Annotated in this window: 41 protein-coding genes and 1 riboswitch; of the genes, 25 read left to right on the top strand and 16 right to left on the bottom strand. The window is 62.3% G+C overall.

Translation table 11 applies throughout. The features are described 5' to 3' along the window. The first annotated feature begins 108 nt into the window (after positions 1-108). Positions 109-846 (top strand): substrate-binding periplasmic protein, encoded by a 738-nt coding sequence (locus tag ACF8Q6_RS12165; protein ID WP_392493791.1) that lies wholly within the window; start codon positions 109-111, stop codon positions 844-846. Positions 847-864: 18 nt separating this feature from the next. Here ACF8Q6_RS12165 and yccS read toward each other — a convergent pair whose 3' ends face one another. The 7 genes from yccS to ACF8Q6_RS12130 form a co-directional block, all read right to left on the bottom strand. After that, positions 865-3,048: a YccS family putative transporter gene (gene yccS / locus ACF8Q6_RS12160; RefSeq protein ID WP_003249401.1), complete on the bottom strand. Its 2,184-nt coding sequence runs from the start codon at positions 3,046-3,048 to the stop codon at positions 865-867. 191 nt (positions 3,049-3,239) lie between these two features. Continuing rightward, positions 3,240-4,421 carry an NAD(P)/FAD-dependent oxidoreductase gene (locus ACF8Q6_RS12155; protein ID WP_392493790.1) on the bottom strand — a complete coding sequence of 394 codons (1,182 nt, stop codon included), beginning with the start codon at positions 4,419-4,421 and terminating at the stop codon, positions 3,240-3,242. A gap of 122 nt (positions 4,422-4,543) precedes the next feature. Continuing rightward, positions 4,544-5,881, bottom strand: coding sequence for an ATP-dependent RNA helicase DbpA (dbpA, locus tag ACF8Q6_RS12150; protein WP_230065385.1), 1,338 nt, complete (start codon positions 5,879-5,881; stop codon positions 4,544-4,546). A 112-nt stretch (positions 5,882-5,993) separates the two neighbouring features. Continuing rightward, positions 5,994-7,421, bottom strand: a complete 1,428-nt coding sequence (gene mdtD / locus ACF8Q6_RS12145) for a multidrug transporter subunit MdtD (RefSeq protein ID WP_003249408.1) — start codon at positions 7,419-7,421, stop codon at positions 5,994-5,996. Positions 7,422-7,530: 109 nt separating this feature from the next. Next, a complete protein-coding gene (locus ACF8Q6_RS12140; protein WP_392492703.1) occupies positions 7,531-8,850 on the bottom strand; it encodes a TldD/PmbA family protein in 1,320 nt (439 codons plus the stop codon). Beyond that, positions 8,850-10,292 carry a TldD/PmbA family protein gene (locus ACF8Q6_RS12135; RefSeq protein WP_392492704.1) on the bottom strand — a complete coding sequence of 481 codons (1,443 nt, stop codon included), beginning with the start codon at positions 10,290-10,292 and terminating at the stop codon, positions 8,850-8,852. The genes ACF8Q6_RS12140 and ACF8Q6_RS12135 overlap by 1 nt, the downstream gene beginning before the upstream one ends. 31 nt (positions 10,293-10,323) lie before the next feature. Beyond that, positions 10,324-12,126: an acyl-CoA dehydrogenase gene (locus ACF8Q6_RS12130; RefSeq protein ID WP_392492705.1), complete on the bottom strand. Its 1,803-nt coding sequence runs from the start codon at positions 12,124-12,126 to the stop codon at positions 10,324-10,326. A 141-nt stretch (positions 12,127-12,267) separates the two neighbouring features. On the opposite strand from ACF8Q6_RS12130, the gene ACF8Q6_RS12125 reads away from it, so the two are divergent. Further along, positions 12,268-12,951 (top strand): hypothetical protein, encoded by a 684-nt coding sequence (locus ACF8Q6_RS12125; RefSeq protein ID WP_392492706.1) that lies wholly within the window; start codon positions 12,268-12,270, stop codon positions 12,949-12,951. Positions 12,952-13,358: 407 nt separating this feature from the next. Here the strand turns inward: ACF8Q6_RS12125 and putA are convergent, their stop codons facing one another. Both putA and ACF8Q6_RS12115 read right to left on the bottom strand, forming a co-directional pair. Beyond that, positions 13,359-17,312, bottom strand: coding sequence for a trifunctional transcriptional regulator/proline dehydrogenase/L-glutamate gamma-semialdehyde dehydrogenase (gene putA, locus ACF8Q6_RS12120; RefSeq protein WP_392492656.1), 3,954 nt, complete (start codon positions 17,310-17,312; stop codon positions 13,359-13,361). Between the two features lie 64 nt (positions 17,313-17,376). Further along, positions 17,377-17,595 (bottom strand): hypothetical protein, encoded by a 219-nt coding sequence (locus ACF8Q6_RS12115; protein WP_392492658.1) that lies wholly within the window; start codon positions 17,593-17,595, stop codon positions 17,377-17,379. 72 nt (positions 17,596-17,667) lie between these two features. Between ACF8Q6_RS12115 and putP the strand changes: the two genes are divergently transcribed. The 9 genes from putP to ACF8Q6_RS12070 all read left to right on the top strand — a co-directional run bounded on the left by putP (position 17,668) and on the right by ACF8Q6_RS12070 (position 28,422). Beyond that, entirely contained in the window at positions 17,668-19,146 is a 1,479-nt protein-coding gene (gene putP, locus ACF8Q6_RS12110; protein ID WP_088513307.1) for a sodium/proline symporter PutP, read from the top strand. Between the two features lie 106 nt (positions 19,147-19,252). Then, positions 19,253-20,089: a 23S rRNA (adenine(2030)-N(6))-methyltransferase RlmJ gene (locus ACF8Q6_RS12105; protein WP_010955521.1), complete on the top strand. Its 837-nt coding sequence runs from the start codon at positions 19,253-19,255 to the stop codon at positions 20,087-20,089. A gap of 192 nt (positions 20,090-20,281) precedes the next feature. Next, a complete protein-coding gene (locus ACF8Q6_RS12100; RefSeq protein WP_003249431.1) occupies positions 20,282-22,039 on the top strand; it encodes a carbamoyltransferase in 1,758 nt (585 codons plus the stop codon). Further along, on the top strand, positions 22,023-23,153 hold the full coding sequence (locus tag ACF8Q6_RS12095) for a glycosyltransferase (RefSeq protein ID WP_392492659.1): 1,131 nt from the start codon (positions 22,023-22,025) through the stop codon (positions 23,151-23,153). Before ACF8Q6_RS12100 ends, ACF8Q6_RS12095 begins: the two co-directional genes overlap by 17 nt. Continuing rightward, positions 23,153-24,049 (top strand): antimicrobial resistance protein Mig-14, encoded by an 897-nt coding sequence (locus ACF8Q6_RS12090; protein ID WP_392492661.1) that lies wholly within the window; start codon positions 23,153-23,155, stop codon positions 24,047-24,049. Before ACF8Q6_RS12095 ends, ACF8Q6_RS12090 begins: the two co-directional genes overlap by 1 nt. Further along, entirely contained in the window at positions 24,046-25,449 is a 1,404-nt protein-coding gene (locus tag ACF8Q6_RS12085; RefSeq protein ID WP_392492662.1) for a PIG-L deacetylase family protein, read from the top strand. Before ACF8Q6_RS12090 ends, ACF8Q6_RS12085 begins: the two co-directional genes overlap by 4 nt. 48 nt (positions 25,450-25,497) lie before the next feature. Further along, positions 25,498-26,454, top strand: a complete 957-nt coding sequence (locus ACF8Q6_RS12080) for a glycosyltransferase (RefSeq protein WP_003249439.1) — start codon at positions 25,498-25,500, stop codon at positions 26,452-26,454. A gap of 65 nt (positions 26,455-26,519) precedes the next feature. Beyond that, positions 26,520-27,293, top strand: a complete 774-nt coding sequence (locus ACF8Q6_RS12075; protein WP_392492663.1) for a glycosyltransferase family 2 protein — start codon at positions 26,520-26,522, stop codon at positions 27,291-27,293. 37 nt (positions 27,294-27,330) lie between these two features. Next, positions 27,331-28,422, top strand: a complete 1,092-nt coding sequence (locus ACF8Q6_RS12070; protein WP_392492664.1) for a glycosyltransferase — start codon at positions 27,331-27,333, stop codon at positions 28,420-28,422. Between the two features lie 3 nt (positions 28,423-28,425). Here the strand turns inward: ACF8Q6_RS12070 and ACF8Q6_RS12065 are convergent, their stop codons facing one another. Beyond that, positions 28,426-29,031, bottom strand: a complete 606-nt coding sequence (locus ACF8Q6_RS12065; RefSeq protein ID WP_392492665.1) for a toluene tolerance protein — start codon at positions 29,029-29,031, stop codon at positions 28,426-28,428. 100 nt (positions 29,032-29,131) lie between these two features. Here ACF8Q6_RS12065 and ACF8Q6_RS12060 point away from each other — a divergent pair, with 100 nt between their 5' ends. From ACF8Q6_RS12060 to hldE, 3 genes are all read left to right on the top strand, one after another. Further along, the gene (locus ACF8Q6_RS12060; RefSeq protein ID WP_392492667.1) at positions 29,132-30,307 is read left to right on the top strand and encodes an O-antigen ligase family protein; all 1,176 of its coding nucleotides are present in this window, start codon (positions 29,132-29,134) and stop codon (positions 30,305-30,307) included. Between the two features lie 15 nt (positions 30,308-30,322). Continuing rightward, positions 30,323-32,131, top strand: a complete 1,809-nt coding sequence (gene msbA / locus ACF8Q6_RS12055) for a lipid A export permease/ATP-binding protein MsbA (protein WP_392492669.1) — start codon at positions 30,323-30,325, stop codon at positions 32,129-32,131. A gap of 130 nt (positions 32,132-32,261) precedes the next feature. Continuing rightward, a complete protein-coding gene (gene hldE, locus ACF8Q6_RS12050; protein WP_003249449.1) occupies positions 32,262-33,683 on the top strand; it encodes a bifunctional D-glycero-beta-D-manno-heptose-7-phosphate kinase/D-glycero-beta-D-manno-heptose 1-phosphate adenylyltransferase HldE in 1,422 nt (473 codons plus the stop codon). A gap of 81 nt (positions 33,684-33,764) precedes the next feature. Here the strand turns inward: hldE and ACF8Q6_RS12045 are convergent, their stop codons facing one another. From ACF8Q6_RS12045 to ACF8Q6_RS12030, 4 genes are all read right to left on the bottom strand, one after another. Beyond that, entirely contained in the window at positions 33,765-34,733 is a 969-nt protein-coding gene (locus tag ACF8Q6_RS12045; protein WP_003249451.1) for a hypothetical protein, read from the bottom strand. A gap of 58 nt (positions 34,734-34,791) precedes the next feature. Next, positions 34,792-35,604: an aldo/keto reductase gene (locus ACF8Q6_RS12040; protein ID WP_003249454.1), complete on the bottom strand. Its 813-nt coding sequence runs from the start codon at positions 35,602-35,604 to the stop codon at positions 34,792-34,794. Next, on the bottom strand, positions 35,601-36,776 hold the full coding sequence (locus ACF8Q6_RS12035; protein WP_392492671.1) for an NAD(P)/FAD-dependent oxidoreductase: 1,176 nt from the start codon (positions 36,774-36,776) through the stop codon (positions 35,601-35,603). Before ACF8Q6_RS12035 ends, ACF8Q6_RS12040 begins: the two co-directional genes overlap by 4 nt. Before the next feature lie 88 nt (positions 36,777-36,864). After that, a complete protein-coding gene (locus tag ACF8Q6_RS12030; RefSeq protein WP_004577390.1) occupies positions 36,865-37,197 on the bottom strand; it encodes a multidrug efflux SMR transporter in 333 nt (110 codons plus the stop codon). A gap of 86 nt (positions 37,198-37,283) precedes the next feature. Between ACF8Q6_RS12030 and ACF8Q6_RS12025 the strand changes: the two genes are divergently transcribed. From ACF8Q6_RS12025 to ACF8Q6_RS12000, 6 genes are all read left to right on the top strand, one after another. Beyond that, positions 37,284-38,174: a LysR family transcriptional regulator gene (locus tag ACF8Q6_RS12025; protein WP_003249460.1), complete on the top strand. Its 891-nt coding sequence runs from the start codon at positions 37,284-37,286 to the stop codon at positions 38,172-38,174. An 11-nt stretch (positions 38,175-38,185) separates the two neighbouring features. After that, the gene (gene waaA, locus ACF8Q6_RS12020; protein ID WP_392492672.1) at positions 38,186-39,457 is read left to right on the top strand and encodes a lipid IV(A) 3-deoxy-D-manno-octulosonic acid transferase; all 1,272 of its coding nucleotides are present in this window, start codon (positions 38,186-38,188) and stop codon (positions 39,455-39,457) included. 238 nt (positions 39,458-39,695) lie between these two features. Then, entirely contained in the window at positions 39,696-41,840 is a 2,145-nt protein-coding gene (locus ACF8Q6_RS12015) for a type I secretion system permease/ATPase (protein WP_392492673.1), read from the top strand. After that, positions 41,837-43,255: an HlyD family type I secretion periplasmic adaptor subunit gene (locus tag ACF8Q6_RS12010; RefSeq protein WP_121784139.1), complete on the top strand. Its 1,419-nt coding sequence runs from the start codon at positions 41,837-41,839 to the stop codon at positions 43,253-43,255. Before ACF8Q6_RS12015 ends, ACF8Q6_RS12010 begins: the two co-directional genes overlap by 4 nt. A 26-nt stretch (positions 43,256-43,281) precedes the next feature. Continuing rightward, the gene (locus tag ACF8Q6_RS12005) at positions 43,282-44,055 is read left to right on the top strand and encodes a hypothetical protein (RefSeq protein ID WP_127644108.1); all 774 of its coding nucleotides are present in this window, start codon (positions 43,282-43,284) and stop codon (positions 44,053-44,055) included. A gap of 5 nt (positions 44,056-44,060) precedes the next feature. Next, complete coding sequence (locus ACF8Q6_RS12000; protein WP_392492676.1) at positions 44,061-49,472, top strand: S8 family serine peptidase; 5,412 nt, start codon at positions 44,061-44,063, stop codon at positions 49,470-49,472. A 134-nt stretch (positions 49,473-49,606) separates the two neighbouring features. On the opposite strand, the gene ACF8Q6_RS11995 is transcribed toward ACF8Q6_RS12000, so the two are convergent. Continuing rightward, positions 49,607-51,043, bottom strand: coding sequence for a TolC family outer membrane protein (locus tag ACF8Q6_RS11995; protein WP_392492677.1), 1,437 nt, complete (start codon positions 51,041-51,043; stop codon positions 49,607-49,609). A 160-nt stretch (positions 51,044-51,203) separates the two neighbouring features. Continuing rightward, positions 51,204-51,310: riboswitch (TPP riboswitch) on the top strand. A gap of 154 nt (positions 51,311-51,464) precedes the next feature. On the opposite strand from ACF8Q6_RS11995, the gene thiC reads away from it, so the two are divergent. Both thiC and cytX read left to right on the top strand, forming a co-directional pair. Continuing rightward, entirely contained in the window at positions 51,465-53,345 is a 1,881-nt protein-coding gene (gene thiC / locus ACF8Q6_RS11990) for a phosphomethylpyrimidine synthase ThiC (RefSeq protein ID WP_003249473.1), read from the top strand. A gap of 165 nt (positions 53,346-53,510) precedes the next feature. Then, the gene (gene cytX / locus ACF8Q6_RS11985) at positions 53,511-54,794 is read left to right on the top strand and encodes a putative hydroxymethylpyrimidine transporter CytX (RefSeq protein WP_003249474.1); all 1,284 of its coding nucleotides are present in this window, start codon (positions 53,511-53,513) and stop codon (positions 54,792-54,794) included. Here the strand turns inward: cytX and ACF8Q6_RS11980 are convergent. Then, positions 54,763-55,509, bottom strand: a complete 747-nt coding sequence (locus tag ACF8Q6_RS11980) for an RsiV family protein (RefSeq protein ID WP_003249476.1) — start codon at positions 55,507-55,509, stop codon at positions 54,763-54,765. The two genes, cytX and ACF8Q6_RS11980, sit on opposite strands and share 32 nt — an antisense overlap. 185 nt (positions 55,510-55,694) lie before the next feature. On the opposite strand from ACF8Q6_RS11980, the gene ACF8Q6_RS11975 reads away from it, so the two are divergent. From ACF8Q6_RS11975 to cpdA, 3 genes are all read left to right on the top strand, one after another. Then, a complete protein-coding gene (locus ACF8Q6_RS11975; RefSeq protein ID WP_003249478.1) occupies positions 55,695-56,312 on the top strand; it encodes an NUDIX domain-containing protein in 618 nt (205 codons plus the stop codon). After that, positions 56,303-56,755: a DUF1249 domain-containing protein gene (locus ACF8Q6_RS11970; RefSeq protein WP_003249480.1), complete on the top strand. Its 453-nt coding sequence runs from the start codon at positions 56,303-56,305 to the stop codon at positions 56,753-56,755. The genes ACF8Q6_RS11975 and ACF8Q6_RS11970 overlap by 10 nt, the downstream gene beginning before the upstream one ends. Before the next feature lie 85 nt (positions 56,756-56,840). Further along, positions 56,841-57,641 carry a 3',5'-cyclic-AMP phosphodiesterase gene (cpdA, locus tag ACF8Q6_RS11965; RefSeq protein ID WP_392489600.1) on the top strand — a complete coding sequence of 267 codons (801 nt, stop codon included), beginning with the start codon at positions 56,841-56,843 and terminating at the stop codon, positions 57,639-57,641. Positions 57,642-57,671 lie beyond the last annotated feature (30 nt).

Raw genomic sequence — 57,671 nt, 5'->3', positions numbered from 1 at the left:
TGCTTCGGCCAAAATAGAGGCTAAATGACACTATTGGCCGCTGCCCTCGGCAACCGCTTTGTGTAATCTCACTGGCAGTGTTGCCCTCCATTGCGAAAGGACGTGAGCATGCGGCCACTGCTTTGTGTTCTGGGTTTACTGGCAACGATGCTGGCAACACCTTCCCCGGGTCACGCCAAGCTACGCCTGGTGGCCGACAACTGGCCACCGTTCACCGATGCCAAGATGCCGGGCGGCGGCCTTGCGACCAGCATCGTTACCACGGCACTGGCGCGTGCCGGCTACGCCAGCGGCTATGAAGAGGTGCCGTGGGCGCGTGCGTTGCTGGGGGTAGGTGAAGGGCGCTACGACGTGCTGATCAATGCCTGGTACAACGACTCGCGCGCCAGTATCGGGCAGTTTTCCAACGCCTACCTGAGTAATCGTATTCGCCTGCTGCAGCGTAAGGGCGAGGCGTTTAGCTACCAGCGTCTGTCTGACCTTTATGCCTATAGCATTGCCGTAGTGCGTGATTACGCCTATTCACCGGAATTCGACGGGGATCCCCGTCTGCACAAAGTGCCGGTGCGCAACTTTTCTTCTGCGGTACGCATGTTGGCGGCAGGGCGAGTAAGCCTGGCGGTGGAAGACGAGTACGTGGCCCGCTACAACCTGCAGCGTGAGCCGCAGGACGTGCGTGATGGGGTGATGCTGGTGGATCCGCCGCTGGGGGAGAACACCCTGCATATTCTGGTCAGCCTGAAGCACCCGGAGCATGAGCGGATCGTCGAGCGTTTCGAGCAGGCGATAGCGGCGATGAAGGCCGATGGCAGCTATGCCCGGCTGCTGCGGCAGTATGGCTTTTGAGCACAGGCAATAAAACGATCAGGCCGGGGCATTCTCCTTGATCAGGTGTGCCGCCAGGGTCCGCAATGGCCCCAGCTGTCGGCATATCAACGCCAGCTGCGTCTGCACCAGCCGCTGATGCTCATCCAGATCTTCCGGCATCTGCTCCAGGGCATTGGCCAACGCCTCTTCGGCATCACTGTGAATCGCCACCGGCAGCCGTGCGGCCAGGCCGTTGGCAATTTCGTCCAGGCTGCTGGCCAGGCTTTGCCCGGCGCCTTCGATCAACTGCTCCTGCACCTCTGCTGGCAACGCCGTGTCGCGGTGCGCGCCTAACCCCGAGAGGTAGCTGAGCAACGTGTGCGACAGCACCAGGAAACGAAAGCCAACGTCGGCCTCCTTACGGAAATGCCCTGGCTCCATCAGCATGTTGGCCAAGGTGGTGGACAGCGCCGCGTCAGCGTTGTGGGCATTGCGCCGGGCCAGGCGGTAGGCCAGGTCGTCGCGCTTGCCGTGGGCATACTGCTGCATGATCTGGCGCAGGTAAACGCTGGCGCAGGCCAGGGTATTGGCCAGCGCCTTGTTCAGCCGTCGGCCCTGCCAGTCAGGCAGGAACAGGAACACTGCAAGAATGGCAATCAGGCTGCCGACCAGGGTATCGAACAGGCGTGGCAGGAACAGGCCGTAGCCATCGCCGATCTGGTTGAAGCAGAACAGCACCATCAGGGTGATCGCGGCAGTGGCCAGGGTGTAGCGGGTGGTGCGGTTGACGAAGAACACCACCCCGGCAACCACGGCGAACAACGACTGGATGACCGGGTTGGGGAACAGGTCGAACAAGGCCCAGCCCACGGTCAGGCCAACGGCAGTGCCGAAGATTCGCTGCACCAGCTTGCGCCGCGTGGCCCCGTAGTTGGGCTGGCACACGAACAGCGTGGTGAGGATGATCCAGTAGCCCTGGGTCGGGTGAATCAGGTGCACCATGCCATAGCCGATCGACAGCGCCAGCGGCAGGCGCAAGGCATGGCGGAACAACAGCGAGGTCGGTGTGAGCTGGGTGCGCAGGCGCGTCCACACGTCCTTCAGCGAGCGCGGCGAGCGGTCGAGCAGGCTGCTGTCGCTGGCGTCGGCCAGGCTGTCCGGGTTGCTGGCGGCACTGAGCAGGCGGTCCAGTGTTGCCAGGTTGGCGGCGAGTGCCCGCAGTGAGCGCAACAGGCCGCGCCAGGCCGGGTTGCTCTGGATGCGCAGGTGCTCCAGCGAGGCGTTGAGGTCTTCGAGGGCTTCTGGATAACCGCTGGCCAGCACGAATGGTTGGCGCAGGCGGATCGAGCGGGCCAGTTCCTGGCAGGATGAACCCTGCTTACGCAACAGGCGCTGGCAGCGGAACATGACGTCGCTGTGGAAAAACGCCTCGGTCAGTGCGTTGTAGGGGTAGTGCGAGGCACTGACACGCTCGTGGATGTCCTGGGCCAGGAAGTACAGCTTGAGGTAGCGGCTTACCTTCGAGTTGGGTTGGCTGTTGCCCACCCGGTGCAGGATGATCTCCTTGGCTGCGTTCAGCGCGGCCACCACCTTGCCGTTCTGCTGGGCCAGTTCCAGGCGCCGTGCCTCGACGTCGAGCGTGCGGACCGGTTCAAACAGGCTGGCCTTGAGCTTCAGGTAGCTGCCCAGCTCGAAGAACAGTTTGGCCAGGCTCTGTTGTACCGGCTGGTTGGAAAACAGCGCCTGCCACAGCACCGACAACAGCCCGTACCAGGCCGCACCTGCCACCAGCAGCAGCGGTTCGTGCCAGAAGTCGGTGACCTGGCCGCCGCGCTGGTCCACGCCGATCATGGTGTAGACCGCAGTGATCAAGGTGGCCGAAGCGATGGCGCCGTAGCGCTCGCCCAGCGCCCCGAGCATGGTCAGGCCAAAGGCCGCCAGGGCCAGGGCAATGACGAAGATCCAGGGGTAGGGGAACAGCAACTCGACTGCCAGTGCAGCGATGGCGAAGCACACCAGGGTAACGGCCAGGGCGCTGAGGCGGCCCTGCCAACTGTCGTCGGTTTCGGCCAGGGCGCTGGCGATGATGCCGAGGAACAGCGGAATCAGCAGGGCCATCTCGTTCTGGTACCAGCACAGGGCCAGGCTGCCGGTGAGGGCAATGGTGACCCGGATGCTGTAGCTGAACTTGTCTTGGCCCCACAGGCGACGCAGTGACTGACGGAACGAGCTCGATGACATGATGGCCTGCCAGGCGGTGATCAGAAGAATACCTTTCAGGGCCGGTTATTGGGGCCGCTTCGCGCCCCTTCGCGGGCACGCCCGCTCCCACACGTACGACACAGGTCCCAGTGGGGGCGCGCAGCGGCCCTGATAACGGCTCCAAGCACGGGCCAGCAAGAAGCGTTCCGTGCTGCTGAAAGGATTCTACTCTACACGAACTGCGCGGCGGCGTTCGCCGATGCCCAGGCCCACTGGAAGTTGAAACCGCCCAGGTGGCCGGTGACATCCAGCACTTCACCGATGAAGTACAACCCCGGGCTTTTCAGCGATTCCATAGTCTTGGACGACACCTCTCGGGTATCCACGCCGCCCAGGGTCACTTCGGCAGTGCGGTAGCCTTCGGTGCCGGCCGGTACTACCTGCCAGTTCGCCAGCTTTTCGGCGATGTGCGCCAGTTCCGCCGGGGTGTACTGCTTCATTGGCTTTGACTCGAACCACTGCTCGGCCAACAAGTTGGCCAGCTTGCGGGTGAACACCTCGCCCAGCACGGTCTTCAGTTCGGCGTTGGGGCGTTCGGCCTGCATCTGGTGCAGCCAGGAAAGCGCGTCGCGGTCGGGCAGCAGGTTGATCTCGACCGTGTCACCGGCTTCCCAGAACGACGAGATCTGCAAGATCGCCGGGCCGCTCAGGCCGCGGTGCGTGAACAGCAGGTTTTCGCGGAAGCTGGTGCCATTGCAGCTGGCGGTGCAGTCCAGTGAGGTGCCGGACAATTCGGTGCACATCGCCTTGAGTTGGGGCTCAGTGATGGTGAATGGCACCAGCCCGGCGCGGGTTGGCAGCAGGGTGTGGCCGAACTGGCGGGCCACCTGGTAGCCGAAACCGGTGGCGCCCAGGGTCGGGATCGACAGGCCGCCAGTGGCGATGACCAGCGACCGGCAGGCGAACTGGCCGCCGCTGGTCTGCAGCAGGTAGCCGCTTTCGGTCTTCTCGATCTGTTCGATGCTGGTGTGCATGCGGATCTCGGCACCGGCCTCGTCGCACTCGGCCAGCAGCATGTCGAGGATGTCGCTGGCCTTGTTGTCACAGAACAGCTGGCCGAGCTTCTTCTCGTGGTACGCCACGCCGTGCTTGCACACCAGTTCGATGAAGTCCCACTGGGTGTAGCGGGCCAGGGCCGACTTGCAGAAGTGCGCGTTGTGCGAAAGGAAGTTGGCCGGCTCGGTGTACAGGTTGGTGAAGTTGCAGCGCCCGCCGCCGGACATGAGGATTTTCTTGCCTGGCTTGTTGGCGTGGTCGAGCAGCAGCACCCGGCGGCCGCGACGGGCACTGAGCTGGGCGCACATCAGGCCGGCGGCGCCGGCGCCAAGGATGATCACGTCGGTGGAGTGCACGGTATGAACCTTCAGATTTGAAATGCTGAACCCTGTGGGAGTGGGATCACCCGCGAATGCGACGATGCATTTACTGCCGCGTTCGCGGGTAAACCCGCTCTTACAGGGGGCTTTGCCTGGCTTTAGATAATGCGGACTTTCAGGGCGCGACCCTTGATCTTGCCGCTGTTCAGTCGCTGCATGGCCTGCTTGGCGAGCGCACGCTCCACGGCCACAAACGCCTGGAAGTCGAAGATGGCGATCTTGCCCACCTGCTTGCCCGGGATGCCGGCATCACCGGTCAAGGCCCCCAGGATGTCGCCAGGGCGCAGCTTGTCCTTGCGGCCAGCGGCAATGCACAGTGTGGTCATCACCGGCAGCAGGGGCTCGCCGCCCTTGTTTTTCAGGCTGTCCAGCTGGTCCCAGCGCAGCGGGCTCTTCTGCAGCGCTTCGATGGCCTGGGCGCGGTGGCCTTCGGCCGGTGCCACCAGGCTGACCGCAACGCCTTTCTCGCCGGCGCGGCCGGTACGGCCCACGCGGTGCACGTGGATTTCGGCATCACGCGCCAGCTCCACGTTGATGACCATGTCCAGGCCATCGATGTCCAGGCCGCGCGCGGCCACGTCGGTAGCCACCAGCACCGAGCTGCTGCGGTTGGCGAACATGGTCAGCACCTGGTCACGGTCGCGCTGCTCCAGGTCGCCGTGCAGGGCCTGGGCGACGATGCCCTTGGCGGTCAGGTGGGCAACCACGTCCTCGCATTGCTGCTTGGTGAAGCAGAACGCTACGCACGACTGCGGGCGGTAGTGGCCGAGCACGCGGGTGACGGCTTCCAGGCGTTGCTGCGGGTCAATCTCGATGAAACGCTGCTCGATCTGGTTGTCGGTGTGCAGGCTTTCGACCTTGACCTGCTGCGGGTTGCGCATGAAGTCGGCGGCCAGTTGCTTGATGCCGGCCGGGTAGGTGGCCGAGAACAGCAGGGTCTGGCGGCGCGAAGGGGTCTTGCCGATGATGCTGGCGATGGCGTCGAAGAAGCCCATGTCGAGCATGCGGTCGGCTTCGTCCAGCACCAGGGTGTTCAACCCGTCCAGGACCAGGGTGCCTTTGTCCAGGTGCTGCTGGATGCGCCCTGGGGTGCCGACGATGATGTGCGCGCCGTGCTCCAGCGAAGCGATCTGTGGGCCCAGCGAAACGCCCCCGCACAGGGTCAGGATCTTGATGTTGTCCTCGGCACGGGCCAGGCGGCGCAGCTCCTTGGCCACCTGGTCGGCGAGTTCGCGGGTAGGGCAGAGCACCAACGCCTGGCAGCCGAAGTAGCGCGGGTTGATCGGGTTGAGCAGGCCGATGCCGAAGGCGGCAGTCTTGCCGCTACCGGTCTTGGCCTGGGCGATCAGGTCCTGGCCTTTGAGGATGACAGGCAGGCTCTGGGCCTGGATCGGCGTCATCGAGGCATAGCCGAGGGCTTCCAGGTTGGCCAGCATGGCAGTGGACAGCGGCAAGGTGGCAAAGGCGGTGGATTCGGTGGTCACGAGGCGGGCCTGCGGTGCGAAGCGAAAAATGCCGCATAGTCTACCAGCCTCGTGGCCATTCGCCCTACGACTCCATGTGTTGTTCCGGACGACGGGCACGCCTTCCGTCCGTCGGCGCCAGCTGCAGGAAGATCGCTGCTGCCAGCATGGCCATTACACCGATGGTGACGAAGGTCAGCTGGAACGCGCCCAGGGTGGTTTCCACGCCTTCGGCGCTGCCTGCCGCAGTAAAGCCGCCCAACAGTGCGCCGGCGCAGGCCACACCCAGGCTCAGCGACAGTTGCGCGACCACTGACAGCAGGCTGTTACCGCTGCTGGCGCTGGCGTCGTCGAGATCGATAAGCGTCACTGTGTTCATCGCAGTGAACTGCATGGAGTTCACTGCCCCCAGAAGGCCAAGTTGCACCAACAGCAGCCAATAAGGGGTCTGCTCGTCCACCAGGCCCAGGCTTGCCAGCAGGATGCCCAGCAGCAAGGTATTGCCGGTGAGGATGATGCGATAGCCGAACCGTTCGATCAGCGGTCGGGCAATGGATTTGGCCAGCATGGCCGCCGCCGCCAGCGGGATCATGCTCATGCCTGCCTGGGCGGGTGAGTAGCCCAGCGCAACCTGCAGCAGCAACGGCACCAGGAACGGCAGCGCGCCGCTGCCCAGGCGGGCGAACAGGTTGCCGAGGATGCCGATGGCGAAGGTGCGCACGCGGAACAGGCTTGGCGAGAACAGCGGCTCCGGGTCGCGCCCGGCGCGCAGCCAGTACGCGGCCAGGCAGGCCATGCCGGCGAACAGCAGCAACATTACCCGCAAGTGCGGCAGGTGCAGCTCGCCCAGGCCTTCCATGGCAATGGTGATCAGTACCATCGCTGCGCCGAACAGCAGGAAACCAGGGCCGTCGAAGGTGGTGCGCTCGGCGCCGCGCAAGTCCGGGATGAACTTCCACACGGCAATGCAGCCAAGCAGGCCGACAGGCAGGTTGAGCAGGAAGATCCAGTGCCAGCTGAGGATTTCCACCAGCCAGCCACCAACCGTTGGCCCCAGCAATGGCCCGAGCAGGCCGGGGATGGTGATGAAACTCATGATCCGCACCAGCTCGCTGCGTGGGTAGGCGCGCAGCACCACAAGCCGCCCGACCGGCAGCATCAGCGCACCGCCCAGGCCCTGCACTACGCGGGCGAAGATCAGGAAGCCAAGGCTGTTGGCTGCGGCGCACAGCAGCGAGCCAAAGCTGAACAGCAAGATGGCGCTGAAGAAGATGCGCTTGGTGCCGAAACGGTCGGCGATCCAGCCTGAGGCAGGGATCAGCAGGGCCACGGTGAGCATGTAGGCAATGATCACACCTTGCATGCGCAAGGGGTCTTCGGCCAACGAGCGGGCCATGGCCGGCAGCGCCGTGTTGAGGATGGTGCCGTCCAGGGACTGCATGAAGAAGGCGATGGCCACCACCCAAGGGATCCAGCGGGCGGTGACGGGGTCCAGCGGGGTGCGTTCGGGCATGACGTCCTCGTTTGTCAGTGCCGGCCCTTTCGCGGCTAAAGCCGCTCCTACAGGGGTTACGCGTTCCTTGTAGGCGCGGCTTTAGCTGCGAAAGGGCCGGCAAGTCCAGTCACAATGTCAGGGTCAGGCCTTTGACCAGTGCCCCGGGCAAATGACTCGACCCGGTACTGCGCTGTCCATAAGTACTGGTCGACAGGATCATCTCGCGCTCCTGGGTCAGGTCCTCCAGCTGGCTGCCCAGCAAGCTGTACAAGCTGTCATCGAAGCGCATGGTACTCACCGGCCCCTGGATCTGCCCGTCTTCTACCCAGAAAGTGGCGAAGCGGGTCAGCCCGGTCATGCGCGCCGCTGGCAGGTCCGAGTAGTTCAGGTACCACAGGTTGCTGATGTACAGCCCGGTGCCTAGACGCTCAAGGATCTGCGCACTGGCCAGATTGCCCGGCGCCAGGCTGAGCGCACAGGGCGACTCGTAGCCGTCGGCGCCATTGGCCTGCAGCTCGAACTCGGCCGCACTGCGCGCACTGATCAACCGCTGCCGGGCCTCACCTTGCTGGATCAGCGGCACATCCAGGCGCGGCGCACCTTCATCGGAAAATGCCGGGCTAAGCGAGCCGCTGACCTGCTCGGTAAAACTGACCAGCGGGCTAAGCCGTGCATCGCCGTTGTACAGGCGCTGCAGAGCGCTGTTGCCAGTGGCCAGGGCCTGCGCGGAAAAACCGCCCCAGCACAACATGCCGGCGATCTCGTCCATCGCTGCCGGCGCGAGGAAAGCGCGGTAGCTGCCTGGCTTGAGGGTCACCGCCGGGCGTCCAAGAAAGCCCAACTGCTCCCGCGCCTGGCGCAGGCGTGCGCTGAAGTCGTCAGCGTTCCACAGCTGGCCGGCATAGTTGGCTTTCACCGCTTCGCCGTTTGGGTGGAACACGCTCCAATCGAAGTTGAAGCTGTTGGCCTGGTGCCAGCCGAACGCGCCGTACGAGCTGGCGAAGCCCCGGCAGACCGGGCCAGCGGCGTATATACCGACCAGGTCCAGGTCACCGGCATCACGCTCCAGCAGTGCCAGCACTTCGTTCAGGTCTGGCAGCCCGTGCGCTTGGTGGCTATGGCTGTGCCAGGGGCTCTCGTCCAGGCGCAGGTAAGGGTCGACGGCGAGTAGCGGCAGTGTCTGGCGCAGCTGCTCCAGGGCATCCGCCAGGCGTTGGCGATCCAGCTGCGCATCGCCACTCAAGGTCACCTGCTGTTCCGCCTGGCGCCCATCGCGCACCAGCCGCAGTTGCGCGTTGGCCTGGCTGACTTCGCCGGCCTGGCGCACCTTGGCATGGTTGAAACGCACGAACTGCGATTGCTCGGCACTGTAACCGAGGGTGAACTGCTCGCCCGCCTGAAGGGCGGCGTGCACCTCCCCGACCAGGGTTTCGAAAGCGTGCTTCATCAGGCGTCTCCTCCGAATACATCGATCTGGCGGAACACACAGGCCGGCGAGGCGTGGCCGACCCGCACCACCTGATTGGGTTCGCCCTTGCCACAGTTGGGCGTGCCCAGCACCTGGAAGGTACTGTGATCGCCAACCGCCGACAGGTTGCGCCAGAACTGCGCGGAGATGCCGCGGTAGTTGGGGTTCTTGACGATGCCCTTGAGCTCGCCATTTTCAATCAACTGGCCCCATTCGCAGCCGAACTGGAACTTGTTGCGCGCATCGTCGATGGACCAGGAACGGTTGGTACGCATTAGGATGCCCTGCTCGATGCCTACGACCAGTTGCTCGAAAGACTGGTCGCCCGGCTCGATGTTGAGGTTGGCCATGCGGTCGATTGGCGCGCGGTTCCAGCCGCAGGCACGGCTGTTGGCCACGCCGTCCAGGCCGGAGCGGAACTGCGACAGCGCGCCACCCAGCGGGCGCAGCAGCAGGCCGTCGCGTATCAGGAATGCTTTGCTGGCCGGGGTGCCGTCGTCGTCATGACTGTAGCTGGCCAGCTCTTCGCCAATGGTCGGGTCGAAGGTCACGTTCAGCAGGCTGGAGCCGTACTGCAGGTGGCCGAAGTCGCTGGCTTTGACGAAGCTGGTGCCGGCGTAGTTGCGCTCGTCGCCGAGAATGCGGTCCATCTCCAGCGGGTGGCCGATGGATTCGTGAATCTGCAGCATCATCTGGTCCGGCATCAACAGCAGGTCACGCGGGCCACTGGGGGTGTTCGGTGCCAGCAGCAGTTGCAGTGCTTCGTCGGCCACCCGACTGGCCGCGCCGACCAGGCCGCAGCGCTCGATGATCTCGAAACCACCCTGTTGGCCGAAGTTATCGCGGCCCAGGCTGCGGCTTTGGCTGTCCTGGCCGTCGCTGGCGGTCACCCCCAGGCCCGGGAACAGGAAACGCTGGGCATGGCGCAGTTCGGCGCCGGCCGAGTTCAGGTAGGTTTGCTCGACCAGGCTCAGCCCCAGGCTGGCCTGCCAGTCCACCAAACGGCTGTCCTTGGGCACGCTGGCCGATTCGGCGGCGAGCAGGCCAAGGCAGTCGGCGAGGCTGGGCACGGGTTGGTCGAAGTTGGGCGAAACATGGTCGTGGCGTGCACTGGTCACGGCGTGTTCGCGCAGGTCCAGCAGGCTATGCCGGGCGATCTGCCGCGCCAGCGCCTCGGCTTGCTCAAGCGCGCGCTGCAGGCCCGCCTGGGACAGGTCGGCGGTGGCAGCGTAGGCCTCCACGCCATTGACCCGCACGGTGAGCATGGCGCCCTCATCCTGGCTGAAGAAGGGTGGTTCGGCGACGTTGCGGCGCACCGAAAGCGCCTGGTGAGACTGTTTCACATGGCGCAGGGAAAACAACTCGGCCGTACTGCGCAGCGCAGCAAAGCGCTGGCGCAGCAGGGCGCTGGAATCGAACATGCGGATGCCTCCGTGTACACGGTGGCTCCCCCTAGAACCACCCGTCTTGCATGCCGAGGCAGGTATCGTCGTGTGCCTCGAGCAATGCCAGCTCATTATGGCAGCCCGGTACTTCCCAGGTCAGGAAATAACGCGCAGCTTGCAGCTTGCCGAGGTAGAAGTCGCGATCAGCAGCGGTTCCCTTGAGCAGACCAAGTTCGGCGTGAACCGCCTGCTCCAACCAGCGCCAGCCGATCACGCAGTGGCCGAAGGCCTTGAGGTACAAGGCAGAGTTGGCCAAGGCACCAGCGACTTTGCCTTGGGCGAGGTCACCGAGCAGGACCAGGGTGACCCCCTGCAGGCGGTTGGCCAGTTGCTCCAGCGGCTGACGCAGTGGGTCAAGGTTCGGGTGATGGCTGGCACGTTCGCAGGTGGTGGCGATCAGGCGGATCAGCTGCTTGAGGCCGGCACCATTGTGCTGTGCCAGCTTGCGACCGAGCAGATCGAGCGACTGGATACCCTCGGTACCTTCGTGGATCGGGTTCAAGCGGTTGTCACGGAAGTACTGCTCCACCGGGTATTCGCGGGTGTAGCCGTGGCCGCCAAGAATCTGGATCGCCAATTCGTTGGCCTTGAGGCAGAACGCCGAGGGCCAGGATTTGACGATCGGGGTCAGCAGGTCGAGTAGGTCCTGCGCCAGCTTGCGGGTGTTTTCGTCAGCGGCCGTATGGGTGTCGTCGAACAGGCGCGCGGCGTACAGGCCCAGGTCAAAGGCGCCTTCTACGTAGGCCTTCTGCGCCAGAAGCATGCGCTTCACATCCGTGTGCTCGATGATCGGCACCGCCGGGCTGTGTGGGTCCTTGTTGTCTGGCAGCCGGCCCTGCGGCCGCTGGCGAGCGTATTCCAGGGAGTAAAGGTAGCCGGCGTAACCCAGCATCACCGCGCCCATGCCTACGCCTATCCGCGCCTCGTTCATCATCTGGAACATGCAGGCCAGGCCTTGGTGCGGCTGGCCGACCAGATAGCCGACGCACTGGCCATTGTCGCCGAAGTTCAGCGCGGTCGAGGTGGTGCCGCGCCAGCCCATCTTGTGGAACAGCCCGGCCAGCAGCACATCGTTGCGCGGGCCACGGCTGCCGTCCGGGTTTACGTGGTACTTGGGCACGATGAACAGCGAAATGCCCTTGACCCCGGGCGGGGCGTCCGGAAGCTTGGCCAGCACCATGTGCACGATGTTTTCCGACAGTTCGTGGTCGCCGCCGGAAATGAAGATCTTGTTGCCTTTGAGCCGGTAGCTGCCGTCGGCTGCTGGTTCGGCGCGGGTGCGGATGTCGGCCAGCGACGAGCCGGCGTGGGGTTCGGTCAGCGCCATGGTGCCGAAGTAGCGGCCCTCGATCATCGGTTGCAGGAACAGGCGCTTCTGTTCATCGGAGCCGAAGCTCTCGATCAGGTTGGCCGCGCCCATGGTCAGGAACGGGTAGGCCGTGGTGCCAGCGTTGGCGGCCTGGAAGTGGGCGAAGCAGGCTTGCGAGATCAGGCTGGGCAGCTGCATGCCGCCGACCTCGAAGTCCCGGTTGGCGTTGAGGAAGCCGGCTTCGAGGAAGGCATCGACGGCGGGCTTCACCTCGGGAATCAGCTCGGCGCGGCCGTCCACGTAGCGTGGTTCGTTTTCGTCGGCCTTGCGGTTGTGCGGGGCGAAATACTTTTCGGCGATGGTGCGGGCGGTGGTCAGTGCCGCATCGAAGGTTTCACGGCTGTGCTCGGCGAAGCGCGGGCGTTGGGTCAGGGCTTCGGCGTCGAGGACTTCGTAGAGCTCGAAGGCGAGGTTGCGGGGGCTGAGCAAGGTCTCGGGCATGGTGGCGGTCCTGAGGCGGGATGCTGCGAGTTTAGGAGCGTGGTGAGACTGGGGACAGGTTAATAGGTTTGCGTGATATGGGTTGAGAACGCCGGGAGCCTGCCGGTTATTGGTGAAACCAACGCAAGGTCAGGTCGTGTAATGCCTGCTCGGGAGAATATAGAGACGTTTCCCACTATCCCGATCGGATATGGACTGCTGCGGACCGAATATCAGTTGGCCTTGAATGTGCGTTTTGGTGTTCACAAGGAAACGTTTCAGATGAGTGATGCCCACCTCGCTGACTTGGCTGAAGCCAACGGCAACCAGGTTCCCTTCTTCGTAGTCTCACCCATGAAATTTGGTGTAATGACTTTCTTTACCTTGGGCTTCTACTGGGTTTATTGCTTCTATCAAAGTTGGAGTCTGCATAGAGAGAAAACGGGAGAGCGCGTAAGTCCGCTCTGGCGAAGCGCTTTTGCAGTGTTCTTCATCTATCCATTATTGAGAAGGGCAAATGACCATATTCGCGACTCAGGTAAAGCCTATCCGTGGTCCATCCTGGGGCTCACGCTGGGCTATTACGGTTTTTGCGTTGTCTGGGTGGCTGCCAGCGTCGTGTTGGAAGGCCAACTGTGGCCGGCCTATTTTGCGGGCGTAGCCATTCAGGCAACTTGGCTGATCATTCTGGTGTTCATGCAGAAGGGCATCAATTTCAGTGCGGGTGACAAAGAAGGGAAGGCCAACAGCCGGTTCACGCTGGCCAATTGGCTTTGGATGCTGCTGGGTATTGCGCTTATGGCAGCACAGCTGTTTGCTTTGATTGCGCTTTCACCAATGGTTTGAGCAATTTTTGGCCGGAGCTCTGTCTGAGGGGAGCTCCGGATAGTCCCCGATCCACACCGCGCTTCCGCTTTCCTTGAAGACAATACGATGCTGGGGTAGAAGCCTCCTGCAAGGCTATTTTATATGTCTGTCTGGACGGGTCCTTTCGCGGGTAAACCCTACAGCGGCCTGTGTCCAACCCCCGACCTGTGTCCGGCACTGATCCGGTGTAGGAGCGGGTTTACCCGCGAAAGGACCGGCCCAGGCAGCCGAGAATCTCCAGGGGATAAACGGTAACAATAGAAGACACCAAGTCACCGTTGGCATGACCACGTTTTGGTGAGCACCTGTTAGTCCAGCCCCTGCTTCAGGACATGCATAAAAAAGGAGAGCCGAGGCTCTCCTTGTTCTTCAACAACCCTCAGCCATTAGCCAATGGTCATCAGGCTGGCGTTACCGCCTGCCGCCGCAGTGTTCACGCTCACCGCGCGCTCGATGACCAGGCGCTCCAGCGCAATCTGGTGATCACCGCTGGACAGCCCGTGCACCCCAACGATCGCCCCGGCACGCTTGGCCACCTGCTGGCATACGCCGCGCAGCTGGTCCGAGTCGCCATGGTGGATCACGGCGTCGAACGCCACTTCATCCTTGTTCCAGTCCGCGACCAGCTTCACCTTGGCCTGCAGCTCACGTGGCAGGCGGGCGCGCAGGGCCTTGCCCGGTTCACCGTCAACCCACACCGCCGAGCTGCCAACGGCCAGTACTGCGGCGAACTGCGCCAGCAGGTCGGCTTCGTTGTCGGCCAGGCACAGCACGTGCTCACGCGGCAGAATGGTGTAGCTGTTGCGCTCGCCGGTCGGGCCAGGCAGCAGGCGGGCGATGCCGCTCTGCGACTGGCTGGCGAACTGGCTGCACAGCGCGGCCAGGTCGGCCAGCTGGTTGCTCTCGGCCCAGGCCTTCAGGCCGTGCAGCGGCTTGACCAGCTGTTCGTGCAGGGTGCGGTCCGGCTTGCCTTCGCCGTCCTGCTGCTGGAAGTGGCGGCCGATGGCGTCGGCCGGGCGGGTCGACAGCAGGCGGTAGAGGTACAGCGGGCCGCCGGCTTTCGGGCCGGTGCCCGACAGGCCTTCACCACCGAACGGCTGCACGCCCACCACTGCACCCACAATGTTGCGGTTGACGTACATGTTGCCGGCGTTGGCGGTTTCCACCACCTTGGCGATGGTCTCGTCGATACGGGTGTGCACGCCGAGGGTCAGGCCGTAGCCTGAGTTGTTGATCTGCTCGATCAGCTGGTCCAGATTGCGGCGGTTGTAGCGCACCACGTGCAGCACGGGGCCGAAGATTTCGCGCTTCAGCTCGTCGAAGCTGTCCAGCTCGATCAGGGTTGGCATGACGAAGGTGCCACGCTTGATCTCGGCAGCATCGGCAATAGCGACTTGGTAGACCGGGCGGCCTTTCTCGCGCATGCCCTGGATGTGCTTCTCGATGCCAGCCTTGGCTTCGGCATCGATCACCGGGCCGATGTCCACGGCCAGGCGGTCCGGGCAGCCCAGGCGGCTTTCAGCCATGGCGCCCTTGAGCATCTCGATTACGCGGTCGGCGGAGTCTTCCTGCAAGCACAGTACGCGCAGGGCCGAGCAACGCTGGCCGGCACTGTCGAAGGCCGAGGACACCACGTCGATCACGACCTGTTCGGTCAGTGCCGAGGAGTCGACGATCATCGCGTTCTGGCCGCCGGTTTCGGCGATCAGCGGGATCGGGCGGCCCTGGTTGTCCAGACGGCCAGCGACGTTGCGCTGCAGCAGGCGGGCCACTTCAGTGGAGCCGGTGAACATCACACCTTTGACGCGTTCGTCCCCGACCAGGCCGGCTCCGACGGTTTCACCGCGGCCAGGCAGCAGCTGCAGCACGCCTTCTGGAATGCCAGCTTCCAGCAGCAGGCGCACGGCCTGGGCGGCGATCAGTGGGGTTTGCTCGGCAGGCTTGGCCAGTACCGGGTTGCCGGCAGCCAGGGCTGCGGCCACCTGGCCGGTGAAGATCGCCAGCGGGAAGTTCCATGGGCTGATGCACACCACAGGGCCCAGTGGGCGGTGGGCGTCGTTGCTGAAGTCATTACGTGCCTGCACCGCGTAGTAGCGCAGGAAGTCCACGGCTTCACGCACTTCGGCAATGGCGTTGGCGAAGGTCTTGCCGGCCTCGCGGATGAGCAGGCCCATCAGCGGCTGGATCTCGGCCTCCATCAGGTCGGCGGTGCGCTCCAGAATGGCAGCACGCTCGGCTGGCGGGGTGGCCTGCCAGATCGGTGCGGCATTCAGTGCGCACTGGATGGCGTTGTCCACGTCGGCAACGGTGGCCTCCTGCACATGGCCGACGACGTCGCGGTGGTCAGCCGGGTTCAGCACCGGTGCGGCAGCGCTCTCGCTGGCGGCGCAGGCCAGTAGCGGGGCAGCCTTCCAGTCATTGTGAGCGGTGGCCAGCATGGCGCAGGACAGCGATGCCAGGCGGTGTTCGTTGGCCATGTCGATACCGGCCGAGTTGGCCCGTTCGGTGCCATACAGGTCGCGCGGCAGGGGAATGCGTGGGTGCGGCAGGCCGATACTGCCTTCCTGGGTACCCATGCGCTCGATGCTGGCCACCGGGTCGGCGACCAGTTCCTGGATGGAAATCGAGTGGTCGGCAATGCGGTTGACGAACGAGGTGTTCGCGCCGTTTTCCAGCAGGCGGCGCACCAGGTAGGCCAGCAGCGTTTCATGGGTGCCGACCGGTGCATATACGCGGCACGGGCGGTTCAGCTTGCCATCGGCAATCTTGCCGACCACTTGCTCGTACAGCGGCTCGCCCATGCCGTGCAGGCACTGGAACTCGTACTGGCCCGGGTAATAGTTCTGCCCGGCAATGTGGTAGATGGCCGACAGGGTGTGGGCGTTGTGGGTGGCGAACTGCGGGTAGATGGCTTCTGGCACGGCCAGCAGCTTGCGGGCGCAGGCGACGTAGGACACGTCGGTGTACACCTTGCGGGTATAGACCGGGTAGCCTTCCAGGCCTTCGACCTGGGCACGCTTGATCTCGCTGTCCCAGTAGGCGCCTTTTACCAGGCGGATCATCAGGCGGTGGCGGCTGCGTTTGGCCAGATCGATGACGTAGTCGATCACGTACGGGCAGCGCTTCTGGTAGGCCTGGATAACGAAGCCGATGCCGTTCCAGCCAGCCAGGGATGGCTCGAAGCACAGGCGTTCGAGCAGGTCCAGCGAAAGCTCCAGGCGGTCGGCTTCTTCGGCGTCGATGTTAAGGCCGATGTCGTACTGCTTGGCCAGCAGGGTCAGCGACAGCAGGCGCGGATACAGCTCTTCCATCACGCGCTCGTACTGGGCGCGGCTGTAGCGCGGGTGCAGTGCCGACAGCTTGATCGAGATACCTGGGCCTTCATAGATGCCACGGCCATGCGAGGCCTTGCCGATCGAGTGGATGGCCTGCTCGTAGGACGCCAGGTACTTCTGCGCGTCGTGCTCGGTCAGTGCGGCTTCGCCGAGCATGTCGTAGGAGTAACGGAAGCCTTTGGACTCGAAACGGCTGGCATTGGCCAGGGCTTCGGCAATGGTCTCGCCGGTGACGAACTGCTCACCCATCAGGCGCATGGCCATGTCGACGCCCTTGCGGATCATCGGTTCGCCGCTCTTGCCGATGATGCGGGTGAGCGAGGAGGTGAGGCCGGTTTCGTTATGGGTGCTGACCAGCTTGCCGGTCAGCAGCAGCCCCCAGGTGGCGGCGTTGACGAACAGTGACGGGCTGTTGCCCAGGTGCGGCTGCCAGTTGCCGGTACTGATCTTGTCGCGGATCAGCGCATCACGGGTACCTTTGTCGGGGATACGCAGCAGGGCTTCGGCCAGGCACATCAGCGCCACGCCTTCCTGAGACGACAGCGAGAATTCCTGCAGCAGGCCCTGGACGATACCGGCACGGCCGCCGGCGCTTTTCTGATTGCGCAGCTTTTCGGCAATGCCCGCGGCCAGTTTGTTGGTGGCTTCGGCCAGTGGCGCGCTCAGGCGCGCCTGCTCCAGCAGCATCGGCACCACCTCCTGCTCCGGTCGGCGGTAGGCAGCGGTGATCGCCGAGCGCAGTACCGACTGCGGCAAGATGCTTTCGGCAAATTCGAGGAAGCACTGGTGGCTGTGATCGGCCTGGATTTCACCGGCATCGTCGGCCGGGTTGCTGGTATGACCGTTGAGTTCGGTCAGGGTGGCGCCACCCTCGAGCTTCTCCAGATAGTTGAAGATCGCTTGCTTGATCAACCAGTGCGGCGTGCGGTCAATGGACTGCGCAGCTGCTTTGAGTCGCTCACGGGTCGGGTCGTCGAGTTTGACCCCAAGGGTGGTAGTCGCCATTTCTTATCCTCGTTATTGCCACGGTTGTGGCCTAAGCTGGCGTCAAGAGTATCTGTAGGACAATTCAGGTGCAACCAGGTGCAACCCGAATTTTTCGTGTGAAAGGTGCAACTCGTCCGACAGCTATTCCCATACCCTGAAAAGGGGCGTTTTCGGTGCGATTTATTCTGAAAAAGCGGTTTTTTGCTCCCGAAAGGAGCAAGAAACGGGCTTTGTCGGAAAATGCACGGGCGGGTGCAACTTGCAAAACAAAAATGGTTGCACCTTCTTTGCGTTGTTGCATAGCATTCGCCGCCTGGGTGCAACCGCCATCGCTGCAGTTGCGCATGATAAAAACAAACGCCAGGGCACACGCATGGGCAATCCACTAACGATCACCTTTGTGATCTACATCGCAGCAATGGTGCTGATCGGCTTCGCCGCCTATCGCGCTACCAACAACCTTTCCGATTACATTTTGGGCGGTCGCAGCCTCGGTAGCGTGGTTACCGCGCTGTCTGCCGGTGCCTCCGACATGAGTGGCTGGCTGCTGATGGGCCTGCCTGGTGCCATCTACTTCGCGGGCCTGTCCGAGGCCTGGATCGCCATCGGCCTGACAGTGGGTGCCTACCTGAACTGGCTGTTCGTGGCGGGCCGGCTGCGCGTGCAGACCGAGCACAACGGTGACGCGCTGACCCTGCCGGACTACTTCTCCAGCCGTTTCGAAGACAATACCGGGCTGCTGCGTATCATTTCCGCCATCGTCATCCTGGTGTTCTTCACCATCTACTGTGCCTCCGGCATCGTGGCCGGTGCCCGTCTGTTCGAGAGCACCTTCGGCATGTCGTACGAAACCGCTTTGTGGGCTGGTGCAGCGGCGACCATCGCCTATACCTTCGTGGGTGGCTTCCTGGCGGTGAGCTGGACCGATACCGTACAGGCGTCGCTGATGATCTTCGCGCTGATCCTGACCCCGGTAATCGTGCTGATCTCCACCGGTGGCTTCGACCAGACCTTCGCCGCTATCGAGGCGGTGAACCCGGCGAACTTCGACATGCTCAAGGGTGCCACCTTCATCGGCATCATCTCGCTGATGGGCTGGGGCCTGGGTTACTTCGGCCAGCCGCATATCCTGGCGCGCTTCATGGCCGCTGATTCGGTGAAGTCCATCGCCAAGGCGCGCCGCATTTCCATGACCTGGATGATCCTGTGCCTGGCGGGTACCTGTGCCGTTGGCTTCTTCGGCATTGCCTACTTCTCGGCCCATCCTGAACTGGCAGGCCCGGTTAGCGAGAACCACGAACGTGTGTTCATCGAGCTGGCCAAGATCCTGTTCAACCCATGGATTGCGGGTGTCCTGCTGTCGGCCATCCTGGCCGCAGTCATGAGTACCCTGAGCTGCCAGCTGCTGGTGTGCTCCAGCGCCCTGACCGAAGACTTCTACAAAGCCTTCCTGCGCAAGAATGCTTCGCAGGTCGAACTGGTGTGGGTCGGCCGTCTGATGGTGCTGGCCGTGGCCCTGATCGCCATCGCCATGGCCGCCAACCCGGAAAACCGCGTGCTGGGCCTGGTGGCTTATGCCTGGGCTGGCTTCGGTGCCGCCTTCGGCCCGGTGGTGCTGATTTCGGTGCTGTGGAAAGGCATGACCCGTAACGGTGCGCTGGCCGGTATCGTGGTGGGTGCGCTGACGGTGATCCTGTGGAAGAACTTCGACACCCTCGGGTTGTACGAAATCATCCCGGGCTTCCTGTTCGCCAGCATCGCCATTGTTCTGGTGAGCAAGCTGGGCAGCCCTTCGCAGGCGATGGTCAAGCGCTTCGAAGCGGCTGATGCGGCGTATCACGCCGACAAGTAACACCCGTTGAATTGGCGGCGCCTGCTTTGCGGGTGCCGCCAATCAGCAGCCAGGCCTGACTCCGCCTGCAAGGCAAGGTAAACTTGCCGCCTTCGCAGGAGTTGCCATGAACTATCGTCACGCCTTCCACGCCGGCAACCACGCCGACGTCCTCAAACACATCGTGCTGACCCGCCTCATCGCCCTGATGTCGCGCAAGGAGCAGCCGTTCGCCTATATCGACACCCACGCAGGGCTCGGCCTGTACGACCTGCAGGGCGACCAGGCAAGCCGTACCGGCGAGTACCTGGAAGGCGTAGCCCGCCTGTGGAATCGCGATGACCTACCGGCCATGGCCGACGACTACCTGCGCATCATCAAGCGCCTGAATGCCGATGGCGAACTGCGCTACTACCCGGGGTCGCCCGAACTGGCCCGTCGCCTGATGCGCCAGCAGGACCGCGCCCTGCTCAACGAGAAGCACCCCGAAGACGGGCCGCTCCTTAAAGAAAACATGAAAAAAGACCCGCGCGTGACCGTGCACCTGGGTGAAGGCTGGCATGTGCCGCGGGCCTTGCTGCCGGTGCAGGAAAAGCGCGCTATCATGCTGATCGACCCGCCGTTCGAGCAGGCCGATGAGCTCAAGCGCTGCACCACGGCCATGAAAGAGGCGATCGGCCGCATGCGCCAGACCGTTGCGGCCATCTGGTACCCGATCAAGGACCAGCGCTCGCTGACCCGCTACTACCAGGACCTGACCAGCACTGGCGCGCCAAAGCTGCTGCGGGTCGAGCTGTATGTGCATCACCAGGACAGCCCGCAGGGCCTGAATGGTTCGGGCCTGGCCATCGCCAACCCGCCGTGGGGGCTGGAGGATGAGCTTAAAGAACTGCTGCCATGGCTGGCCAAAGAGTTGGCACAGACCGCCGGTAGTTACCGCATGGACTGGCTGATCGCCGAGTAAACCTGTAGGCGCGGGTTTACCCGCGAACACCGGTTACGCCGGTGCCATCCACCGCGGTGCCTGCATCGCGGGTGAACCCGCTCCTACAAGGGGGCGGTGTGCCTCCAATGTTTGCGTTATAATCCCGCCCTTTAGCCGCCATCCGCCCAAGAGGCCGCTGGCGCATTTTTACCGAATGAAGAGGCTAATCCCTTGGCATTGACGATTCTTGGCCTGTCCGGCGCCCTTAGCCATGACCCTTCCGCGGCCCTGTACATTGACGGCAAGCTGATTGCCGCCGCCGAAGAAGAGCGCTTCGTGCGTGACAAGCATGCGAAGAACCGCATGCCCTACGAGTCGGCGAAGTTCTGCCTGGAACAGGCAGGCATCAAGCCGTCCGACGTCGACGTGGTAGCCATCCCGTTCGCCCCGATCAGCCTGTTCGGCAAGGCGCGGTGGCACTATGCCAAGCGCTATTGGTACGCCCCGGATCGTGCACTCGATGCCATCCTGATGGGCAACCGTCGCTACAAGCGCTATCGCAAGAAGATCGTCTGGTGCCTGGAGCAGCTGGGCTTCGACCCGAAAAAGGTCAAGATCGAGCCCGTCGAGCACCACCTGGCTCACGCTTCCAGTGCTTATCACTGTTCGGGCTTCAAGGAAAAAACCGCAATCCTCGGCATCGACGGCAAGGGCGAGTACGCCACCACCTTCTTTGGCTACGGCGAAAACGGCAAGATCCACAAGATCAAGGAGTTCTTCGACCCGGACTCGCTGGGTGGCCTTTACGGTGCCATCACCGAGTTCCTGGGCTTCGAAATGCTCGATGGCGAGTTCAAGGTCATGGGCATGGCGCCGTATGGCGACGCCAGCAAGTATGATTTCTCGCGTCTGGCCAGCTTCGAAAACGGCGAATTGGTCATCAACACCGAGTACGCCAACGTTATCGGCCTGCGCCGTTACAAAGAGAAGGGCAAGGGCTTCTACTTCTCGCCAAAGCTGATCGAATGGCTGGGCCCCAAGCGCGAAGGCGACATCGCCGACGAGCCGTACATCCATTACGCCGCCAGCATGCAGGCGCTGTTCGAGAAACTGGCGCTGCAGATGATCGACCATTACCTGGGCGACACCCTGCGTGAAACCGGCAAGCTGGCCTTCGCCGGCGGCTGTGCGCTGAACGTCAAGCTCAACCAGAAGATCATCGCCCGTCCGGACGTGAAAGAGCTGTTCGTCCAGCCGGCCTCCGGTGACGCCGGGACTGCCGTTGGCGCCGCTGCCTATGTTTCCCACGCCCGTGGCGTTCCGGTCGAGAAGATGGAGCACGTCTACCTCGGCCCGTCGTACTCCAACGAAGACGTGATCGCCGCCTGCGCCCGTCACCCGAACCAGCCAAAGTGGCGCAAACTCGAGAACATGCCGCAGCAGATCGCCCAGATCATGGTCGATGGCAACCCGGTAGCCTGGTTCCAGGGCCGCATGGAGTTCGGGCCGCGTGCCCTGGGTGGCCGATCGATCATCGGCTGCCCAAGCGTGGAAGGCGTGGCTGACCGCATCAACCACCAGATCAAGTTCCGCGAACGCTGGAGACCTTTCTGCCCGTCGATGCTCGATACTGTCGCCCCGCAGATGATCAAGGTCGACCATCCCGCGCCGTTCATGACCTTCACCTTCGAAGTCGCTGAAGAGTGGAAAACCCGCGTGCCGGAAGTGGTGCACGAGGACGGCACTTCGCGTGCCCAGGTGCTCAAGCGCGAGTACAACCCGCGCTACTACGACATGATGAAGGCACTGGAAGACCTGACGGGCAACGGCGTGTCGCTGAACACCTCGCTGAACCGTCGTGGTGAACCGATGATCTGCTCGCCGACCGATGCCCTGAACATGTTCTTCGGCTCGGACCTGCAGTACCTGATCATGGAAGACATCCTGGTTGTGAAGGACGGCGCGGCCCCGTATGACCAGCCGCTCTGAACCGCGCATCCTGCAGTTCTGCCATGGCTATGACGGGCCGTTCCTGGACTGCGCCCGTCAGTACGCCAGCCTGTTTCAGGGGCGTGGGTACCAAGTGACCACGGTGTTCCTCACCGGCGTCGCCGATGCGCAGGTGGCGGCTGGCTGTGCGTCGGACGAGGTGCTGTTCCTTGAGTTCAGTTCCAAGGCCGTGCGTGGCCTGAAACTCGGCGCCATCCGCGCATTGCGGCGCATTGCGGCCGAGCGCAATTTCGCTTTCTGCATCGCCCACCGCTTCAAGCCGATCTACGTTGCCCTGCTGGGGACCGGCCTGCCGGTGATTGGTGTGCACCATGCCTTTGGCGACTACCAGCGCAAAGGCCGCCGCCTGTTCGCGAACCTGTTCAGCAAGCGTCTGAGCCTGTTGGGTGTTTCGGACGCGGTACGTGACGATATGCGCCGTTGCTTGCCGCAGTGGCCGGCCGAACGCATCCAGACCCTGTACAACCGCATCGACATCGACGCCCTGCAAGCAGCCCTGGTGCCGCGCACTGACGCACGCCAGGCATTGGGCCTGGATCCTCAGGCGTGGATCGTCGGCAATGTCGGGCGCCTGCACCCGGACAAGGACCAGGCCACCCTGTTGCGCGGTTTTGCCCAGGCTCTGCCGGGGCTGCCGGCTGGCGCCCGCCTGGCAATCCTCGGCAAGGGGCGTCTGGAGGCCAGGCTCAAGGCGTTGGCCGCCGAGCTTGGTATTGCCGGGCAAGTCGACTTTCTTGGCCAGGTACCGGATGCGCGCCGTTATTTCCAGGCTTTCGACGTGTTCGCGTTGAGTTCCGATCACGAGCCGTTCGGCATGGTCCTGCTCGAAGCGATGGTTGCCGGTGTACCGGTGTTGGCCACGGCCTGTGGCGGTGCCCGCGAAGTGGTCGAGGGCGTTGGCGTGCTGTTCCCGCTGGGCGACGCCGCGCAGCTGGCCCAGGGCCTGCAGCACATGGCCGTACTGGACGCTGGGCAGCGCCAGGCCTGTGCCAGGCACATGCTGCAGCGCCTGGGTGAGCGTTTCTCTGACCAGGCGGTGCGCGAGGCCTTCTGGCAACTCCCACAGGTGCGCGCGTTGGTGGGGCAGGCCTGATGCTCAATCGTATCCAGGCCTTCCGCGAACGCGGTTGGCAAGCTATCGATGCCAAGGCTTATGCCCAGGCGTGGGCGCGCTTTGGCGGCAGTGTTGCCACCCATCCGCTGGTGGTCGAGCAATTGGCGGACCTGGCACAGATCCCGGTGCGTTACCTGGGCTGGCACCAGGCTGGCGAGCTGAAAGCCGCCATCCCGGCCTGGGGGCGTCACCTGGCGCTGTCCAAGGACGTGCTGAAGCGTGCTGGCAAGAAGGCCCTGTTCGACCTCGGTAATGCCGAGATCATTCTGCCGGCGGCGTCTGATGCCGCTGCGCCGTTGCGCCATACAATGCGTTACCTGTCCGAACTGAACCAGGGCCGCTTCAGCGGCCTCAAGGCGCAGAAGGAGCAGTTGGCCATGGCCCGGGCGCCTGAAGACCTGTCGAAGAAGTTCCGCTACAACCAGCGCCGTGAACTGCGCCTGCTGGAAGAGGCGGGTGGTGTGGTACGCCCGATCAGCGACTTCAGTGCCCAGGAAATCGCCAGCATGTACTGCGACCTGTTCCTGCGCCGCTGGGGGTTCCCGGCCACCGGTGCCGAGCGTATGGCCGATGTGCTGAGCCGCTTGCGCGAGCTGCTGATCGGCTCGGTGCTGCTGCTGGACGGTAAACCGATTGCCATCCAGCTGGTGTACCGCGTCGAAGCGCCGGAGTGGATCAGCGTCGAGTACATCAATGGCGGCGTCGACCCTGAAACCAAGGCCTTCAGCCCAGGCAGCGTGCTGAGCTTCCTCAATACTCAGGCCGCCTGGGAAGACGCCCGGGCGCGCAACAAGCCGCTGCGGTTCTCGTTCGGCCGTGCTGACCGTGAGTACAAGGACCGCTGGTGCAACCCTGTGCCGGTGTATCAAGCGTGAGCCGCAAGCAGCAGTTGCTCAAGCGCCACCGGCGCAACAAACGCCTGGGGCTGCTGGCGGGCCTGGTTGCGCTGGTCGCCCTCGGTGTTTTCAGCTGGTGGTGGATGCCACTGCTGTTGTTGCCGCTGCTCTGGGCTGCCCATGAGGCCTGGTTTGCCGACCACCTGTTCTATGCACCGGGTGAGGACTATGCCTACGACTTCGGCGATCAGGTGCAGCAGGTTCCTGCCACCCTGCACGATGGCTGGCTCAAGGCTGATTGCACGTTGCAGGGCGGCGAAACCCTTGTGCTTGAGCTGCGGCTAAAAAGCAGCTGGTTGGGGCGCTTTCTCGACCCTCGGGTCGAGCTGCTGGCTGGCGAACAGGCCGATCGGCAAGCGTTCGAGCGTGGCGTCGATGGGGTGCGCTTCCTTAACCTGACCGGCCTTGCTGCGCCGCTGCAGGCCGGTAGGTTGCGACTGCGCGGCCGGCATTGTCGGCTGCAGGGTAAGCTGCGCCTGTGGATAACACCTTCGGTCGAGCTGCAGCGGCGCCGAGTGATGGTGATCGCACCACATGCCGACGACGCCGAGTTGGCGGCGTATGGTTTGTACAGCCAGGCCGACGAAAGCTGGGTGGTGACCCTGACCGCTGGTGAGATAGAGGCCGAGCACTACCAGCAGATGGGCCTGGCAAAGGCTGAGGCCGCGCGCCTGAAGGGGCGCCTGCGTGCCTGGGACAGCATCGCCGTGCCGCGTTGGGCCGGGGTGCCGGAGTCGCATTGTATACAGCTGGGCTACTTTTGCCTGCAGCTGCCTGCCATGCAGGCCGCCCCCGACCAGCCGGCCGCCTCACGTGAAGCCGACCTGGCCGATATCCGCGTGTTCCGCCAGTTCAACCCGTTCCCGTTACCGGGCGACCGTGATGGCGCACCCACCTGGCATAACCTGCTGGCCGACCTGCGAGCCTTGCTGGAGCGGGCCAAGCCAGAGGTCCTGGTGATGCCGCACCCGCAGCTAGACCCCCATCCGGACCATATCTGCGCTCAGGCGGCGGTGCTGGAAGCCTTGCAAGGTATGGCCTGGCAGCCGCAAACCTTGCTGTGTTACGCCAACCACCTGCACGATAACGACCGCTGGCCGATGGGCGACAGTGGCGATGGCGTGGCTTTACCGCCGCAATTGAGCGCTGCCCAGGCCTGGGCACCCTGCAGCCTGGTGCTGGACTGCGCGACCCAGCGCGACAAGGCCATGGCCCTGGGCATGATGCACGACCTGCAGCCGCCGGCACCGTTCAAGCGCCGCCTGCGCCGTCTGCTGCAACGCTGGCTTGCCGGGCGACAGCCATCGCCTTTTGGGGAGAACGAATTCTTCCGCAAGGCCGTGCGCCGACACGAACTGTTCTGGCGGCGTGAGCTGTAAGCACGCCCCATGGTTGACCGCGAAGGCGCAGAGCGCCCAAGGAAAGCAATGAAAGTCCTATTTCTGGTGCAGAAGGAACAGCGGGCGATTCTTGACCGCCTGTACGATGGCGTCGCGGCCAACTGCGAGTGCGACCTGCGCTGGCTGACCAGCCAGGATCAGCGCAACCTGCGCCGTTACTTCAAGCGTGAGGTGCAAGTCGAGCGCTATGACCGCATCGTGTTCTTCCTGCGTTTCAAGCAGGAGATCCGCCAGGTGGCCTTCATCCGCACTGTGCCGAACCTGGTGATTCTCGAGCATGACGCCTACCAGAACTACATCCCGTGCAAGTACACCGGCAAGTTCAGCGCTCATTACCGTCAGTTGCCATGGGCACGGGTGATCAGCTCCGGCTACATGGTCAGCGAGCGCTTGCGCCAGGAAGGTTTCGATGCGGTGTTCGTGCCCAAGGGCTATGACGAGCAGTTGCTGGCCGACCAAGGGCGTGAGCGTGATATCGAATTGGCCTTTGTCGGCAGCGTCAACAGCGTGGCCTACAGCGGCCGCAAGGCACTGCTGGACGAGTTGGGGCAGGTCGAGAACCTGCTGGTAACCCGTACCAAGTCGGGCGAGGACTACTGCAACACGCTCAACCGTATTCGTTTCTTCGTCAGTGCCGATGTCGGCATGGGCGAATACATGATCAAGAACTTCGAAGCCATGGCCTGTGGCTGTGTGTTGCTGGCATACGATCAGGGCGAGGAAGAGAACCGTGCGCTGGGCCTGCAAGACATGCACAACGTGGTGTTCTATGACAACATCCCGACCCTTCAGGAGAAGCTCCGTCGTTTGCGCGCGAACCCCGAGTTAGCCCGGCAGATTGCAGAAAATGGCCGCCATCTGGCGGTTTCCCGTTTTAGTTTCGGCGCAGTTGGACGTAGCATCGTCGACCACATGCGCCCGGCGCTCAGGCCCCACCCGCCATTGTCTGCATGGCAGCGGCTGCGTCTGAAGCTGGGCATCTAAACAAGAGCTTTCACGCCCAGGAGCGGGTTGTTGAAGGCCGATAGTCGTAATGCGGAGGGAATCCGGTGCGCTTTTCAAATGAGAGTGACGTCACGCTTGTCGTGACCAGTTGTGGGCGGTTCGATCTGCTCAAAGACACCCTTGAGAGTTTCGATCGCTACAACACCGCGCCCATTCGCGAGGTATTCATCACCGAAGACTCGGGCGATGATGCTGTGCACGCCGCTGTGCCCGCGCACTGGAAGCCGCACTGCAAGGTGTTCGTCAACCGGCCCAAACTTGGCCAGTTGCCGTCTATCGACCTGGCCTATAGCCAGGTCAAGACGCCGTACATTTTTCACTGCGAAGACGACTGGCAATTCTATCGCCAAGGCTTTGTCGAAGACTCGCAGGCCATCCTGGATGTCAGTCCCAACCTCTTGCAGGTGTGGTTGCGCAGCCATGCCCACGACCTGGCCATCCACAGCCCGTACATCCACTTGGGCGATCGCCAGGTGATCGCCGGGGTGCCGTGCTATCCGCTGCTGTCCGACAAGGCCGAGTGGCAGGCGTTCTCGCTCAACCCTGGGCTGCGCCGATTGAGCGATTACCAGCGCTGTGCGCCATTTGCCGCCTATGCTGGAGAAAAGGCGCTTTCCCGTCGCTACGCTGAGTTAAATCTGACAGCGGTCACCTTGGAGGGTGACGCAGTATTGCACACTGGATTCGGCAATCACGTGACCTTGCCCATTGAAGTGGAGCGTAAGGCCAAGCGTCGTCAGCGTGATCGGTTGAAGCTGGCATTGACGCTGGTTGCGGGGGCCTTGATCGGCATGGGAATCACCATTTTTGTTCAATGAAGTCGCTGTCCCACCTGACTTGAGCGGGAGAGGGCCCATGAACATCGTCAATATGATGTGGGCGGGTGGAACGCCTTACATGTCCATCCACAAGGTGCACCGGCAGGTTTTGTCGAACGCGGGTGCCGATGCCCGGATCAGTAACTGGCTGCTGCTGGGGAGCGGGCTCTGCTGTGGGCTCGGTTCGACCCGGGAATGGCATATGCCCTCACGTGCGCTCAAAGGGCGGCACTTGTGGCGCTTGCTGCGCCCGTGGCTGCGTATGCGCTTGCGCAAGGCATTGGCCGAGGCCGGGGCAGAAGTGGTGCTGCTCGATGGTATTGGCGTCGCCCGGTTGGTGCTGCCGTTGTTGCAGCGCATCGGGCACGTACGTGCCAAGGTACTGTTCCACGGCAAGACGCGTCTGCATGCCAGCGATATCCGCTTGTTGCAGAGTTTTCCGTCCGAGCGTCTGAGTATCGCGGCGGTATCACAGACGTTGGCCGAGTCGCTGGAGCGTGACCTGGGCAGGCCGGTGCAGACGCTGCGCATGGCGCTCGACCCGCTTGCATTCGTCGAGCCTTTGCTGAACCGGGACCAGGCCAGGCAGGCGCTGAAGTTGCCTCAGGGCGCCGAGGTGATGCTGGGGGCGGTAGGGCGACTGGTAGAGAGCAAAGGCTTCGAAATGCTGATCGAGGCATTCGCCAGGGCCAGTGCACGGCAACCGGGCTTGCAGCTGGCGATCATTGGCGAGGGGCCGCAGCATGCCGTGCTGCAGCAGCGTATCGACGCGTTGGGCCTGGCCGAGCGCGTTCATCTGCGCGGTCACCGCGAAGACCTGCAGCAGCTGTATCGGGCATTCGACTGGCTATTGGTACCTTCGCGTTCCGAAGGCCTGGGGCTTGTGGTGCAAGAGGCGGTGATGGCCGACGTACCGGTGGTGTGCAGCGACCTGGAGGTGTTCCGCGAGCAGTTGCGCGACACGGGTGGCTACCTGCCGGTTGCCGACGAAAGCGCCTGGGCTGAGGCGATCGAGCGCTGTGCGGAGCTCAGTGCATCGACGATCGCCGCGAAGCAGCGCCAGGCACTGGCACCGGAGCAGGCCTGGCAGGCGTTCTGCAGCGGCTCGCAGAGCCTGTTGCGCAGTTGACGCTCAGCGTGTCAGCAAGGCTGCCTCGAAGGCGGCAAGGGGGAACCGGTCGCCCAGGTTCTCCCGCTCGATATAGCGCACCATGTGCTGCACATTGCGTCGAATCATGCGGGCTGACAGTGGCGGGCGCAGAAAGCGCATGTCGGCCACGTCGATCAAGCCCAGACGCTGGTCGGGGGTGACCACCACGTTGCCCAAGTGCAGCGAGCGGAAATAAACGCCGCTGCGGTGCAACTGGCGGATCAGTTCGATCAGGTGTGGCAGGTAAGTGTCCCAGCTGAAGCCGTCATCGCGCGACATCTGCAGCAGCGTTCGCCCGGGTAGCGGGCGATACAGCACCGCGGTGCGGCCCGGCAGGTCGAGCTTGTGCTGGCTGATCACTTCGAGGGTAGGGATGCCCAGTTGCGCCAGGCGTGCGGCGTTATCGACGAAGCGCTGCGAGTAAGGACGTAGCAGTGCAGATGAAATCAGCCGCTTCCTACGAAAAACCTTGAGGAAATTTCCATCGGTGAGCAGGTAGACTTTGGCGCCATGGCTGTCTGCCTCAAGCACCTGTGCGCCGAGTGTCAGCTGATCGAAGTCGACCTGGGTGAGCCGGGAGCATTGCATGAATAGAGCCTTGTCGTCTGGCGAGCAAAATGACCGGCAATAATGCCGAAAATAATGCTGTAGCACCATGGATGGTGTTTCTGATTCATCGGGGGAAAGGATGTTGTATCAAAAAAACTGGGCACAAGCGTGGTTAGGTTTGGGCCTGGTCTGGTTCCTGGCGGCGATTGCCCTGGCACCCAGCAACAAGGTTTATCAGCAAGGTCTGGTGTTGTTCTTGTGGCTGCCAACGCTGGTATTGGCCTGGTCGGCCCGAGGTGTGCTGGTGCAAGCCTGGAGGCGGCAACCGGCGCTGTGGGGGAGTGTGCTGCTGCTGTTGGCCTGGAGCGGCCTGAGCCTGGCATGGTCGCCCGCCGAGGAGCCTATGCGCGAGCTCAAGCGCTTGCTCTACATCCTGGTGTTCCTGCTGGCGTTTCCGCTGTTGGCCCAGCTTGGCCAAGCCCGTATTCGTCAGTTATTGCTGCTTGGCAGCGCACTGCTGGCTATCGCTGCGTTGGTGTCCATCATCAAGTTCTACGGGGTGCAGCGTGCGCCTCTGCTGTTCAGGCTGGCGGGAATCGGCGAAATATCCCACCCTATCCTGGGGGCTTATGTCATTGGTTCGGCCTTGCTCTTGATACTCTACGAGCCACCTCGGCGACGTGGCTTGCAGGTGGTGTGGCTGGCGGTCCTGGCTTGCCTGGGGGCCTTCGCCATGCTCAGCCAGAGCCGTGGTGCGGTTCTGGCACTGGTGATTACCGTGGTGATGGCGCCGTTGTGGTTCCGTGACCGCCACAGCCGGGCGTTCTCTGTTCTGGCGCTGCTTGCCACCGGCCTGGCCTTTTTGGCCGTGTACGACGTTATCGCCCAACGGGGCTCGTCCTATCGGCCGGAAATTTTCCATGCTGTGGTCCAGATGATTGCCGCGCACCCTTGGACTGGTCTTGGCCTGGGGGCTGATTACGGGGTGAACGCCGTCGGCATGCACTTCGATCACACCCACAACATGTTCACCCATGTTGCCGTTGAGATGGGCTTGCCCGGCATGTTGATGTGGGTAATGGTGTGGCTGTTCACGCTGGGCGAAATCGTGCGCGCGCGTGGCACCCTGTTCGGCAAGGTCCTGCTGGGCTTCTGGATCTACTCGACCCTGGCCATGCAGTTCGATGCCGCCAGCCTCACCGGTACGCCACGTGCCGAATGGTTCATCAGCTGGCTGCCGGTGGGCCTTGCCATGTTGCTGCCATGGGGGCGTGCCGAAAATGACGCCTGTGGTAAAATTGCCGGTTCAACCTGAACAGCGAGCTCGATAATGGCCGAAACACCGCGACCAGCGGAGCACACCTCCAGCCTGAAGATCTACTTCCGGCTGTTGAGCTATGTGAAACCCTATGTCGGCATTTTCCTGCTGAGCATTGTCGGTTTCGTGATCTTTGCCTCGACCCAGCCAATGCTGGCCGGCATTCTCAAGTACTTCGTCGATGGGCTGAGCAACCCCGAAGCGGTATTGTTCCCCAACGTCCCCTACCTGCGTGACCTGCAATTGCTGCAGGCGGTGCCGCTGCTGATCATCCTGATCGCTGCGTGGCAGGGCCTGGGCTCATTCCTCGGCAACTATTTCCTGGCCAAGGTCTCTCTGAGCCTGGTGCATGACCTGCGGGTGGCATTGTTCAACAAGCTGCTGGTGTTGCCCAACCGCTATTTCGACAACCACAACTCCGGGCACCTGATTTCGCGCATTACCTTCAATGTGACCATGGTCACCGGCGCCGCTACCGACGCCATCAAGGTGGTGATCCGCGAAGGCCTGACCGTGGTGTTCCTGTTTGCCTACCTGCTTTGGATGAACTGGCACCTGACCCTGGTGATGGTCGCCATCTTGCCGGTGATCGCGGTTATGGTCAGCATCGCCAGCAAGAAATTCCGCAAGCAGAGCAAGAAGATCCAGGTAGCCATGGGCGACGTCACCCACGTTGCCTCGGAAACCATCCAGGGTTACCGCGTGGTCCGTAGCTTCGGTGGCGAGGCCTACGAGCAGCAGCGATTCGGCCAGGCCAGCCAGAGCAACACCGACAAGCAACTGCGCATGACCAAGACCGGCTCGCTGTACACGCCGATGCTTCAGCTGGTGATCTACAGCGCCATGGCTGCGCTGATGTTCCTGGTACTGTTCCTCCGCGGGGACTCCACTGCCGGTGACCTGGTGGCGTATATCACCGCTGCCGGCCTGCTGCCCAAGCCGATTCGCCAGTTGTCGGAAGTCAGCTCGACCATCCAGAAGGGCCTGGCAGGTGCCGAGAGCATCTTCGAGCAACTGGACGAAGCGCCTGAAGTGGACACTGGTACGGTCGAGAAGGAGCGCGTGGAAGGGCGTCTGGAAGTGCGTAACCTGAGCTTCACCTACCCGGGTACTGAGCGTGAAGTGTTGAGCAATATCAGTTTTGTTGCCGAGCCCGGGCAGATGATCGCCCTGGTCGGCCGCTCCGGCAGTGGCAAGTCTACGCTTGCGGCCCTGATCCCGCGCTTCTATCACCACGACAAGGGGCAGATCCTGCTCGATGGCGTGGAGATCGAGCACTATCGCCTTCGCAACCTGCGTCGCCATGTTTCGCAAGTCACCCAGCATGTCACCCTGTTCAACGACACCGTGGCCAACAACATCGCGTATGGCGATCTGGCCGGCGCGCCGCGCGCAGACATCGAAGCCGCCGCGGCCGATGCCTATGCCAAGGAATTCGTCGACCGGCTGCCAAAGGGCTTCGATACCGAAGTGGGTGAGAACGGTGTACTGCTGTCCGGTGGCCAGCGCCAGCGCCTGGCAATTGCCCGTGCGCTGCTTAAAAACGCGCCGTTGCTGATCCTCGATGAAGCGACTTCGGCGTTGGATACCGAGTCCGAGCGGCATATCCAGGCCGCCCTGGATCACGTGATGCAAGGCCGTACCACGCTGGTGATTGCCCATCGGCTGTCGACCATCGAGAAGGCTGACCAGATCCTGGTCATGGACCAGGGCCGCCTGGTCGAGCGCGGTACTCACACCGAGCTGCTTGCGGCTAATGGCCATTATGCCCGTCTGCATGCCATGGGGCTGGATGAGCCGGCCAAGGCCGATATCACCTGAACCCTCCTTGATCGGGGCCGTCATGGCCCCGATTGTCACGGGAATTTTCCAGGGATGATCTGGCCATAAAGCCATTGACTACCCTGTGCTAATATCCTGCCCCTGTTCATTATTTCCATATGGGTTGCCCATGAAGTTGTCCATGCCGCGTTTCGATCAAGCCCCGGTACTGGTGGTCGGCGATGTCATGCTCGACCGCTACTGGCATGGCGGTACTTCGCGTATTTCGCCTGAAGCGCCAGTCCCGGTGGTCAAGGTCGATCAGATCGAGGATCGCCCCGGCGGCGCGGCCAACGTTGCCTTGAACATTGCTGCGCTGGGCGCGCCGGCTTCGCTGATCGGCGTTACCGGCCAGGATGAGGCTGCCGACAGCCTGGCCAACAGCCTGCAGGCTGCCGGTGTCCGTTCGGTGTTCCAGCGCATCGCGCACCAGCCGACTATCGTCAAGCTGCGGGTCATGAGCCGTCACCAGCAGCTGCTGCGTATCGATTTCGAAGAGCCGTTCGCCACCGACCCACTGTCGCTGGGCGCGGAGGTCGACAGCCTGCTCGAAGGCGTCAAGGTGCTGGTCCTGTCCGACTACGGCAAAGGTGCACTGAAAAATCACCAGAACCTGATCCAGGCGGCGCGGGCCAAGGGCATTCCGGTGCTGGCCGACCCCAAGGGCAAGGACTTTTCCATCTACCGTGGCGCCAGCCTGATTACCCCGAACCTCAGCGAGTTCGAGACCATCGTTGGCCGTTGCGTCGATGAGGCCGAACTGGTTGCCAAGGGCTTGCAGTTGCTGCAGGACCTGGACCTGGGCGCCCTGCTGGTCACCCGTGGCGAGCATGGCATGACCCTGCTGCGCGTTGGTCAGCCGGCGTTGCACCTGCCAGCGCGAGCACGCGAAGTGTTCGATGTGACCGGTGCCGGCGATACTGTCATTTCCACCCTTGCCGCGGCCATTGCCGCGGGTGAGGACCTGCCCCATGCGGTGGCCCTGGCCAATCTGGCGGCGGGCATTGTGGTCGGCAAGCTGGGTACGGCTGCCATCAGCGCCCCTGAGCTGCGCCGGGCCATCCAGCGTGAGGAAGGCTCCGAACGCGGCGTGCTGGGCCTTGAGCAACTGTTGCTGGCCATTGATGACGCGCGGGCGCACAACGAGAAGATCGTCTTTACCAATGGCTGCTTCGACATCCTGCATGCCGGGCATGTCACCTACCTGGAACAGGCGCGGGCCCAGGGTGATCGCCTGATCGTTGCGGTAAACGACGATGCCTCGGTAAGCCGCCTGAAAGGGCCGGGCCGGCCGATCAACAGCGTTGACCGGCGTATGGCCGTGCTGGCCGGTTTGGGCGCGGTGGACTGGGTGATCAGTTTCCCGGAAGGTACCCCGGAAAACCTACTAAGCCAGGTCAAGCCGGATGTGTTGGTCAAGGGCGGAGACTATGGCATCGATCAGGTGGTTGGCGCTGATATCGTCAAGGGTTATGGCGGCACCGTGAAGGTGCTGGGGCTGGTCGAGAACAGCTCGACCACAGCGATTGTCGAGAAAATTCGCAAGAACTGATCTGACCTTGGGGCCGCTGCGGCGGCCCTCGGCTGGGGCGGGTTTACCCGCTCCGGCAAGCAGGTGAAAGCTTTCGGCATGTCACTTGTTCAGCGAGGTCCGCGCCCGCTCCAGCAACGCTCGCGCCTTGTCGCCAAAGCGTTGCAAGTGCGACGCCCGTGCGGGCTTGCTTTCCACCAACCCCTGCTGCTTCACCCAATCCTTCCAGCGTACCCGTTCATCTGCCACCACCCAGCCCTCCTGCCGGGCAAAACTTTCTGCCAGGTACAGCCCACGCGTACTCGCCGGCACCAGTTCATCCTTTTTCAGCGTGTACAGCTCTGCCAGTGGCTGGCCGTCCTTCAATGGCATCAGGTACAGGTCGGGCCGTTTGCGGTTGAGCCGCGCCACCAGCTGGTCGCCCTCCAGCCGCTCGTCAACGTGGAACAAGCTGAGTTTCTTGGCGTCCCGGGGCACTTGCAGGCGCATGTCATAGATCAGCTGTAGCGAAGCGGTGGGCAAGTGCACATAGGCCCGTGGGCGCTCCAGGAGCATCAGCTTGCCGCAATGCACCGGGCGTGCGGCACCGGACTCCGGAGCCAGCACGAAGTGGGGTGTTTCGCGGTAGTGCAGGGCGGCGGCGTAGGGGATGGGCAGCCAGGTGTCGTTGAAGCGCCCGCCCAGCCAACCTTCCGGGGTTTCCAGCAGGCACTCCTCGGCCACTTCCTGTACGGCCGTGTGCAGCGGCAGGTTCAGCTCCTGCGCCGGTACATAACCGGAAATCAGTTTCAGTACCACATCGCCACGGTCTTGTCGGCGCTGACGCACCAGTACCCAGTAATCGCGGTTCTGCCAATGCAGCGTGAGGCGCACTGACACGCCCAGGTTGGCCAGTTCGACCACGAAGTGTTGCGTATCGGGTAACTGGATGGCCTTGCGCCGTTGCTGGGTCTGGGCAAAGTTCAGCGGCATGCCGATGCTTTGGTAGATCAAGCCTTCGGGCGTGGCCTCGACATGCAGTGGTAGTGTCTTGAAGTTGCTCGGGTTCTTGCGGATCAGCGTTCGCGCCACGAGGCTCCTCCTTGCGTCGGGTCAGTCTCCAGTCCCTGAGTCGGGAGCCTGAGGTAACTCAATGCTGGCCCAGGATACGGGCGACGGTGGCCACGTTATGGGCCAAGTGCAACGGGTTGATGGTGCCGACAATAGCACTGCTGACGCCCGGGTGGGCGAACAGCAGCTCGAAGCTGGCCTGCACCGGGTCGACGCCCGGGGCCAGGCAGATATGCCCGCTCGCCAAGGCCTTCTTTACCAGGATGGCCTTGCCGTGTTCGGCAGCGTAGTCCAGCACCGGGCGTTCTGCCTGTTCGTTGAGGTTGTAGGTGACCATGGCGCAGTCGCCTTGCTCCAGTGCCTTCAGGCCGCCGGCGACGGTCTTGCCGGACAGCCCGAAACCGAGGATCTTGCCCTCCTGCTTGAGTTCGGCCAGGGTCTGGTAGACCTCCTGCTGTTCGAGGATGGCCAGGTCGTTGCCGTCGGAATGCACCAGCACCAGTTCGATGCGGTCGGTTTCGAGCCGGCGCAGGCTGCGCTCCACCGAGCGGCGGGTGTGGGCAGCGCTGAAGTCGAAATGCGACAGGCCTTCCTCGAACTCTTCACCGACCTTGCTGACGATTACCCATTCATCACGTTGGCCGCGCAGCAGCGGGCCCAGGCGTTCTTCGCTACGGCCGTAGGCCGGGGCGGTGTCGATCAGGTTGATGCCAAGCTCGCGGGCCTGGGCCAGTAACAGGCGGGCTTCCTCATCGCCGGGGATCGTGAAGCCCGTGGGGTACTTCACGCCCTGATCGCGGCCCAGCTTGACCGTGCCGAGGCCCAGTGGAGAGACCGTGAGGCCGGTGCTGCCCAGCGGGCGATGGAAGGCGTGCAGGGTTGGCAGGCTCATGGCAGCAACTGCTCCCAGGCCGGTGCGCTCAGTGGAGGGCGTGGGAGGTCGGCCAGGTCGGCCTGTGCTTGTGGACGAATGCCGTCGCGCTCCAGGTGGCTGATTACCCGGTCGCTGAAGTCCGGTGCCAGTGCCAGTTTGGTCGGCCAGCCCACCAGCAGGCGCTGCTGGTCGGCAAGGAAGGCGTTGTCCGGGCGTGCCAGGCCGGACTGTGCAGGCTCAGCGCGGTCGACGCGCAGTGTGGCCCAGCGCACCAGGCTCTGATCGACCCAGGGCAGCAGGTTGGCGATTTCCTTCTGCGCTGCGGCAATCTGCGCTGCAGGCTCGCGCGCCACGCCATCGGCTTCGGCCAGGTCCCCACCGAGGTACCAGACCCACTGGCCATCGGCTGCCGGATGGGTGGTTACCGTTACCCGCGGCTTGGGCCCGCCGCCGAGGCAGTGGGCGTACAAAGGTTTCAGGTTCGGGCCCTTGGCCATGACCATGTGCAGCGGGCGGGTTTGCATGGCCGGCTGATCCAGGCCCAGCGCCTGCAGCAAGCCTTCGGTGCCGGCTCCGGCGCTCAATACGATGCGCTGGGCACGGATTTCCCGGTCGTCCACGCGCAGGCCAACCAACGCATTACCTTCACGCAAGGGTTCGATGCGCTCACCTGCCAGCAAGGACTCGCCGGCCAGCTCGGCCAGGTTGGCCAGCAGGCTCGGGACATCGACCACCAGCTCCGCCAGGCGATACACCTTGCCCTTGAACGCGCGGTCCTGCAGTGCCGGTGGCAACTGGTCACCCTTGACCTGGTCGACCCGGCCGCGCACGGCCTTGCTGGCGAAGAAGCTTGTGAGGTTGCCGGCCAAGGTGCCCGGCGACCACAGGTAGTGGGCATCGGAGAGCAGGCGGGTACGACTGAGGTCGAGTTCGCCGTTGCCGGCCAAGGCCTCGCGCCAGCGGCGCGGCATGTCGGCGATGGCTTCCGAGGCGCCAGTCAGGGCGCCGTGCAGGGCGTATTTGGTGCCGCCGTGGATGATGCCCTGCGACTTGATGGTCTGCTCGCCGCCAAGGCTGGCGCGCTCCACCAGCACTGTCGAGTAGCCCAGGCGGCGCAGGCGGGCATTTAGCCAGAGGCCTGCGACCCCGGCGCCGACGATCAGCACGTCAGTGGAAATGGCAGATGGCATGGCGGTACCTCGAAGACTGGGACAGCTGGCAAGTATACAGGCTATACCTGAGATGGCCCTATCGTCGGCGAGCCCCGCACAAGGGCTCTCAATGCCCAGCGGTCTTCGAGAACAGCTGAATAACCACCACGCCACCCACGATCATGGCCATGCCAAGCATCGCCGGCATATCCAGCTTCTGCCCATAGATCACCAGCGCCGCCACACTGATCAGCACAATCCCCAGCCCCGACCAGATGGCGTAGGCAATCCCCACCGGAATGCTGCGGACCACCAGCGTCAGCATCCAGAACGCAATTCCATAGCCAACCACCATCAGCAGCAGTGGCAACGGCGTGCTCAGGCCTTTCACCGCCTTCATCGAGGCGGTGGCGATGACTTCGGCGCAGATGGCAATGGCGAGGTAGGTATAGGCATTCATGGCGGGATCCTCCGTTACTGAGCGGGCATTCTAGACGTTGCCTGGATGGGGTAAAGTCATTACCTATCAATGTGGGAGATAGGTTGATGGCCGAGCAGTGGAACCTAGAACAATTGCGTACCTTTCTGCGCGTTGCAGAACTGCGCTCGTTCTCCGCGGTGGCACGTGAGCAGCACAAAGCCCAGTCGGCGATCAGCAGTGCCATCGCGCTGCTCGAAACCGACCTAGGGGTCACCCTGTTCGAGCGCAGCAGCGGCCGGCAACCGAAATTGACTGAAAACGGCAGCGCCTTGCTGGAAGACGCCCGCGAATTGTTACGCCAGTGCGAACGCCTGGATGGCCGCGCCCTGGCCCTGATGCGCGGGCAGGAGGCCTTGCTGCGGGTCGCGCAGGACGAAGCCATGCCGTATCAGCCGGTGATCGACAGCCTCGACGAACTGGCGAGCCGCTACCCGTTCCTGGAGGTGCAACTGGCCAGCGGAGCCCAGGGCGATGTGGCGCGCAAGCTGGTGGAGCGGCGCGCCGATCTGGGCCTGTTCTTCCTCCACGAAAGCATCCCGGCTTCCTTGGAACGCCGTGCCTTGGGCAGCGTGGAGATGGTCACGGTGTGCGCGGTCGGCCACCCGCTGGCGGGCGAAGGCCGGGTCACTCGCCAACAATTGGCCCGCCACCGGCAGTTGCTGATCACGCCACAACAAAGCGGTTACCCCGGCGGCGAGGCGATCAGCCCGCAGGTATGGCGTGCCGACAGCTTCTACGCCATGGCCGAACTGCTGATGCGCGGCCTGGGCTGGGCCTGGTTACCCCGGCATGTGGTGCAGTACCCGACCTACCAGGCGCACATGGTCGAACTGGACAGCGACTGGCGGCCGCCGGCCTTGGTGGCAGAGTTGGCCTGGCGCCGCGATGAACCTCTGGGCCCGGCCGCGCAGTGGCTGGCCGAGCGCTTTGCAGTGCACCTTCGCGCGATCGGGTAGACTTAGCCGCCATGAACAGAACTCTCTATACCTTGCTGTTTCACCTGGGCCTGCCGCTGGTTGCGCTGCGCCTGTACCTGCGCGCGCGCAAGGCGCCGGCCTATGGCCAGCGCATCGGCGAGCGCTTTGCTTTCAAGCTGCCGGCCATGCGCCAGGGTGGTATCTGGGTACATGCGGTATCGGTGGGCGAGAGCATTGCTGCCGCACCCATGGTGCGTGCCTTGCTCAAGGCTTACCCGGAGCTGCCGATCACACTGACCTGCATGACCCCTACCGGCTCTGAACGCATTCGCGCCCTGTTCGCCAACGAGCCACGCGTGCAGCATTGCTACCTGCCCTACGACCTGCCTTGGGCGGCGGGGCGTTTTCTCGATCGTGTGCAGCCTAAGCTGGGCATCATCATGGAAACCGAGCTTTGGCCCAACCACATTCACCAGTGTGCCAGGCGCGGCATTCCGGTGGCGCTGGCCAATGCGCGCTTGTCTGAGCGCTCGGCCCGTGGCTATGGGCGCTTTGCCAGGCTGACCCGGCCGATGCTGGCCGAGATGAGCCTGATTGCCGTGCAGACCGAAACCGAGGCCCAGCGCTTCCGTGACCTGGGTGCACGCCCTGAGCGCGTGCAAGTCACCGGTTCGATCAAGTTCGACCTGACGATCGACGAACAGCTGCTGCCGCGCGCCAGGGCATTGCGTGAACAGTGGGGGGGCGGCCAGCGCCCTGTGTGGATCGCCGCCAGCACCCATGAAGGGGAAGATGCCTTGATCCTGCAGGCGCATCGGCAGTTGTTGCAGGTGCATGGCGATGCCTTGCTGATCCTGGTGCCGCGCCACCCCGAGCGCTTCAATGCAGTGCATGCGCTGTGCAGCGAGCAGTTCACCACCGTGCGCCGCTCTGCCGGCACGCTGGTCGATGCGCAAACGCGGGTATTGCTGGGCGACACCATGGGCGAACTGCTGTTCCTGTATGCCCTGGCCGACATTGCCTTCGTCGGTGGCAGCCTGGTGCCGACCGGTGGGCACAATCCGTTGGAGCCTGCGGCGCTGGCCTTGCCGGTGCTCATGGGGCCGCATGTGTTCAACTTCCTCGAAATCAGCGCGATGCTGCGCGAGGCGGGTGCGTTGCAGCAGGTGGATGATGCTGACGGGCTGGCCGGCGCGGTGCGCCGCCTGGTGGAACTGCCGCAGGACGCCCAGCGCATGGGTGAGGCGGGCAGGGCGGTGATGCGGGCCAATCAGGGGGCGCTGCAGCGATTGCTCGAGGGTCTGGGGGCCTTGATCCGCTGATAACCGACATATCCACTCAAAGACCCGGTCTAGAGTGGATATGTCTGATTCTGGTTATTTATTCCTACGGCGTAAGTTATAACTTCCTACACTGGATTTCTCGCCGTTAGGAAACTTCCTACGAATAGACTTTAAAAGTCAGAAGTGTCACACGCTTGCGTCGGAAGCTTGTAGGACGTTTGTCCTATTGCTTCGGGCTAGTATCGCCTCATGTCCGGTTTTCATAAGAGGTGGCGTGATGGCTGATTTATCTGATGGCAATGCCAGCACTATTGAAAGTGGGCTGGTGTGTCTTATCACGCTGGCGCGTTACCATGGTGTTGCCGTCTCTGCCGAGCAGTTGCAGCACGATCATGCAGCAGCGGGTGAGCGGTTCTCTACCGGCACACTACTTCGGGCATTTCAGCAACTTGGCCTCAAGGCCAAACACCGCAGCGTCGATCCGGCCCGGCTGCAGCAGACGCCCTTGCCCGCTATTGCAGTGGATACCCGTGGTGAATACTTCATCATCGCGCGCGTGGAGGGCGAGCAGGTTCTGGTGCAGGACCCGCATTCCCGCGCGCCGCAAGCGCTGACCCTCGCGGAACTGATGGTGCGCTGGTCGGGAGAACTCATTCTGGTTCGCTCCGATGCCCAGTTGCCCCTCGGGCTGTCGCGCTTCGACTTTACCTGGTTCATTCCTGCCCTGGTGAAGTACAGGCGGCTATTTGGCGAAGTGCTCGTGGTTTCCCTGGTCATTCAGATACTGGCTTTGCTGACGCCTTTGTTCTTTCAGGTGGTAATGGACAAAGTCCTGGTGCATCGCGGTTTGACCACGCTGGATGTTATCGCCTTGGGTTTATTGGTCGTCGTTCTGTTTGAAACATTGCTGAGTGGGTTGCGTACCTATGTGGCAGCTCATACAGCGTCAAGAATCGATGTCGAACTGGGTGCAAAACTGTTCAGGCATTTGATCGATCTTCCCACCGCCTATTTTCACGCCAGGCGAGTCGGTGACTCGGTTGCCCGAGTGCGAGAACTGGAGAACATCAGAAGTTTCCTGACCAACAACAGCATCACGCTAGTGCTGGATGTGCTGTTCTCGGTGGTCTTCATCGCTGTCATGTTCCTCTATAGCGGATGGTTGACGCTGGTCGTCGTTGGCTCGCTGCCTTTCTATTTTCTCGTATCCCTGGTCGTTACTCCGCTACTGCGGGCGTTGATTGATCAAAGCTTCCAACGCGGCGCCGAGAACCAGGCCTTTTTGGTCGAGGCGGTCAACGGCATCGACACACTGAAGTCGATGGCCGTGGAACCTCAGGTTACCCGGCGCTGGAATGATCAGCTGGCCGCTTATGTATCTGCCAGTTTCAAGACCCAGAACCTTTCCAGTCTCGCCAATGAAAGCGTCGGCCTGATCGGCAAGCTGGTCACGGTAGCCACCTTGTGGCTGGGGGCCCGGCTGGTCATCGAAGGCGCACTCACGGTGGGCGAGCTGATCGCCTTCAACATGCTCGCAGGGCGCGTGTCGCAGCCCATCATCCGCCTGGCCCAACTCTGGACCAGCTTCCAGCAGACAGGGGTATCGATTCAACGCCTGGGCGACATTCTCAACACCCGTACCGAGGTCAACCAAGGCAAGGGCACGGTGCTGCCCACACTTGTCGGGCAGATCGAGCTCGATCGTGTGTGTTTTCGCTATCGGCCGGACGGGGGCGAAGTGGTGCGCGATGTCAGCCTGAAGATCGCCGCCGGAGAAGTGATAGGCGTTGTAGGTCGCTCGGGGTCAGGCAAGAGCACGCTGACACGCTTGATTCAGCGGCTGTACTCACCTGAGCGGGGGCGGGTATTGCTCGACGGTGCTGACCTGGCGGTAGCCGATGTGGCGTCACTGCGTCGGCAGATCGGCGTGGTGTTGCAGGACAACGTGCTTTTTCGGCGCACCGTGCGCGAGAACATTGCCCTCGGCAACCCAGCAGCACCGCTTGAAGAAGTGATCGCCGCAGCGACGCTGGCGGGTGCTCACGAGTTCATCCTCGAATTACCGGATGGCTACGAAACCCTGATTGGTGAGCACGGTGCCAGCCTGTCGGGTGGGCAGCGACAGCGCATAGCCATCGCCCGAGCGCTGTTCGGCAACCCACGCATCCTCATTTTCGACGAAGCCACCAGTGCGCTGGACTATGAGTCCGAACGGATCATCCAGCAGAACATGGCGCGGATTTGCGCGCAGCGCACGGTCATCATCATTGCCCATCGGCTTTCGGCAGTACGCCATGCCGACCGCATCGTGGTCATGGAGCGTGGGCAGATCATCGAGCAAGGGACTCATGATGAGCTGCTGGGTTATCCACAGGGCACCTATGCCTACCTGCATCAACTGCAGCTCGGGGCCGCCGTATGAGTGTGGCGTTCAAGGACCTTGCCGAGCGCTACCGGGATGCGTGGATAACGGCATGGCGAAAGCGCCGGAGCATGGACGGCCCCGTACGTGAGTCCGACGAACTGGCCTTTTTACCTGCGGCACTGTCCTTGCAGGAAACGCCAGTGCATCCCTTGCCGCGCTACCTGCAGTGGAGCCTGCTGATGTTCATCGGGCTGGCGCTTGCCTGGGCTTGCATCGGTGAGATCGATGTCATCGCCAGTGCCGAAGGCAAGATCGTGCCCAGTGGCAGGAGCAAGTTGATACAGGCCAGCGAGGTCGCGGTGGTGCAGTCGATCCACGTCGTCGATGGCCAGCCGGTGCGCAAAGGCGATGTGCTGGTCGAGCTGGAAGGGCAGTTGACCGAGGCTGACATCAAGCGTTTGGGCAGCGAACTGCTGGCTGCACAGATCGACCAGGCCCGCGCCAGCACACTGCTGAGTGCGCTGGACGGCGATGTGGCACCTGCCTCCCTGGCACCCTTGATACCGCAGGCCACGGCCGCGCAGCAGGCAGGCGCGCAGCGCTGGCTGGAGGGGCAATACCTGGAGTTGCAGGCCACGCTGGAACAGGCCGATGCCGAAATCGGTCAACGCGCTGCCGAAATCCGTTCCGCCCAGGGCCGGGCTGACGCGCTCCGGCAACTGTTGGTGATCACCCGCCAACTGACGGCGGATTACAAGCTGTTGTTCAGCGAATCGGCCGTGGCCAAGCACACCTACCTGGAAAAGGAGCAGGCCCGCCTGGAGCAGGAGCGTGAACTGGCACTCCAGCGCTCGCGCATAGACGAACTGAACGCTGCACGGCTTGCTGCTCAGCACCGCCGTAGCGGTGCCATTGCCCAACTTCGCAGAGCCATGCTCGACCTTCACGGTGAGGCGCAACGGCGCATTGCAACCCTTGAGCAGGAGTTGAACAAGGCCGAGCAGCGGCATCGCCTCAAGGTACTGACATCCCCCGTTGACGGCACCGTCCAGCAGTTGGCGATCCATACACAGGGCGGGGTGGTTACACCCGCGCAGACACTGATGGTCATTGTGCCGACGGGCGAGCCGGTGGAAGTGGAAGTGAAAGTCGAGAACAAAGATATCGGCTTTGTATATCCGGGGCAGCCAGTGGAAGTGAAAGTTGAGACGTTCACGTTTACCCAGTACGGGGTTGTCCCGGGGGTGGTGGAGAGTATTTCTGACGATGCCATTGAAGATGAGAAGCGAGGGTTGGTTTATAGCGCTCGAGTCCGCCTGGGTAAGGAAATAATGCGTGTAGGAAAACAGGATGTTCCGTTGACGGCGGGTATGTCAGTGCGTGCGGAGGTTATTACGGATAAGCGCAAGGTTATAAGTTATTTTCTAAGGCCTTTGCGGCGACATGTGCAGGAAAGTTTAACGGAGCGCTAAGTGATTACTGGTGAGGGTGATAACAGATGGACGCGAATCGGCTACGAGAAAAAAGCGGCTGGAGAATGCTGTACGAAATTATATGGAATGCACTGAGGGTTAGCGCAGCGGTCGCGTTGTGTCTTCCCGCGAGCTGTGTTGCTTTAGCAGTGGCGACTGTTGCTTTAAGCGAGAAATCGAAGCCGGTCGCACCCCCTGCGCCAAAAGTATGTGGTGTGGTGTCCGGTGTTATGTATGAGTTTTCAAGCGAATATGTTCCTTTCTGGCCGGAATATGAGGATGAAGGAAATTATAAGAGAGGGTCTGGCGGCGTTGATAGAGGGTGTGAATCAAATTTATATTCTTTAAGTCTGGCCATGAACTGGCCTGAGTTAACGCCGGGAAACTATTTCTCAGAGACGTTTAGTGGAATCGTAGTGACGCTTGAACCATGGCCCGCTGGTGAGAGGGGACTGCGCGAAACCTTTGATTTTTTCATTTCCGAGGCAACTTATAAGCAGCGAGAGGCCAACGTGTTTGATAGACAATTAGGTTTGAATCGAGTGGAAGGTGTTGATAGCGTTTTCCCCAATTCACCACGAATGATTTTCTGGTCTGAAAGAAATGGGCATATGGAGCAGATTGGAAGGTGTAGTTGGAGTAAGTATAGGTCTAAATACCATCGGTGTCATTTTAGATATTTGCTGGAGGACAGTAAAGCTATTGTAAAGATTGATTTTGGATGGGACGAATTAAGCGAGTGGGGTGAGATAGCATCGCGTGTAAAAATCTTCTTAGCTTCTAATGGTATACAAGGATAATTTTTATGATGAAATTAAGCCATTCTGATATCGAGCTTGCAAGCGAGTTGTTAACAAAAGAAGGTCCGTCGGCGATGTATGATAAATTAGCCGAAAAAGGTGATAAATATGCGGTGCTCGCAAATGGTGTGGCTCGGGGGAACAGCATTGCAGGTGTGGCGGCGATAAACTACATGAAAGGCGTCGCCGCAGAAGCAGGTATGCCAATGCGCGATGAAGATGTTGAAGCCATCCGTTTTAATATGGCTAAGGAATATCTGAATGCGTTAAAGGCGCATGCGGTGGATGGTTTTGTTTTAGGGCCAATACCTCAAACTGCTATAGCGAATTTCCATAAGCAAGTATTTGAAGGTTCCGGATATCCTGAAAGCGCTTGGACCCTTTATCCCATATTTTTAGGATTGCCAGAAGAAAGTAAACAGATATATTGGGGACTGGTTTTGTCCTCTGCGGGGGATCCCGCGAAGGAGCTAGAGCTGGCAGGGCGTACCCATGCTTTTATGAGCCAAAAAAGTGTGTTGGGTTCAAAAGAGGTAATTGGAGCTGCTAGAAAGTGGTTTCATCATATCGAAGCACCCACGGGATGGTTCGATCTTGCGTCAACTACTTTCGACAAACTGGTTGATTTTTTCATACATCAAGATACTGGTTTAGGTGGAGGTGCATCAGACGCCTCAATCAAAATCGAAATCACCCCCACAACCGAATCCCGCCGCGACCTCCAAGGCCAGGACGATATCCGCAATGACGTCTCCAACGGCTACGTCGATCGTCGCCTGACCCACAGTATCGCATTCACCGACAGCACCCTCGACAACACCGACTTCACCTCCGCTCAGTTGGGCAGTTTGGCCACCGGTGGTGTTCGCCCCGGCGAGCTCCAGATCGACCCCAACGTGCGACCTAATCAGCACCTGGCTCAGTTCTATCGTGATGGCAATGAACAACCGGATTTCAGCCTGCGCAATGCCGTGGTACTCAACGGGTTGGCAGCAATGACTACGGTGAACACGTTTGTCGACCCGCTCTTGCTCGACCTCAGCGGCAAGGGCGTTGGCCTGACGGGTATCGAGGAAGGCGTACTGTTCGATATCGATAACAGTGGTTCACTGCGCCGCACCGGCTGGGCAGACCGGCTGAGCGGCATGCTGGTGCATGACAACGGTACCGGCCAGGTGAGTAGCATCAGCCAGCTGTTCTCCGAATACTACGGCGGTAAGGCAGGCAGCGACGGCAGCTCTGGTGAAACACCGTTCAAGGATGGCTTCGCCGCCCTGGCAAGTGTTGACGCCAACGCCGATGGCGTCATCAACGTTGAAGACGCCGTCTGGGCGCAATTGAAGGTGTGGGTCGATGGCAACCATGACGGGCGTGCCGATGCCGGTGAGCTGAGGGCATTGCAGGAGCATGGCATTAGCCAGATCAAGCTCGGCCAGGTCGAGCCGGTAGGAGAGGTGCGTCAGGGTAACGAGGTCATTTCCCGAGGCGCTTTCACTGTTAATGGTGAGGACCGGGAAGTACTGGCGGTGAGGTTTCTCGCCGATACCGTCGGTAATCGGGTCGAGGCCCAGGAGGGTGGCACTCTACTGACTTCGTCAAGCGGGCCCACTTCCCGAAGGGCCTACATCAGCCAGAGTGCTCAAGGCAGCACGCTGGACGCCGCAGCGCTCGGCGTACAGACGCTGTACGGCAGCGCGGGCGATGATGTCTTGACCGCGGCTCCAGAGGGCAGTTGGCTGGTTGGTGGCGGTGGCAGCAACACCTATCACGGCGGGGCGGGCGACGATGTATTCGTGATCAGTGCCAGCGACGATTGGGCGAACATGCAGGGCAATGGTGGGCGCGACACGGCACTGATCGTGGGGGAGCATGGCGTTGGGCTGAACATGGCCAAGGCCGGGCTGACCATTGCGCAAGGCGGGCGGGGTAAGGACATCATCGCCAGCGGCGGTCAACGCGGAGTTTTCATCAAGGGCGGCTCGGGCGACAGCTTGCTGATCGGTGGTGGCGGCAACGATGTGCTGGTTGGCGGTACGGGCCGTAACGACATCATTGGTGGTACCGGCAAGTCGGTGATCTATGCGGGCCCCAAGGGGGATCGCATCCGGGCCTCGGCGGGCGGAAGTATCATTTACGCCGGTGGTGGCGCTGATCGGATTACGGGCGGTGCTGCCGATGACGTGATCGAGGCCGGACGCGGCGATGCCACGATCGACGGAGGCGCGGGCACCAACCTGGTCAGTTTGCATGGTGCTCACGACGAGTACCTGATCACACGTACCGAATCGGGCCACCTGATCACCGACACCGTGGCGGGACGAGATGGCCGCCTGAGCCTGAGCAACATCCAGAAACTCAGCTTCGCCGACATTGCTGCCGTCGATCTTCTTGGCGGGGGCGCCATGCCAATCGGCGACAGGCTCTCGCCTGAGCAACTGGCTACATTCGCCACCACTGACACGGCGCTGATAGTCCCTGCAACGGCGCTGCTGGGCAATGACCAGCCACTTGGCAGCAGCGGGCCATTGCGCATCGCCTCAGTCAGCGCTGGCAAGGGTGCAACAGTGCGGTTGAATGAGCAGGGTGATGTGGAGGTCACGCCGTTGCCAGGCCATGACGGTGATGTCAGTTTCCGCTACGACTTGGTCGATGCTGCCGGCAACGCGTCCATGAGTGTGACCGAGGTGGGCAGTGCTGCATCAGCACCCTTGCGGGCAACGGTAACGTTGCGCCATGAACAATCCCCCGCTGACCCGCTGTCGGGGCGGCAGTGGTATCTGGACGAGATCAATGTCGCGCCGGTATGGCGTGACTTCACGGGCAAGGGGGTGAGGATAGGGCAGTTCGAGCCGGGTGGGGAGTTTGCCGTGGCGCCGGAAATCTTCGACATCGGGCACCCCGATCTCAAGCCGAATATCGATCCCATCTGGCTGCAAACCCAACGCACCAATGGCACGCTGCCCGCTCTGGCGTCCAATCATGCCACTCAAGTGGCTGGGGTCATGGTTGGCGCGCGCAATGATCAAGGAGGGATCGGCATCGCATATGAGGCGAAGATCGGCGGGCACTACCTGGCCAACAAAGGCGATGACCTGACCAATCTGGGGCAAATGGTCAACTACGACATAGCCAACAACAGTTGGGGTTTCAAAACGGACTTCGGACTTACAAATGTTCCAGAAGGAAAAGTCGATACTGCTCTGGCGCTGGCGTTCAGCACTACGCTTGCCGCCACCAACGGCCGTGGTGGGCTAGGCACCATCGTCGTCGCCTCTGGTGGCAACCAGCGCCATAAAAGCGGTAATGCACAGGGCTCGCTGACCAACAACAACCGCCACGCCATTGAAGTGGCGGCCATCAACGCAAAGGCAGACCTCTCGGTACTGCAAGCTGCCACGGCACCCTTTTCCAATCCAGGCTCCAGCTTGCTGGTCGCTGCACCGGGGAGCCATGTTTTATCCAGTGGCGTCAGCCTTGAAGCGGAGCGCGGTGCGTCGGTCGGCAGCGCCTACAGCACGACTCAGGGCACCAGCTTCGCCGCGCCGATCGTCTCAGGCGTGGTGGCGTTGATGTTGCAGGCCAACCCGGGGTTGGGTTACCGGGATGTTCAGCAGATCCTCGCACTGTCTGCGCGCAAAGTGGATGACGCATCAACCCAATGGGCTTACAACGCAGGGCGCAATTGGAATGGCGGTGGCATGCACGCCAGCCACGACTACGGCTTTGGCATGATCGACGCCCGCGCCGCGGTGCGCCTTGCCGAGTCCTGGGGGAGCCGGGCGACCAAGGCCAATGAACGGCTGCTGACAGCCAGCAGTGAACCAGTGGCTCAACAGGTTGCGGCGGGGCAGGTTGCGACTTTGTCTTTGACCCTGCCGGCTGATTTGCTGGTGGAGCATGTGGAGGTCGATGTCCACTCGATGGTCGGCCGCCTTGGCGACATGACGCTCACGCTGGTGTCGCCTGGCGGCACGCGCAGCGTACTGCTCGATCGCACAGGCAAGGCGCCGGGCTCTGGTGATGACGATCTGGGCGATTCGCGTTCAGGGGCGTTCAAATATGGGTTCATGTCGACCCATCATCGCGCAGAGCGCTCGGCTGGGGAGTGGAAGCTTGAGGTGCGTAATGCTGTTGCTGGCTTACCGTTAACGCTTGATCGCTGGACGCTGCGCCTCGTCGGCAGCCCCGGCACCACCGATGATGTCTATTACTTTACCGACGACTACGCGAACCTGGTGGCAGAAAACCCAGGGCGCGCGAAGCTTGACGATGCCATCAGCGGCACCGCTGGCGGGCGCAATACGTTGAATGCGGCTGCAGTAAGTCGCAGTATCTCGGTGGATCTGGCCAGCGGCAGCGCCAGTATTGCCGGTGCGGCGCTCACCATAGCCCCTGGTTCGGTGCAAAACCTTATCAGTGGTGATGGCGACGATACCTTGATCGCCGGGCCCGTCGGGGCATTACTGGATGGTGGCCGTGGGTACAATCTCCTCAAGGGGGGTGAGGGTACCGACCGCTTTGTCATCCACAGGCGTGCAGGCGGTAACGATGTACTCAAGCAGTTCGAGACTTCGCGTGAGGTGATCGACCTGGTCGGCTTTGGTGGTTCAGGGTTTGCTGACTTGCAGATGCAACAGGACGGCAATTCGACTGTGCTCGACCTTGGTAGTGGGCAGAAGCTGACGCTTACGGACACTACGATTGCTGAACTGCGGTCAGCGAACTTCCGTTTCCTTGACGCTTTCACCGCTGCGCCAGGTTATTTCGAGGGCAGCCCTGAAGGGCAGACGACCCCGCCTGTCAGCGCGAATGTTCTGCTTACCGGTGGTGCAGGTGGCGTGTCGCTTGCCAGTGACGCATCCGGGCAGTTGGTGGCTTCGTTGGCAGGCACGGTATATTCCCCGCCGACGGTTGCGCCCAGCGTGTTTCTGGTGACAAAACAAGAAGGTGTGAGCGACTACAAGAACACCCTTCGGGGGTTCCGACACGGTATCGACAAGATTGACCTGACCCAGGTAGGCATCAGTCGCTTCGAGGATCTGCACGTCAGCAAAGTCCAGCGCTTCAAACTCAATGACTTTGCGCAGATTCACGGTGTAGCCGTTGATACCCAGGCAGTGCCGGGGCAGGAAGGTATAGTGAAGATGCTGTACCTGGATGCGCTCGAAGTTGCGCAGGTGACCGCGGAGGACTTTATCTTCGCGCAGCCGGCAATGGTCACATCTGAAGCGGTTGCCGTGCCAGAGATTTCCGCCCTTTCAGCAGGGTCATCGCTGGTTGCTGTCGAGCACTCGCTACCGAGCCTGGGGAATCTTGTTGATGCAATGGCTGCGTTCGCCCCTGAACCTGCGGGGCCTGTGCTTATCGGTGATATGTCGGCTCAACGCATCGACTCGACGATTGCCGTAGCCGCCTAGGCGTTGTCGTTCAGGGCTGGAGTGATAGTGGAGGCCTATCGCCAGCAAGCCAGCTCTCACAGGTGCATCATGCCTTCAGGCCTGGCACGGTACGTGTGGGAGTGGGCTTGCCCGCGAATGGTCCAGCCCCTACCTCAAGGCCTGCGCTCGAAGTTCTTGGCCGCTGCCGCCGCCAGGTCCGGCGGCAGGAAGTCCTTGTCCGGGTTGTAGTCAGGTTTCAGGTAGCGCTTCAGGTCCTGCAGGTCTTGCGGGCTCAGGGTGCCGGCTGCCTGCTTCAGGCTCAGGTTGTCGAGGATGTAGTCGTAACGGCTATTGTTGTAGTCGCGCACCGAGGTGTACAGCTGGCGCTGGGCATCAAGCACGTCGACGATGTTGCGGGTACCGACCTGGTAGCCGATTTCGGTGGCTTCCAGCGCGCTCTGGTTGGAAATGATCGACTGCTTGCGCGCCTGTACCTGTTCCACATCGGTGTTCACTGCGCGGTGCAGGTTGCGGGTGTTCTCCACGACCTGGCGGCGCAGGCTTTCACGCTGTTGCTCGCTCTGGCTCAGGCGCTGGTAAGCCTCGCGTACCTGCGAGCTGGTCAGGCCGCCGCTGTAGATCGGGATATTCAGTTGCAGGCCAACGCTGGTCTGCTCGACGTCGCCGCCGTAGCGCACGTTTTGCTGCGGCGCCGGGTTGGTGAAGCCAAGGCTGTCGTTGTCACCCTTCTGGTACTTGGCCACGGCGTCCAGTGTCGGTGCATGCCCGGCCTTGCGCTGACGCAGGGTCTCTTCTGCGGCAGAAACCGCGTAGTTGGTGGCCAGCAGGTTGAGGTTCTGGCGCCCGGCGGTTTCGACCCAGGCTTTGGCATCGTTGGGCGTTGGCACTTGTACCGGCAGGCTATGCACCACGCCCTGGATAGCGGTGTACTCACGGTTGGTCAGGGTTACCAGGGCCTCGAAGGCATCCTGCACCTGGCGTTCGGCGATGATCCGGTTGGCCCGTGCAGTGTCATAACTGGCTTGGGATTGCAGCACGTCGGTCTTGTCCGAAAGGCCCACGTCGAAACGCTCGTTGGACTGATCCAGCTGGCGCTTGAAGGCGGCTTCTTCTGCCTTGGTGGCGGCCAGGTTGTCCTGGGCGCGGAGGACGGCGAAGTAGTTTTGCGCGGTTTGCAGAATCAGGTTTTGCTCGGTCGCCGACAGCTCCAGTGCTGCCTGTTCGTTGACTGCTTCGGCGGCTTGCAACTGGAACCAGCGATCAGCGCGGAAGATGGGCTGGGCCAAAGTTGCGCTCCAGGCGTTGCCGCTGCGATTGGAAGTGATGGATGGCTCGTCCAGCTTGGTGCGGGTGTTCATCATCTCGGCACCGGCCGACAGGTTTGGCAGCAACCCGGCGCGGGCCTGCGGCACCACTTCGCGGCGCGCCCCGTAATCGGCGCGTGCTGCAGCCAGGTCGGCGTTGTTGTCCACTGCTTCCTGGTAGACGCTGACCAGATCGGTCTTGACTGTCGAGGGCACATCCGCTGCCCAGACCACTCCGTTGGACGCACAAGACACGGCTATCGCCAGTGAGAGTTTGCGCAGCATAGAGGCAATCCTTGTACGAAATTTAATTACTGAACTGTTGAGTATCGAGCGATGGGCCAGTGTAGTGCCATGCGCACCCGGCAACAATCGCTCGGTGTGCCTTTCATCATCCGCGCATTTACCTGCTTGGCTTTGCTGACCACTCCAGTCTAGACTGCGCATGTTCTTGTCGGGGTGCCTTGAAGCAAAGGCTGAGATCGCAGAGGTGCGGATCCCGTTGAACCTGATCAGGTTAGCGCCTGCGTAGGGAACAAGATTGCTCGCCTTCCCGGGGAGCCTCTTGTGCCAGGTCCGGGATTGTCACAGCTGCATACAGCTTCAGGCACCCCCATGTCCGGCACTGCACCCAAAGAGGGTGCGTCCGCGCGTTTCAGGTTCACCCCGACATTCCACTGCTAGGAAGCCGTCAGGAGAGCCTGTGATGACCAAACAAGAAAAAGCGATCAACCTCAGCGAATCGGCACAAGTCGATCAGCAGTCCGTGCAACCCTTCCCGCGTTCGCGCAAGGTGTATGTCGAAGGCTCGCGCCCGGACATCCGCGTCCCCATGCGTGAAATCAGCCTGGATGACACCCCGACCGATTTCGGCGGCGAGTCCAACGCCCCGGTGCTGGTGTATGACACGTCTGGCCCGTACACCGACCCCGACGTGATCATCGACGTGCGCAAAGGCCTGGCCGATGTGCGTTCGGCGTGGATCGAAGCCCGCGGTGACACCGAGCGCCTGGAAGGCCTGAGCTCCGACTTCGGTCAGCAGCGCCTGAACGATGCAGAGCTGGCCAAGCTGCGTTTCGCCCATGTGCGCAACCCGCGCCGGGCCAAGGCCGGCGCCAACGTCTCGCAGATGCACTATGCCCGTCAGGGCATCATCACCGCCGAAATGGAATACGTGGCCATCCGCGAAAACATGAAGCTACAGGAGGCCCGCGCCGCCGGCCTGCTGAATGAGCAACATGCCGGCCACAGCTTCGGTGCCAACATCCCGAAAGAAATCACCCCTGAATTCGTCCGCCAGGAAATCGCCCGTGGCCGCGCGATCATTCCGGCCAACATCAACCACCCGGAAGTAGAGCCGATGATCATCGGCCGCAACTTCCTGGTGAAGATCAACGGCAACATCGGCAACAGCGCCCTGGGTTCCTCGATCGAGGAAGAGGTGGCCAAGCTGACCTGGGGCATCCGCTGGGGCTCGGACACGGTCATGGACCTGTCCACTGGCAAGCACATCCACGAAACCCGCGAGTGGATCATTCGCAACTCGCCGGTGCCGATCGGTACCGTGCCGATCTACCAGGCCCTGGAAAAGGTCAACGGCGTGGCAGAGGACCTGACCTGGGAACTGTTCCGCGACACCCTGATCGAGCAGGCCGAACAGGGCGTGGACTACTTCACCATTCACGCCGGTGTGTTGCTGCGCTATGTGCCCCTGACCGCCAAGCGGGTCACCGGCATCGTCAGCCGCGGTGGCTCGATCATGGCCAAGTGGTGCCTGGCGCACCACAAGGAAAACTTCCTGTACACCCACTTCGACGAAATCTGCGAAATCATGAAGGCCTATGACGTCAGCTTCTCGCTGGGCGACGGCCTGCGCCCTGGCTCGATTGCCGACGCCAACGACGCCGCGCAATTCGGTGAGCTGGAAACCCTCGGCGAGCTGACCAAGATTGCCTGGAAGCACGACGTGCAATGCATGATCGAAGGCCCCGGCCACGTGCCGATGCAATTGATCAAAGAGAACATGGACAAGCAGCTGGAGTGCTGCGACGAGGCGCCGTTCTACACCCTCGGCCCACTGACCACCGACATCGCGCCGGGTTACGACCACATCACCTCGGGCATTGGGGCGGCAATGATCGGCTGGTTCGGTTGCGCCATGCTCTGCTACGTCACGCCGAAGGAGCACTTGGGCCTGCCGAACAAGGACGACGTCAAGACCGGCATCATCACCTACAAGATCGCCGCGCATGCCGCCGACCTTGCCAAGGGCCACCCGGGTGCACAGATTCGCGACAACGCCTTGTCCAAGGCGCGTTTCGAGTTCCGTTGGGAAGACCAGTTCAACCTGGGCCTCGACCCGGACACTGCCCGCGCTTTCCACGACGAGACCCTGCCGAAGGAATCGGCCAAGGTCGCGCACTTCTGCTCGATGTGCGGGCCGAAGTTCTGCTCGATGAAGATCACCCAGGAAGTGCGTGAGTACGCAGCCAAGATCGAGGCCGTGGATGTGACGGTCGAGCAAGGCATGCGTGAGCAGGCCGAGCGGTTCCGCCAGGAAGGCAGCCAGCTGTACCACAAAGTCTAAGCACGCTGGGGCCGCTTTGCGGCCCTTTCGCGACGCAAGGCCGCTCCCACAAGGACCGCGCAAGCCTCGAAGCCTGCGTGGTTTTTGTGGGAGCGGCCTTGCGTCACGATACGAGGACGAAGTCCTCGCCAGGAACACCAACAATATTGCCGGCGAGCGCCAACCATGACATCACCCAGCCAGTTCTCTCCCGACCATCCAATCCCCATCCAGCAGCGCATCTTCGGTGCTCGCGACCTGTTCTCACTGTGGTTTTCCCTCGGCATCGGCCTGATGGTGCTGCAGGTCGGCGCCATGCTGGCGCCAGGCCTAGGCCTTGCTGGCGCCGTGCTGGCCATCGCCCTGGGCACCGGTGTCGGTGTGCTGTTGCTGGGTGCGGCGGGGGTTATCGGCAGCGACACCGGTCTGTCCGCCATGGGCACCCTGAAACTCAGCCTGGGCAGCCATGGCGCGCGCTTGCCGGCGCTGCTCAACCTGCTGCAACTGGTGGGTTGGGGCGCTTTCGAGATTATCGTCATGCGCGATGCTGCCAGCTTGCTGGGGGCGCGAGCGTTCGGTGAGGACAGTGCCTGGAACAGCCCCATGCTCTGGACGCTGTGCTTCGGTGCCCTGGCCACCCTGCTGGCCGTCAGCGGGCCACTGGCCTTCGTGCGCAAGGTGCTGCGCGCCTGGGGGATCTGGTTGTTGCTGGGCGCTTGCCTGTGGCTGACCTGGAACCTGTTCGCCAAGGCCGACCTGGCCGAACTGTGGAACCGTGCCGGGGATGGTTCGATGTCGCTGGCGGTTGGCTTCGATATCGTCATCGCCATGCCGCTGTCCTGGCTGCCGCTGATCGCGGACTACTCGCGCTTTGCCCGCAATGGCAAGCATGTGTTCGGCGGCACGGTCGTTGGCTACTTCATCGGCAACACCTGGCTGATGAGCCTGGGCGTGGCGTACACGCTGGCGTTCGCCGCCAGTGGCGAAGTCAATGCCCTGCTGCTGGCCCTGGCAGGCGCCGGCATGGGGATTCCGCTGCTGCTAATTCTGCTGGACGAGTCGGAAAAGGCCTTCGCCGACATCCACTCGGCGGCGGTTTCCACCGGTGTGCTGCTACCGCTGAAGGTCGAGCACCTGGCGTTGGCCATCGGCGTGTTGTGCACCCTGATCGCCCTGTTGGCGCCACTGGCACAGTACGAAAACTTCCTGTTGCTGATCGGCTCGGTGTTCGCGCCGCTGTTCGGCGTGGTGCTGATGGACCACTACGTGGTCCGTCGACGCCGTCTGCCAGCGCAGGTCAATGGCTTGCACTGGCAGGCGTTGGTGGCCTGGTTTGCCGGGGCGGTGGCCTATCACCTGATTGCCGCCAAGGCGCCGGAACTGGGCGCTACCCTGCCCGCATTGCTGCTGGCAGGTGTGCTGCATGGGCTGCTAAGCCTCAGCCGCGGCCGGGAAACAGTTCAGGCTTGAGTACGCCATTCAGGCGCGGGTAGGGGATCTTCAGCTCCACGTGGCCCATGGAATAGGGCGCGATGGCATAGACCTCGTACTTGACCACTACCGCGCCGTACGTCAGGGCGACGTGCGGCGATTTCTTGAACGGCCAGGTCTTGACGAACTCGGCATCCTTGTCCATTCCCACGCTCATCAGCCAGGCACGGTGCGATTCTTCGACGGTTTTCCAGAAGGTGTCTTCCTGGCCGGGCACCAGCATGTCCTGCAGGGTCAGCACCTTGTCCAGTTTGCGTGAATAGTTGATGAAGCCGCGCCCGGGCATGCCGTGGGCGCCACCGCTGTCCAGGTAGCTGGACAACTCGATGATCACCAGCCCGTCATGCTGCTCGCGTACCTTGGCTTGCAAGTAGCTGCTGTTACGTTTGTCGGCACTGGCCAGATATTGCTGTTCGTAGGCCTGCAGGGTGGCTGGTGCGGTGCCATGCTGATTGTCTTCGGTCAGTTGCAGCAGGCGTTTTTCGACGATGCCGTCGAGCTTGGGCAGGGCCGGGAAGTGGATCATGTCGATGTTCACCAGCGGGCAGTCGCTCTCGCTGCAACCGGGTTTGACATGCTCCCAGGCGTCGCGCTTGACCTCGAGCGGGGCCCGGTAGTTGGGCGTGAACAGGCTCTGGCAGGCGCCCAGAGCGAGTGCCAGCACGGCCACGGAAGTCAGTTTGACAAGTGTCATGATGATCCTTGCAGAACAGGGAAAAGTCGGCCTTTGACCGTCTGCGCGGCCTTCAGTTCGCCACTAAGCTAACAGAGTGAAGGGCTGCTGTCCCGAGTGCGCCAGCGGTTGCTGGAAAGGGGTGAAACCAACAGGCGTGCGGAGTAGGATGGCGCGAAGCAGTATTTGAGGTAATGAGGATTTCCATGTCAGACGCGTTGAACGCTGTGCCCAAGGGCTTCGAAATCATCGAGCGGGCCAATTGCTTCCAGGGCTTTTACAAGCTCGACAAGTTACGCCTGCGCCACGAGCTATTTGCCGGGGGCATGGGGCGCGAGATCAGTCGCGAACTGTTTGTGCGCCACGATGCGGTATGCGTGCTGCCGTACGACCCTGCGCGCGATGAAGTGGTGCTGATTGAACAGTTCCGCGTGGGCGCACTGGACAAGGTCGCCAACCCCTGGCTGATCGAGATGGTTGCCGGGCTGATCGACAAAGACGAGCAGCCCGAGGAAGTCGCCCATCGCGAGGCTGAAGAAGAAGCCGGCCTGACCTTCAGCGCCCTGTGGCCGATGACCCGCTACTTCCCGTCGCCCGGCGGCAGTGACGAATACGTTCACCTGTTCCTCGGCCGTTGCAGCAGCGAGGGCGCGGGAGGGCTGCATGGCCTGGAGGAAGAGGGCGAAGACATTCGCGTACGCGTGTGGGCGTTCGAGGATGCCCTGCAGGCGGTGCGCGACGGGCGCATCTGCAATGCGGCCACCATCATTGGCCTGCAATGGCTGGCGCTGAACCGTGACGAAGTAAGAGGTATGTGGAAGTGAACCTGCTGCGCGAGCGCTATCGAGTTGACCTGGTCGGGCTGCAGGCAGCCTGCGAGGCCAACTATGCCCGGCTGATGCGCTTGTTGCCCGACATGCGCACCACCCAGAGCTCGCGCCGCATCGGCATGACCCAGGGTGACCAGATGCTTGGCGTGCTGGTGCTCGACGTGGTGCTGGCCTGCCCGTATACCACCACCCTGCATGTGCGCCAGGAACACAGCCTGCCGTGGCTGCCAGTGCCCCACCTGGAAGTGCAGGTGTATCACGATGCGCGCATGGCCGAAGTGGTCAGCGCCGAACACACCCGGCGCCTGCGCAGCATCTACCCGTATCCGAACGACGCCATGCACCAGCCGGACGAAAAGGCTCAGCTCAACCTTTTCCTGGGGGAATGGCTCAGCCACTGCCTGGCCTGCGGCCACGAACTGGCAAGTGTTCGCTGAATTGTGACGTGAGTCGGTTGCGGGTGTTTGCTCGTCACCGTCGCACAGCCATAATTCCCGCTGAATCCATTCGAGGAGATGGCCGTTGTCGCCGCCAGACCAATCCCGCCCCGTGCATGTGGTGCAACTGACCGATGCCCACCTGTTCGCCGACCCGGCTGGCAGCATGCTGGGCCTCAAGACCCGAGACAGCCTGCGCCACGTGGTCGCCCAGGTGCGGCGCGAGCAGCCGCTTGTCGACTTGCTGCTGTGCACGGGCGACCTGTCCCAGGATGCCAGCGTGGCATCCTATGAAGCGTTTCGGGAGCTGACCGCACCGTTTGGCGTACCCACGCGCTGGCTGCCGGGTAACCATGACGAGGCTCAGGTGATGGCGCAGGTGGCGCCGGAACTGGTGCAGACGGTGACCGATATTGGCGCATGGCGGGTAGTCATGCTCAACACCGCCGTGCACGGTGCTACCCACGGGTTTCTGCAAGACGACCAGCTGGCCGTGCTGGAAGCCGCCTTGAAAGAGGCTGGCGAGCGGCATTGCCTGGTGTGCTTCCACCATCAGCCAGTGGACATCGGCTGCGCCTGGATCGCGCCGATCGGCTTGCGCAATGCCCAGGCGCTGTTCGATATCGTTGAAGGATATCCACAGGTGCGGGCTTTGCTATGGGGGCATGTGCATCAGGAATGGGATGAGGTCCGAGGGGGGCGGCGCCTGTTGGCCACGCCGTCGACCTGCATTCAGTTCGCGGCGCGCAGCGAAGACTTCCAGGTGAGCGAAGAGCCTCCGGGGTACCGCTGGTTGCGCCTGCATGCCGACGGGCGGCTGGAAACCGGGGTGGAGCGGGCGCTGGATTTCGAGGTGCAGCTCGACTTCGATAGCCCTGGCTATTGATGATTTTGGGGCTGCTGCGCAGCCCTATCG

The sequence above is a fragment of the Pseudomonas sp. GLN_2 genome (assembly GCF_043106005.1).
GTDB classification, from domain to species: Bacteria; Pseudomonadota; Gammaproteobacteria; order Pseudomonadales; family Pseudomonadaceae; genus Aquipseudomonas; species Aquipseudomonas alloputida.
This window is presented reverse-complemented; position numbering and strand designations above follow the sequence as displayed.

Coding starts and splice junctions, on each gene's coding strand:
- putP (WP_088513307.1), top strand. CDS start 17,668: ATGGGCAATCCACTAACGATCACCTTTGTGATCTACATCGCAGCAATG.
- ACF8Q6_RS12095 (WP_392492659.1), top strand. CDS start 22,023: ATGACCAGCCGCTCTGAACCGCGCATCCTGCAGTTCTGCCATGGCTAT.
- ACF8Q6_RS12070 (WP_392492664.1), top strand. CDS start 27,331: ATGAACATCGTCAATATGATGTGGGCGGGTGGAACGCCTTACATGTCC.
- ACF8Q6_RS12060 (WP_392492667.1), top strand. CDS start 29,132: ATGTTGTATCAAAAAAACTGGGCACAAGCGTGGTTAGGTTTGGGCCTG.
- ACF8Q6_RS12105 (WP_010955521.1), top strand. CDS start 19,253: ATGAACTATCGTCACGCCTTCCACGCCGGCAACCACGCCGACGTCCTC.
- ACF8Q6_RS12040 (WP_003249454.1), bottom strand. CDS start 35,604: ATGAGCCTGCCAACCCTGCACGCCTTCCATCGCCCGCTGGGCAGCACC.
- ACF8Q6_RS12030 (WP_004577390.1), bottom strand. CDS start 37,197: ATGAATGCCTATACCTACCTCGCCATTGCCATCTGCGCCGAAGTCATC.
- ACF8Q6_RS12125 (WP_392492706.1), top strand. CDS start 12,268: ATGCCTGCTCGGGAGAATATAGAGACGTTTCCCACTATCCCGATCGGA.
- ACF8Q6_RS12080 (WP_003249439.1), top strand. CDS start 25,498: ATGAAAGTCCTATTTCTGGTGCAGAAGGAACAGCGGGCGATTCTTGAC.
- putA (WP_392492656.1), bottom strand. CDS start 17,312: ATGGCGACTACCACCCTTGGGGTCAAACTCGACGACCCGACCCGTGAG.
- ACF8Q6_RS12115 (WP_392492658.1), bottom strand. CDS start 17,595: ATGCAACAACGCAAAGAAGGTGCAACCATTTTTGTTTTGCAAGTTGCA.
- ACF8Q6_RS12090 (WP_392492661.1), top strand. CDS start 23,153: ATGCTCAATCGTATCCAGGCCTTCCGCGAACGCGGTTGGCAAGCTATC.
- ACF8Q6_RS12025 (WP_003249460.1), top strand. CDS start 37,284: ATGGCCGAGCAGTGGAACCTAGAACAATTGCGTACCTTTCTGCGCGTT.
- ACF8Q6_RS12140 (WP_392492703.1), bottom strand. CDS start 8,850: ATGAAGCACGCTTTCGAAACCCTGGTCGGGGAGGTGCACGCCGCCCTT.
- thiC (WP_003249473.1), top strand. CDS start 51,465: ATGACCAAACAAGAAAAAGCGATCAACCTCAGCGAATCGGCACAAGTC.
- ACF8Q6_RS11975 (WP_003249478.1), top strand. CDS start 55,695: ATGTCAGACGCGTTGAACGCTGTGCCCAAGGGCTTCGAAATCATCGAG.
- ACF8Q6_RS11995 (WP_392492677.1), bottom strand. CDS start 51,043: ATGCTGCGCAAACTCTCACTGGCGATAGCCGTGTCTTGTGCGTCCAAC.
- ACF8Q6_RS12035 (WP_392492671.1), bottom strand. CDS start 36,776: ATGCCATCTGCCATTTCCACTGACGTGCTGATCGTCGGCGCCGGGGTC.
- ACF8Q6_RS12135 (WP_392492704.1), bottom strand. CDS start 10,292: ATGTTCGATTCCAGCGCCCTGCTGCGCCAGCGCTTTGCTGCGCTGCGC.
- ACF8Q6_RS12130 (WP_392492705.1), bottom strand. CDS start 12,126: ATGCCCGAGACCTTGCTCAGCCCCCGCAACCTCGCCTTCGAGCTCTAC.
- waaA (WP_392492672.1), top strand. CDS start 38,186: ATGAACAGAACTCTCTATACCTTGCTGTTTCACCTGGGCCTGCCGCTG.
- ACF8Q6_RS11980 (WP_003249476.1), bottom strand. CDS start 55,509: ATGACACTTGTCAAACTGACTTCCGTGGCCGTGCTGGCACTCGCTCTG.
- ACF8Q6_RS12065 (WP_392492665.1), bottom strand. CDS start 29,031: ATGCAATGCTCCCGGCTCACCCAGGTCGACTTCGATCAGCTGACACTC.
- ACF8Q6_RS12005 (WP_127644108.1), top strand. CDS start 43,282: ATGGACGCGAATCGGCTACGAGAAAAAAGCGGCTGGAGAATGCTGTAC.
- ACF8Q6_RS12000 (WP_392492676.1), top strand. CDS start 44,061: ATGATGAAATTAAGCCATTCTGATATCGAGCTTGCAAGCGAGTTGTTA.
- yccS (WP_003249401.1), bottom strand. CDS start 3,048: ATGTCATCGAGCTCGTTCCGTCAGTCACTGCGTCGCCTGTGGGGCCAA.
- ACF8Q6_RS12010 (WP_121784139.1), top strand. CDS start 41,837: ATGAGTGTGGCGTTCAAGGACCTTGCCGAGCGCTACCGGGATGCGTGG.
- msbA (WP_392492669.1), top strand. CDS start 30,323: ATGGCCGAAACACCGCGACCAGCGGAGCACACCTCCAGCCTGAAGATC.
- hldE (WP_003249449.1), top strand. CDS start 32,262: ATGAAGTTGTCCATGCCGCGTTTCGATCAAGCCCCGGTACTGGTGGTC.
- mdtD (WP_003249408.1), bottom strand. CDS start 7,421: ATGCCCGAACGCACCCCGCTGGACCCCGTCACCGCCCGCTGGATCCCT.
- ACF8Q6_RS12165 (WP_392493791.1), top strand. CDS start 109: ATGCGGCCACTGCTTTGTGTTCTGGGTTTACTGGCAACGATGCTGGCA.
- dbpA (WP_230065385.1), bottom strand. CDS start 5,881: ATGCTGGCCAACCTGGAAGCCCTCGGCTATGCCTCGATGACGCCGATC.
- cytX (WP_003249474.1), top strand. CDS start 53,511: ATGACATCACCCAGCCAGTTCTCTCCCGACCATCCAATCCCCATCCAG.
- ACF8Q6_RS12015 (WP_392492673.1), top strand. CDS start 39,696: ATGGCTGATTTATCTGATGGCAATGCCAGCACTATTGAAAGTGGGCTG.